This window comes from Streptomyces sp. UW30 (genome assembly GCF_008042075.1).
Classification (GTDB): domain Bacteria; phylum Actinomycetota; class Actinomycetes; order Streptomycetales; family Streptomycetaceae; genus Streptomyces.
Genome location: NZ_RDBN01000037.1, coordinates 1,304,516 through 1,353,876 on the forward strand (window position 1 = coordinate 1,304,516; position 49,361 = coordinate 1,353,876).

Annotated in this window: 46 protein-coding genes, 1 pseudogene and 1 riboswitch; of the genes and pseudogenes, 29 read left to right on the forward strand and 18 right to left on the reverse strand. The window is 71.4% G+C overall.

Features of this window, described 5'->3' with window-relative positions; translation table 11 throughout:
• The coding region (locus EAO75_RS24675; RefSeq protein ID WP_147998054.1) for an SDR family oxidoreductase at positions 1-834 on the reverse strand (834 nt) is incomplete at its 3' end.
• 132 nt (positions 835-966) lie between these two features.
• Positions 967-1,854 (reverse strand): RNA polymerase sigma-70 factor, encoded by an 888-nt coding sequence (locus tag EAO75_RS24680; protein WP_147997217.1) that lies wholly within the window; start codon positions 1,852-1,854, stop codon positions 967-969.
• Between the two features lie 365 nt (positions 1,855-2,219).
• A riboswitch (FMN riboswitch) is annotated at positions 2,220-2,350 on the forward strand.
• Between the two features lie 147 nt (positions 2,351-2,497).
• Here EAO75_RS24680 and EAO75_RS24685 point away from each other — a divergent pair.
• The 9 genes from EAO75_RS24685 to EAO75_RS24725 all read left to right on the forward strand — a co-directional run bounded on the left by EAO75_RS24685 (position 2,498) and on the right by EAO75_RS24725 (position 9,953).
• Positions 2,498-3,115, forward strand: a complete 618-nt coding sequence (locus EAO75_RS24685; protein WP_147997218.1) for a riboflavin synthase — start codon at positions 2,498-2,500, stop codon at positions 3,113-3,115.
• A complete protein-coding gene (locus tag EAO75_RS24690; RefSeq protein ID WP_147997219.1) occupies positions 3,112-3,762 on the forward strand; it encodes a nicotinamide riboside transporter PnuC in 651 nt (216 codons plus the stop codon). Before EAO75_RS24685 ends, EAO75_RS24690 begins: the two co-directional genes overlap by 4 nt.
• Positions 3,759-5,108, forward strand: a complete 1,350-nt coding sequence (locus EAO75_RS24695) for a bifunctional 3,4-dihydroxy-2-butanone-4-phosphate synthase/GTP cyclohydrolase II (protein ID WP_147997220.1) — start codon at positions 3,759-3,761, stop codon at positions 5,106-5,108. Before EAO75_RS24690 ends, EAO75_RS24695 begins: the two co-directional genes overlap by 4 nt.
• Positions 5,109-5,181: 73 nt before the next feature.
• Positions 5,182-5,667 (forward strand): 6,7-dimethyl-8-ribityllumazine synthase, encoded by a 486-nt coding sequence (ribH, locus tag EAO75_RS24700; RefSeq protein WP_093908860.1) that lies wholly within the window; start codon positions 5,182-5,184, stop codon positions 5,665-5,667.
• A gap of 34 nt (positions 5,668-5,701) precedes the next feature.
• Positions 5,702-5,974 carry a phosphoribosyl-ATP diphosphatase gene (locus tag EAO75_RS24705; RefSeq protein ID WP_048458133.1) on the forward strand — a complete coding sequence of 91 codons (273 nt, stop codon included), beginning with the start codon at positions 5,702-5,704 and terminating at the stop codon, positions 5,972-5,974.
• Between the two features lie 47 nt (positions 5,975-6,021).
• On the forward strand, positions 6,022-6,873 hold the full coding sequence (hisG, locus tag EAO75_RS24710; protein WP_147997221.1) for an ATP phosphoribosyltransferase: 852 nt from the start codon (positions 6,022-6,024) through the stop codon (positions 6,871-6,873).
• Between the two features lie 11 nt (positions 6,874-6,884).
• Complete coding sequence (locus tag EAO75_RS24715) at positions 6,885-7,340, forward strand: PH domain-containing protein (protein ID WP_147997222.1); 456 nt, start codon at positions 6,885-6,887, stop codon at positions 7,338-7,340.
• A 202-nt stretch (positions 7,341-7,542) separates the two neighbouring features.
• Positions 7,543-8,868 (forward strand): hemolysin family protein, encoded by a 1,326-nt coding sequence (locus EAO75_RS24720; RefSeq protein WP_147997223.1) that lies wholly within the window; start codon positions 7,543-7,545, stop codon positions 8,866-8,868.
• Positions 8,865-9,953 carry a hemolysin family protein gene (locus EAO75_RS24725; RefSeq protein ID WP_147997224.1) on the forward strand — a complete coding sequence of 363 codons (1,089 nt, stop codon included), beginning with the start codon at positions 8,865-8,867 and terminating at the stop codon, positions 9,951-9,953. The genes EAO75_RS24720 and EAO75_RS24725 overlap by 4 nt, the downstream gene beginning before the upstream one ends.
• A 25-nt stretch (positions 9,954-9,978) precedes the next feature.
• Here EAO75_RS24725 and EAO75_RS24730 read toward each other — a convergent pair whose 3' ends face one another.
• A complete protein-coding gene (locus tag EAO75_RS24730) occupies positions 9,979-11,835 on the reverse strand; it encodes an AAA family ATPase (protein WP_147997225.1) in 1,857 nt (618 codons plus the stop codon).
• Positions 11,836-12,264: 429 nt separating this feature from the next.
• Positions 12,265-12,918, reverse strand: coding sequence for a uridine kinase (locus tag EAO75_RS24735; RefSeq protein WP_147997226.1), 654 nt, complete (start codon positions 12,916-12,918; stop codon positions 12,265-12,267).
• Positions 12,919-13,127: 209 nt separating this feature from the next.
• Between EAO75_RS24735 and EAO75_RS24740 the strand changes: the two genes are divergently transcribed.
• The 5 genes from EAO75_RS24740 to EAO75_RS24760 all read left to right on the forward strand — a co-directional run bounded on the left by EAO75_RS24740 (position 13,128) and on the right by EAO75_RS24760 (position 18,272).
• On the forward strand, positions 13,128-14,081 hold the full coding sequence (locus tag EAO75_RS24740) for a hypothetical protein (RefSeq protein ID WP_187284567.1): 954 nt from the start codon (positions 13,128-13,130) through the stop codon (positions 14,079-14,081).
• A 124-nt stretch (positions 14,082-14,205) separates the two neighbouring features.
• Positions 14,206-15,660 carry an amino acid permease gene (locus tag EAO75_RS24745; protein ID WP_261989394.1) on the forward strand — a complete coding sequence of 485 codons (1,455 nt, stop codon included), beginning with the start codon at positions 14,206-14,208 and terminating at the stop codon, positions 15,658-15,660.
• A 245-nt stretch (positions 15,661-15,905) separates the two neighbouring features.
• A complete protein-coding gene (locus EAO75_RS24750; protein ID WP_147997228.1) occupies positions 15,906-17,279 on the forward strand; it encodes a peptidase C39 family protein in 1,374 nt (457 codons plus the stop codon).
• A gap of 46 nt (positions 17,280-17,325) precedes the next feature.
• Positions 17,326-17,466 (forward strand): SCO1431 family membrane protein, encoded by a 141-nt coding sequence (locus EAO75_RS24755; protein ID WP_147997229.1) that lies wholly within the window; start codon positions 17,326-17,328, stop codon positions 17,464-17,466.
• A gap of 146 nt (positions 17,467-17,612) precedes the next feature.
• Positions 17,613-18,272 carry a TetR/AcrR family transcriptional regulator gene (locus tag EAO75_RS24760; protein WP_147997230.1) on the forward strand — a complete coding sequence of 220 codons (660 nt, stop codon included), beginning with the start codon at positions 17,613-17,615 and terminating at the stop codon, positions 18,270-18,272.
• A 64-nt stretch (positions 18,273-18,336) separates the two neighbouring features.
• Here EAO75_RS24760 and EAO75_RS24765 read toward each other — a convergent pair whose 3' ends face one another.
• Positions 18,337-19,575, reverse strand: a complete 1,239-nt coding sequence (locus EAO75_RS24765) for a glycoside hydrolase family 18 protein (protein WP_147997231.1) — start codon at positions 19,573-19,575, stop codon at positions 18,337-18,339.
• A gap of 334 nt (positions 19,576-19,909) precedes the next feature.
• Here EAO75_RS24765 and EAO75_RS24770 point away from each other — a divergent pair, with 334 nt between their 5' ends.
• The 3 genes from EAO75_RS24770 (at position 19,910) to EAO75_RS24785 (ending at position 23,944) form a co-directional block, all read left to right on the forward strand.
• Positions 19,910-21,082 carry an acyl-CoA dehydrogenase family protein gene (locus EAO75_RS24770; RefSeq protein WP_147997232.1) on the forward strand — a complete coding sequence of 391 codons (1,173 nt, stop codon included), beginning with the start codon at positions 19,910-19,912 and terminating at the stop codon, positions 21,080-21,082.
• A 417-nt stretch (positions 21,083-21,499) separates the two neighbouring features.
• Positions 21,500-22,540 (forward strand): hypothetical protein, encoded by a 1,041-nt coding sequence (locus EAO75_RS24780; RefSeq protein ID WP_147998056.1) that lies wholly within the window; start codon positions 21,500-21,502, stop codon positions 22,538-22,540.
• 309 nt (positions 22,541-22,849) lie between these two features.
• Positions 22,850-23,944 carry a phosphotransferase family protein gene (locus tag EAO75_RS24785; protein WP_410092485.1) on the forward strand — a complete coding sequence of 365 codons (1,095 nt, stop codon included), beginning with the start codon at positions 22,850-22,852 and terminating at the stop codon, positions 23,942-23,944.
• A gap of 25 nt (positions 23,945-23,969) precedes the next feature.
• On the opposite strand, the gene EAO75_RS24790 is transcribed toward EAO75_RS24785, so the two are convergent.
• Positions 23,970-24,410 (reverse strand): hypothetical protein, encoded by a 441-nt coding sequence (locus tag EAO75_RS24790; RefSeq protein ID WP_147997234.1) that lies wholly within the window; start codon positions 24,408-24,410, stop codon positions 23,970-23,972.
• Positions 24,411-24,678: 268 nt separating this feature from the next.
• Between EAO75_RS24790 and EAO75_RS24795 the strand changes: the two genes are divergently transcribed.
• The 4 genes from EAO75_RS24795 to fxsA all read left to right on the forward strand — a co-directional run bounded on the left by EAO75_RS24795 (position 24,679) and on the right by fxsA (position 28,813).
• Positions 24,679-25,119 (forward strand): Lrp/AsnC family transcriptional regulator, encoded by a 441-nt coding sequence (locus tag EAO75_RS24795; RefSeq protein WP_147997235.1) that lies wholly within the window; start codon positions 24,679-24,681, stop codon positions 25,117-25,119.
• Positions 25,120-25,179: 60 nt separating this feature from the next.
• On the forward strand, positions 25,180-26,784 hold the full coding sequence (locus tag EAO75_RS24800) for an amidohydrolase (protein ID WP_147997236.1): 1,605 nt from the start codon (positions 25,180-25,182) through the stop codon (positions 26,782-26,784).
• A gap of 555 nt (positions 26,785-27,339) precedes the next feature.
• Positions 27,340-28,161: a polyprenol monophosphomannose synthase gene (locus EAO75_RS24805; protein ID WP_147997237.1), complete on the forward strand. Its 822-nt coding sequence runs from the start codon at positions 27,340-27,342 to the stop codon at positions 28,159-28,161.
• Between the two features lie 97 nt (positions 28,162-28,258).
• The gene (fxsA, locus tag EAO75_RS24810) at positions 28,259-28,813 is read left to right on the forward strand and encodes an FxsA family membrane protein (RefSeq protein ID WP_147997238.1); all 555 of its coding nucleotides are present in this window, start codon (positions 28,259-28,261) and stop codon (positions 28,811-28,813) included.
• Positions 28,814-28,973: 160 nt separating this feature from the next.
• Here fxsA and EAO75_RS24815 read toward each other — a convergent pair whose 3' ends face one another.
• The 4 genes from EAO75_RS24815 to EAO75_RS24830 form a co-directional block, all read right to left on the reverse strand.
• The gene (locus EAO75_RS24815; RefSeq protein WP_003977404.1) at positions 28,974-29,348 is read right to left on the reverse strand and encodes an RNA polymerase-binding protein RbpA; all 375 of its coding nucleotides are present in this window, start codon (positions 29,346-29,348) and stop codon (positions 28,974-28,976) included.
• A gap of 278 nt (positions 29,349-29,626) precedes the next feature.
• Positions 29,627-30,985 (reverse strand): MFS transporter, encoded by a 1,359-nt coding sequence (locus EAO75_RS24820; RefSeq protein ID WP_147997239.1) that lies wholly within the window; start codon positions 30,983-30,985, stop codon positions 29,627-29,629.
• Between the two features lie 56 nt (positions 30,986-31,041).
• Positions 31,042-31,812, reverse strand: a complete 771-nt coding sequence (locus EAO75_RS24825; protein WP_147997240.1) for a glycerophosphodiester phosphodiesterase — start codon at positions 31,810-31,812, stop codon at positions 31,042-31,044.
• Complete coding sequence (locus tag EAO75_RS24830; RefSeq protein ID WP_187284568.1) at positions 31,809-32,525, reverse strand: YczE/YyaS/YitT family protein; 717 nt, start codon at positions 32,523-32,525, stop codon at positions 31,809-31,811. The genes EAO75_RS24825 and EAO75_RS24830 overlap by 4 nt, the downstream gene beginning before the upstream one ends.
• Positions 32,526-32,589: 64 nt before the next feature.
• Between EAO75_RS24830 and EAO75_RS24835 the strand changes: the two genes are divergently transcribed.
• Complete coding sequence (locus EAO75_RS24835; RefSeq protein WP_147997242.1) at positions 32,590-34,089, forward strand: PLP-dependent aminotransferase family protein; 1,500 nt, start codon at positions 32,590-32,592, stop codon at positions 34,087-34,089.
• A gap of 78 nt (positions 34,090-34,167) precedes the next feature.
• On the opposite strand, the gene EAO75_RS24840 is transcribed toward EAO75_RS24835, so the two are convergent.
• Positions 34,168-35,799, reverse strand: a complete 1,632-nt coding sequence (locus EAO75_RS24840; RefSeq protein ID WP_147997243.1) for an ATP-binding protein — start codon at positions 35,797-35,799, stop codon at positions 34,168-34,170.
• Between the two features lie 40 nt (positions 35,800-35,839).
• A complete protein-coding gene (locus EAO75_RS24845) occupies positions 35,840-36,034 on the reverse strand; it encodes a hypothetical protein (RefSeq protein ID WP_004002760.1) in 195 nt (64 codons plus the stop codon).
• 348 nt (positions 36,035-36,382) lie between these two features.
• Between EAO75_RS24845 and EAO75_RS24850 the strand changes: the two genes are divergently transcribed.
• A complete protein-coding gene (locus EAO75_RS24850) occupies positions 36,383-36,775 on the forward strand; it encodes an ankyrin repeat domain-containing protein (protein ID WP_147997244.1) in 393 nt (130 codons plus the stop codon).
• 301 nt (positions 36,776-37,076) lie between these two features.
• Positions 37,077-38,495: a HEAT repeat domain-containing protein gene (locus tag EAO75_RS24860; protein ID WP_147997245.1), complete on the forward strand. Its 1,419-nt coding sequence runs from the start codon at positions 37,077-37,079 to the stop codon at positions 38,493-38,495.
• A gap of 78 nt (positions 38,496-38,573) precedes the next feature.
• Here EAO75_RS24860 and EAO75_RS46040 read toward each other — a convergent pair whose 3' ends face one another.
• The gene (locus tag EAO75_RS46040; protein WP_187284621.1) at positions 38,574-38,792 is read right to left on the reverse strand and encodes a hypothetical protein; all 219 of its coding nucleotides are present in this window, start codon (positions 38,790-38,792) and stop codon (positions 38,574-38,576) included.
• On the opposite strand from EAO75_RS46040, the gene EAO75_RS24865 reads away from it, so the two are divergent.
• The 3 genes and pseudogenes from EAO75_RS24865 to EAO75_RS24875 all read left to right on the forward strand — a co-directional run.
• Positions 38,694-39,824: a glycosyltransferase family 4 protein gene (locus EAO75_RS24865; protein WP_147997246.1), complete on the forward strand. Its 1,131-nt coding sequence runs from the start codon at positions 38,694-38,696 to the stop codon at positions 39,822-39,824. The two genes, EAO75_RS46040 and EAO75_RS24865, sit on opposite strands and share 99 nt — an antisense overlap.
• The gene (locus EAO75_RS24870; RefSeq protein WP_147997247.1) at positions 39,821-40,981 is read left to right on the forward strand and encodes a glycosyltransferase; all 1,161 of its coding nucleotides are present in this window, start codon (positions 39,821-39,823) and stop codon (positions 40,979-40,981) included. Before EAO75_RS24865 ends, EAO75_RS24870 begins: the two co-directional genes overlap by 4 nt.
• Positions 40,978-41,808, forward strand: a pseudogene (locus tag EAO75_RS24875) (SGNH/GDSL hydrolase family protein); the annotation flags it as partial. The gene EAO75_RS24870 and the pseudogene EAO75_RS24875, both read left to right, overlap by 4 nt.
• 524 nt (positions 41,809-42,332) lie before the next feature.
• On the opposite strand, the gene EAO75_RS24880 reads toward EAO75_RS24875, so the two are convergent.
• The 5 genes from EAO75_RS24880 to EAO75_RS24900 all read right to left on the reverse strand — a co-directional run bounded on the left by EAO75_RS24880 (position 42,333) and on the right by EAO75_RS24900 (position 46,840).
• A complete protein-coding gene (locus tag EAO75_RS24880; protein ID WP_147997249.1) occupies positions 42,333-43,202 on the reverse strand; it encodes a biotin-dependent carboxyltransferase family protein in 870 nt (289 codons plus the stop codon).
• Entirely contained in the window at positions 43,199-43,816 is a 618-nt protein-coding gene (locus EAO75_RS24885; protein ID WP_147997250.1) for a 5-oxoprolinase subunit B family protein, read from the reverse strand. Before EAO75_RS24885 ends, EAO75_RS24880 begins: the two co-directional genes overlap by 4 nt.
• Positions 43,813-44,571: a LamB/YcsF family protein gene (locus EAO75_RS24890; protein WP_147997251.1), complete on the reverse strand. Its 759-nt coding sequence runs from the start codon at positions 44,569-44,571 to the stop codon at positions 43,813-43,815. The genes EAO75_RS24885 and EAO75_RS24890 overlap by 4 nt, the downstream gene beginning before the upstream one ends.
• A 20-nt stretch (positions 44,572-44,591) precedes the next feature.
• A complete protein-coding gene (locus EAO75_RS24895; RefSeq protein WP_410092486.1) occupies positions 44,592-45,410 on the reverse strand; it encodes a putative hydro-lyase in 819 nt (272 codons plus the stop codon).
• 137 nt (positions 45,411-45,547) lie between these two features.
• The gene (locus tag EAO75_RS24900) at positions 45,548-46,840 is read right to left on the reverse strand and encodes an MFS transporter (RefSeq protein WP_147997252.1); all 1,293 of its coding nucleotides are present in this window, start codon (positions 46,838-46,840) and stop codon (positions 45,548-45,550) included.
• Between the two features lie 134 nt (positions 46,841-46,974).
• Between EAO75_RS24900 and EAO75_RS24905 the strand changes: the two genes are divergently transcribed.
• Both EAO75_RS24905 and EAO75_RS24910 read left to right on the forward strand, forming a co-directional pair.
• Entirely contained in the window at positions 46,975-47,670 is a 696-nt protein-coding gene (locus tag EAO75_RS24905; RefSeq protein WP_147997253.1) for a GntR family transcriptional regulator, read from the forward strand.
• Between the two features lie 127 nt (positions 47,671-47,797).
• On the forward strand, positions 47,798-49,324 hold the full coding sequence (locus EAO75_RS24910) for a hypothetical protein (protein ID WP_147997254.1): 1,527 nt from the start codon (positions 47,798-47,800) through the stop codon (positions 49,322-49,324).
• Positions 49,325-49,361 lie beyond the last annotated feature (37 nt).

A 49,361-nucleotide genomic window follows, 5' to 3' on the forward strand; every position in this document is an offset into this window, starting at 1 on the left:
CCCCGCCCCGGCCCCCGCCACCCCGGTCAGCGGTCCGGTGGTGCGAAGAGTTCGTCCTGTGCCGCGTCGCGCGCGGTGAGCAGTGCCCCGCGCAGGACGGCGCCGCCGCCCCAGATACTCCTCGAACGTCCCCTTGCCCACGGCACGCTCAGGCGTGAGATGGCTGCCCGAGCGGAAAGCCCGGTATGCCTTGCCCCACAGCGGCACGCTCACGAGGAGCCGCTTGCGGCCCGTGGCCTTGAGGTGGGCGCGGGCCAGCGAGTCGAAGGTCCGCACCTCGGGGCCGCCCATGTCCTCGACGCGCCCGGCGGGAGCCGCCAGGGCCAGCTCGGCCAGCCGGTCCGCGACCTCCGCGACCTCGACGGGCTGGTCCTGCACACCGGCCGGGATCAGCATGACCGGCACCTTCGACAGCGCCCCGAGCACCCGCACCACCAGGTCGTGGAACTGGGTCGCGCGCAGCACGGTCCACTCCAGCCCCGACTCCTCGACCATCCGCTCCACGGCGAGCTTGGACTTGTAGTAGCCGAGCGGCACCCGGTCGACGCCGACGATCGAGATGTAGACCAGATGCCGTACGCCGGCCTTCCGCGCCGCCCCGATCAGCTGCTCCGCGGCCTTCTCGTCGCCGCCGTTCGGCGAGGTCGCGCAGTGCACGACCGTGTCGACGCCCGTCATCGCGGCGTCCAGTGCGGGACCGCCCTTGCGCAGATCGACGGCGTACGGCTGGGTGTGCCGGCTCAGTACCCGCACCTCGTGACCGTCCGCGCGCAGCCGCTCGGTGACGAGCCGGCCGAGCGTGCCGGTGCCGCCGGTCACCATGATCGTGGTCATGCTGTTGAGTCCCTTCGGACGCCGGGCGCTCCCGGGCGGAGCGCCCCTCACCGACTGGGACCGTGTACCCCGCGCGAAATGTGACAGCTTTGCGAGCCCGCCTTTCCGAGCCCGCCTTTCCGAGCCCGCTTTCTAAGCCCGCGCCAGCTGCCGCCGCACGAACTCCAGCTTGTCCGGGTTGACCATGGCCCACGCGTGCGTGACCAGCCCGTCCCGCAGCTCGAAGGCCACCACCGACATGAGCGTGTCGCCCGCCCAGGCGGCCACCGCGGTCGAACCGTTGATCTCGACGGCCGTGAGGTCCACGCCGGACAGGAACGTCCGCGTCGCACCCGCCAGGAAGCGGAACACCTTGTCCCGGCCCTCGATCGGCCGCCGGGCCGCCGTGACCTTGCCGCCACCGTCGCTCGACCAGACGACGTCGGCCGCCAGCAGCTTCTCGAGCCCGCCGAGGTCGCCGTCGCGGGCCGCCGTGAGGAACGACCTGACCAGCTCCTCCTGCTGCTCGGGAGACGCCTCGAACCGCGCCCGCCGCTCCTCGACCCGCCGCACCGCCCGCCGGTAGACCTGACGGCAGTTCGCCTCGGTCAGATCCAGTGCCTCGGCGATCTCCCGGTGGCCGTAGGCGAACGCCTCCCGCAGCACGTACACGGCCCGCTCGGTCGGGGTCAGCCGCTCCAGCAGCACCAGCATCGCCATGGACACGGCGTCCCGCTGTTCGGCGGACTCCAGCGGCCCCAGCGTGCCGTCCGAGGTGACCACCGGCTCCGGCAGCCAGGGCCCGACGTACCGCTCGCGCCGGGCCCGCGCCGAGGTCAGCCGGTTGAGGCACAGGTTGGTGACGACCTTCGCGAGCCAGGCCGCCGGATACTCGATGGTGTCCCGGGCGGCGCCGTCGAAGCGCAGGTAGGCGTCCTGGACGGTGTCCTCGGCCTCCGCCGCGGAGCCGAGCATGCGATACGCCAGACCGAACAGCCGTGCGCGGTGTGCCTCGAACTCCTCGGCGGTGGCGGTCGTCATGCCCTCACCCTGCCAGAGCCGCCGAGGGCGCGAGTTGGGAGACCCGGCGGCGGGCAAGGGCCGTCGTCACCGCCGCCGGGCCGTCTGTGCGGGGGCTCGGCAGGTTCCCAGGTCCTGCCGCACACCCCGGTCACAGGTGGCTCCACTGGAAGAGGCCCGAGAGGACGAAGGCGTTCCCGCACCCTAGAGAGGACTAGACCACAGCGTCAATAGGTATGGACCAATTCCAAGGCCGTTTCGCGGTAAGGGAGTTGGGGCCATCGCGAACCGCCGGGGAAGTCCAGTGACGGAGCTTGTGAGCCACCCCACATCGTCCGCTTGTATGGACACCGATCGGGCGTGGCACACTGGCCCTGTACCAGAAGCAGCGCACTCCGGGGTCGGTGAAAGTCCGAACCGGCGGTTACAGTCCGCGACCCGGTCGCCTCCAGCGGCCGGTTGACCAGGTGAAATTCCTGGACCGACGGTTAAAGTCCGGATGGGAGGCAGTGCGCGGCGGGCGGGCATTCGTGCGCGCCGCCGTACCGGTTCGTCCTTGGGGCGAGCCCTGTCCGGCGTCGTCCTCGGTGTCCCTGCTCGTTCATTCTGTCGTTTGTCGACAGCCCCGGAGTCCGTGCCCCGATGTGGCAGGAGGACCCGGGAAGTGTTCACCGGAATCGTCGAAGAGCTGGGCGAGATCACCGCTGTCGAGACCCTCGACGACGCCTGTCGCTTCCGACTGCGCGGCCCCGTCGTCACCGACGGCGCAAAGCACGGCGACTCGATCGCCGTCAACGGCGTGTGTCTCACGGTCGTCGACCACGAGGGCGACGAGTTCACCGCCGACGTCATGGCCGAGAGCCTGAACCGCTCCAGCCTGGGCGCCCTCACCGTCGGCTCCCGCGTCAACCTGGAGCGCCCCACCGCCGTGGGCGCGCGCCTCGGCGGGCACATCGTGCAGGGCCACGTCGACGGCACCGGCGAGGTACTGGAGCGCAAGCCCTCCGACAACTGGGAGATCGTGAAGATCTCCCTCCCCGCGGACCTGACCAGGTACGTCGTCGAGAAGGGCTCCATCACCGTCGACGGCATCAGCCTCACCGTCGTCGATGCCGGGCCCGACTACTTCACCGTGAGCCTCATCCCCACCACCCTCGCCCTGACCACGCTCGGCCTCAAGCAGCCCGGCGACCCGGTCAACCTCGAGGTCGACGTCATCGCCAAGTACGTCGAGCGGATGCTGGGCGACCGGCTCTCCTCCGAAGGGACGGCGGGCCGGTGAACTCGCTGAACTCCGAGGCCTTCGTCCTGTTCGGCCAGCACATCCTCTGGTCGGACATGATCGGCAACCTCTTCGGCCTCGCCGCCCTCGCCCTCGGCTGGCGGCGCTCCATATGGACCTGGCCCGTGCAGTTCCTGGCCGGCCTGATCCTGTTCGGGGCGTTCTACGGCCATCTGACCGGCAGCGCCGGCAAGCAGGCGGTCGTCATGGTCGTCGCCCTGTACGGCTGGTGGCAGTGGCAGCGCAGCAAGGGGCGGACCGAAGACGGTGGCGACGGCCACATCAGCGTCCGGTTCGCCACCTGGCGCGAGCGCGGCGCGATGGTCGCCGCGGCCGCCGCCGGCACCGTCGCGGTGGCGCTGCTCTTCAAGGCGTACCCGACCCTGTCCTGGGACCCCTGGCCCGACGCCTACATCTTCGTCGGCACCATCGTCGCCATGTACGCCCAGGCACGCGGCATGGTCGAGTTCTGGTTCGCCTGGCTGCTCGTCGACCTGGTCGGCGTCCCCCTGAACTTCGCCAACGGCTACGCCTTCTCCGGCTTCGTCTACGTCATCTACGGCGCACTCGTCCTGTGGGGCATGCGCGACTGGTGGCTGCGCTCCCGCGAGGACGCGCGGCCCGTCCTGGAAGGAGCGCCGGCATGACCACGGCACCCGTTCTGTACAGCACGGACAACATCGCGGACTGGTCGCTCGACCCCGTCGAGCAGGCCATCGCCGACATCGCGGCCGGCCGCCCGATCGTGGTCGTCGACGACGAGGACCGGGAGAACGAGGGCGACCTCGTCATCGCCGCCGAGCACGCGACCCCCGAGATCGTCGCCTTCATGATGAGCGAGTGCCGCGGTCTGATCTGCGCGCCCATGGAGCCGGAGGAGCTGGACCGGCTGGAGCTCGCGCAGATGGTCCAGGACAACACCGAGTCGATGAAGACCGCGTTCACGGTCTCCGTCGATGCCTCCGGCGCCCACGGCGTGACCACCGGCATCTCGGCCTCCGACCGCTCGACCACGCTCCAGCTCCTCGCGAGCGGCAAGGCGGAGCCGTCGGACCTCGTCCGCCCCGGCCACATCTTCCCGCTGCGTGCCAGGCCCGGCGGCGTCCTCGTGCGCAACGGCCACACCGAGGCCGCCGTCGACCTCGCCCGGCTCGCGGGCCTGCGCCCGGCCGGCGCCATCGTCGAGATCGCCGGCGAGGACGGCGAGATGCTGCGCCTGCCCGAGCTGATCCCGTTCGCCCGCAAGCACGGCCTGACGATCATCTCCATCGAGGACCTGATCGCCTACCTCCGCGACGCCGAGCGCCCCCAGCAGAAGCCGGTCCCGGTCGAGCAGCGGCCCCTGGCGGCCGAGTCCGCCGTCCGCCGCGAGGCCGAGGTCCATCTCCCCACCGCCCACGGCACCTTCACGGCGTACGGCTACCGCTCCACCGTCGACGGCGTCGAGCATGTCGCCCTCGTGCACGGTGAGATCGGCGACGGCGAGGACGTCGTCGTCCGTGTCCACTCCGAGTGCCTCACCGGCGACGTCTTCCACTCCCTGCGCTGCGACTGCGGCCCCCAGCTGGAGGCCGCCCTGGAGCGCATCCAGGACGAGGGCCGTGGAGTCGTCGTCTACCTGCGCGGACACGAGGGCCGGGGCATCGGTCTGATGTCCAAGCTGCGCGCCTACGAACTCCAGGAGCGCGGCCGCGACACCCTCGACGCCAACCTCGAACTCGGCCTGCCCGCGGACGCCCGCGACTACGGCGTCGGCGCGCGGATCCTGGCCGACCTCGGCGTGCGCAGCGTCCGGCTGCTGACCAACAACCCCGACAAGACCGACGCGCTGCGCGGCCACGGCATCGAGGTCACCGAGCGCGAGCCGATGCCCGTGACCGCGGGCGAGCACAACCTGACGTACCTGCGCACCAAGCGGGACCGGATGGGACACGACCTGCCCTGGCTGGACGCGGCCCCCGAGCCCGCCCTGTCCACCTGCACCAACCAGTAAGAGCACACCCCAGCAAGAACACACCCCAGCAAGAGCACACCCCAGCAAGAGCACACCGAGGAGAGTCAGGAACGTGAGCGGCAAGGGCGCACCGGAGCTGTCCGTACGCAATGTGGGCGACCTGCGGGTCGCGGTCATCGCGGCACAGTGGCACGAGAAGGTGATGGACGGACTGGTGGACGGCGCGCTGCGCGCCCTGCACGACCTGGGGATCGACGAGCCGACCCTGCTCAGGGTCCCCGGCAGCTGGGAACTCCCGGTCGTCGCCAAGGTCCTCGCGGGCCGCGGCTACGACGCGATCGTGGCCCTCGGCGTCGTCATCCGCGGCGGCACCCCCCACTTCGAGTTCGTGTGCCAGGGCGTGACCCAGGGCCTGACCCAGGTCTCGGTCGAGACGGGCGTCCCGATCGGCTTCGGCGTGCTGACCTGCGACACCGAGGAGCAGGCCCTGGACCGCGCGGGCATCGAGGGCTCCAACGAGGACAAGGGGCACGAGGCGGTGACGGCCGCGGTGGCCACGGCGGCGACCCTCCGCTCAGTATCTGAACCCTGGCGCTGACGAAAGCCGTATGTGGCATAGGCTGAGCGTCACCATGTCCAAGAAGACTTTCGAGGAGCTCTTCACCGAGCTCCAGCACAAGGCCGCCCACGGCGATCCCGCCACTTCCCGCACCGCCGAACTCGTCGAGAAGGGCGTCCACGCCATCGGCAAGAAGGTCGTCGAGGAGGCCGCCGAGGTCTGGATGGCGGCCGAGTACGAGGGCAAGGAAGCGGCCGCCGAGGAGATCTCGCAGCTGCTGTACCACGTCCAGGTGATGATGGTCGCCCGCGGGATCTCCCTGGACGACGTGTACGCCCACCTGTAAGTCACCCGCCGCACATTCATCCCATCAGAGCAAAGGAAGCCGACCTCATGCTGCGCATCGCCGTCCCCAACAAGGGTTCCCTGTCCGGCCCTGCGGCGGACATGCTGCATGAGGCCGGTTACCAGCAGCGGCGCGAGTCCAAGGAACTGCGGATCGTCGACCCCGAGAACGACGTCGAGTTCTTCTACCTGCGCCCCCGCGACATCGCCATCTACGTCGCCTCCGGCCAGCTCGACATCGGCATCACCGGCCGTGACCTGCTGATCGACTCGGACGCCGACGCGGAGGAGATCCTGCCGCTCGGCTTCGCCCGCTCCACCTTCCGCWTCGCCACCAAGCCGGGCACCGTCGGCGACGACCTGGCGGACCTGAAGGGGAAGACGGTCGCCACCTCCTACGAGGGCATCGTCGCCAAGCACCTCGCGGACAACGGCATCGAGGCTTCCGTCGTCCACCTCGACGGCGCCGTCGAGACAGCCATCCAGCTCGGTGTCGCCCAGGTCATCGCGGACGTCGTCGAGACCGGCACCTCGCTGCGCAACGCCGGTCTTGAGGTCGTCGGCGAGCCGATCATGAAGTCCGAGGCCGTCGTCATCCGCCGCGTCGGCGCGGACGCCGACGAGGTCAAGGTCCAGCAGTTCCTGCGCCGCCTCCAGGGCGTCCTGGTCGCCCGGACCTACGTGATGATGGACTACGACTGCCGCGTCGAGCAGCTGGAGAAGGCCGTCGCCCTCACTCCGGGCCTGGAGTCGCCGACCGTGTCGCCGCTGCACAACGAGGGCTGGGTCGCCGTCCGGGCGATGGTCCCCTCCAAGGAAGCCCAGCGCATCATGGACGACCTGTACGACATCGGCGCCCGGGCCATCCTGACCACGGCCATCCACGCCTGCCGCCTGTAGAGAGCACAGCGATGTCCGAACTGCCTGCACTTCCCGTCACGTTCCGGCCGGGCCGCACCCGGGCCGTCCTGCTCACCGCCGGCACCGCGATCTTCGTCGTCATCACGGCCGTCGCGCTGCTGCTGGAGAAGCTCGGCCCCGGCGAGCGCCTCAGCTTCATCCTCACCGGCGCGCTCATGTTCGGCGTGCTGGCGATGCTGGCGCGCGTGAAGGTCGTCGCCGACGAGTCCGGCGTCACTGTGGTGAACATCACTACCAAGCGCCGCCTCGAATGGGCCGAGATCCTCCAGGTGAACCTCCGCCCGGGCGACCCCTGGGTGTTCCTCAACCTCAGCGACGGCACCAGCCTGCCTGCGCTCGGCATCCAGCCGGGCATCGCCAAGCAGCGCGCCATCGCCGATGCACGCACCCTGCGGGCGCTCGCCGAGGCCCGTTCCATCAAGGAGCCCGAGGACCATGAGGACTGACTCGGCGGCGTTCACCCTGACGTAAATCGCGATGTCTTGATTAATCTGTTGGCGGAGGCGTTTTCGTGGCGCCTCCGCCACTGATGTTCCCACCGGTCCTCAGAGGCCCCCTGCTACCCGAGGAGTGATTCCCTCCAGCGATGGACGGATCGTCCTGTAGTACCGGCGCCGCCCCCTCCCGACATACCGGGGCGGCCGCATCATGAGCACCCCCTTGCTGCTCCTGGCAGCCGCGTTCCTCCTGATCCTCGCCAACGGCTTCTTCGTGGCCGCCGAGTTCGGCCTGGTCACGGTCGAGGCGACGGACGCCGAGAAGGCCGCCGCGGAGGGCGACCGAAGGGCCCACCGGGTCGTCGAGTCGCTCAAGGAACTGTCGTTCCAGCTCTCCGGCACCCAGCTCGGCATCACCATCACGTCCCTCGTCGTCGGCATGCTGGCCGAACCGGCGCTCGCCGAGCTGCTGGGCGGGCCCTTCACCGCGATCGGTATCCCCGAGGGCGCGGTGTCCGGCGTGGCCGTGGTCGTCGGCATGCTGATGGCCTCGGCCGTGCAGATGGTGATCGGCGAGCTCGTGCCCAAGAACTGGGCGGTGTCCCGGCCGATGCAGGTCGCGCGCTTCGTCGCCGGCCCGCAGCACGTCTTCGCGCGGCTGTTCCGCCCGGTGATCGCCGCGCTGAACTCCGTCGCCAACCGTCTCGTGCGCGCGCTGGGCATCGAGCCCGCCGAGGAGCTGGCCTCCGCCCGCACCCCCGGCGAACTCGTCTCCCTGGCCCGGCACTCCGCCCAGGCCGGCACCCTGGAACAGGACACGGCGGATCTCTTCGTACGGACCCTGTCGCTCGCCGAGCTCACCGCGCAGCACGTCATGACCCCGCGCGTGAAGGTCAGCGCGCTGCAGTCGTCGGCGACCGCCGAGGACGTGGTCAACCTCACCCGCGCCACCGGGCTGTCCCGCTTCCCGGTCTACCGGGAGCGGATCGACGAAATCGTCGGGATGGTCCATCTGAAGGACGCCCTGGCGATCCGTTCGAGTGACCGGCTGCGCACCGCGGTCGGCCGTATCGCCCGCCCGGCGCTGCTCGTCCCCGAGACCCTGCCGGTCCGGCCGCTGCTGGCCCAGCTGCGCAGCGAGCAGCCCATCGCCGTCGTCGTCGACGAGTACGGCGGCACGGCCGGCGTGGTCACGCTGGAGGACATCGTCGAGGAGATCGTCGGCGAGGTCCGCGACGAGCACGACGGGCAGGACCTGCCCGAACTCGCCGCAGCCCCGCCGGAGGACGGCCGCCCCGCCTGGGACGCCGACGGCAGCTGCCGGGTCGACATCCTCCAGCGCATAGGCCTCGACGTGCCCGAGGGGCCGTACGAGACCGTCGCCGGACTCGTCGCCGACCTGCTCGGGCGCATCCCGGCCGTCGGCGACAAGGCGGAACTGCCGGGCTGGCGGCTGTCGGTGCGCCGGGTCGGCCACTACCGCGCCGAGCGCGTCCGGCTGGTCCGGACCGGTGCCATGGTGGAGGTCGCCCGATGAGCGTGCTCCAACTCGTCTTCGCCGCGCTGCTCGTGCTCGCCAACGGATTCTTCGTCGGCGCCGAGTTCGCCCTCGTCTCGGTCCGCCGTAGCCAGATCGAACCACTGGGCACCGCGCGCGCCCGGCAGGTGCTGTACGGCCTGGAGCGGCTGCCGCAGATGATGGCGGCGGCCCAGTTCGGCATCACCGTCTGCTCGCTGACGCTCGGCGCGGTCGCCGAGCCGACCGTGGCGCATCTGCTGACGCCGGTGTTCGAGTGGATCCACATGCCGCACGGCCTGATCCACCCGCTCACCTACGTCATCGCCCTCGCCGCGGTGGTCTTCTTCCACCTGGTCATCGGCGAGATGCTGCCGAAGAACCTGGCGATGGCCGCGCCGGAGAAGGTCGCGCTCTGGCTCAGCCCGGGCCTGGTCTGGTTCGCCCGCTTCTGCAAGCCGATCACCGTGGCGCTGGGCGCGGTCGCGCAGGCCATCCTGCGGCTGTTCCGCGTCGAGCCGAAGGACGAGGTCGAGGCGGTCTTCACCAGCGAGCAGCTCAACCGGCTGGTGGAGGACTCCGGCCAGGCGGGCCTGCTCGACCCCGAGGAGCAGGAGCGTCTGGAGGACGCGCTGGAACTGGGCTCGCGCCCGGTCACGGACGTTCTCCTGGGGCGCGAGTCCCTCGTCACCGTCAGCCCCTCGGTCACCCCCGGCCAGATCGTCGCGCTCACCGCCCGCACCGGGTACTCCCGCTTCCCGGTCGCGGCGGAGAACGGCGCCTTCATGGGCTATCTGCATGTGAAGGACGTACTGGACCTGGAGGAGTCCGAGCGTGCGGTGCCGCAGCAGGTGTGGCATCCGATGACGACCCTGCGCTCGGAACTGCCGCTGGACGACGCCCTGACGGTCATGCGCCGCGCCGCCACCCACCTCGCCCAGGTGGCCGACGCCTCCGGCAAGGTCCTCGGCCTCGTCGCGCTGGAGGACGTACTGGAGCTCCTGGTGGGCGAGGTACGGGACCCGGCGCACCGGGAGCTGCCCGAGGTGCGGGTCACGGGGCCGCGGGTGAGCAGCGGGGAGCCGGAACAGGCACTGGCAGGCTGACCGGGCAAGTGGGCCGCGGGATCCGTCACATGGCCGACGGATCCTGCGGGCCCCGTCCCGACAGCACTTCGCCGTAGGCCTGCATCAGATCCGGCAGCCGGAGCGTCGACAGCTCGTCCCGCGTCAGCGCACCCGGATAGGTCGTCAACCGCAGATCCCGGTACGCACAGCTCTTCTCGTACAGCGTCCGCAGGAACCGCCCGTTGCCCAGCTCGTCGATCCACCCCTGATCGACCACATGCCCGGCGATCGACCGCAGCTCCTCCAACGCCTCCTCGTCCCACGCGTCGCCGTTCTCCGCGGCGAGGACCTCACCGATCGAGGTGAGTTCGAGGGGGCGGTACGAGGGGAAGTCGACGCGGGTCGTGAAGCGTGACGACAGGCCGGGGTTCGCGGCCAGCAGCCGGTCCATGCCCTCGGCGTAGCCGGCCAGGATCACGACCAGGTGGTCGCGGTTGTCCTCCGCCCGCTTCAGCAGTACCTGCAGGGCCTCGTCGCCGTAGGCGTCGCCCTTGCCGTAGCCGGTGTTGGACAGGGAGTACGCCTCGTCCACGAACAGGACCCCGCCGAGCGCGGAGTCGATGAGCTCATTGGCCTTCACGGCTGTCTGGCCCAGATACTCGCCGACCAGATCGGCCCGCTGGGCCTCCACGAGATGGTCGCCGCCCAGCAGGCCGAGGGCGTAGAAGACGCGGCCCAGGATGCGGGCGACCGTGGTCTTGCCGGTGCCCGAGGGGCCGGAGAAGACGAAGTGCCGTTTCGGCGGCTGCACCGGCAGCCCCTGCCCGGTGCGCAGCCGGGCCATGTTCAACTGGGCGGACAGCGCCTTGACCTGGCGCTTGACGGGTTCCAGCCCCACCATGCGCTCGAGCTCGGCGAGCGCCTCCTCGAGTAACGCGGGGTCGGTCGGCCCGGCGGGCAGCGGCTGCGACGACACGGCCGTCTTCTCGCGCACCGCCGGGTCCACCACCGACGGAATCGGACCCGTCGGCGGCAGGTCGGGGTCCGACAGCTTCAGGTCCCGGCCCTCGGTACCGAAGAGCGGGTCGAGCCCGTCGGCCATGTCCTGTCCGAACCCGGTGAGCGTGATCGCCGCGAGGTCGGTGGGATCGTCGTAGCCGTCGCCCTCGGCGATGGCCGCGAGCCGGGCCGAGGTGTCCATGAAGGCGGGGTCGACACGGTGCACGGCCCGGTAGAGCGGGAGGGCGGCAGCGGAGCGGCCCGTGCCCTCGTGCGCCCGGGCCAGCCAGTAGCGCAGCTCCTTGCGCTGCGGCTGCTCGCTGCGGCACCGCATCAGCGCGGCCGACAACAGCGGCTCGGCCTGCCCGTACATCTCGAGCCGCACCCGCGCCATGCCGCCGAACAGGCCGGCCTCGATGCCGAGCATCGGATCGTCGAGCAGCGGGTCGGTGTGCCGGACGAGCTGATCCCAGTCCTTGACCAGATAGGCGCGGCAGGCGTGCAGGAAGCGGACCTGGTGGTCGGTGTCCACGGGCGGGAGCCCGGCGAGCGCCCGGTCCAGCTCCGGGACGTGCCGGCCGTCGAGCCAGTGCGAGGCGTGCGCCAGCAGCAGGTCCCGGGGGCTCTCCAGGACCGGCTGCACCCACCAGCCAAGCCAGTACCAGGAGTTGAGCGTGCGTCGATGCCGGGCGCGCTGTTCCCCGAAGCGGTCCCGGTGCCGGTACATCCGCAGCAGCGCGGTCGTCGTGTCGACGCGCAGCGCGTGCAGCCCGAGCCAGCCGTCGGCCATCCCGGGATCGATCCTCACCGCGGTGCGGAACTCCTCCTCCGCCTGCGGATACGCCCCCATGGTGTAGGCATCCACACCTCGCAGCCAGGCGAGGTCGGCCGGGGCCTCGGGGCCCTGCGTGCCGAAGTCCATCCCGTCCCCCACAAACCGTGCCCCCGTCGGTTGGCCGGCCGCTCGCCCGGCGGCCGCCTTGATCGAACCGCCGTACCGCGGACCGGAGTTGCAACGGTGCGCAGAGCAGCCGTACGAAGGTCGCACCGAGGGCATCGTACCTGCGAGGGCATGGCCCGCCCCAGGGTGCCGCACCGGCCGTTTGGCGAGGTGGGAGCAGATCGGGGGAATCACGATTGGTGACCGAGGGTGAGCAAATCACGCCTCTCGGCGCCCGAAAAGAGAAGTCCGGGCAGAACGAAGCCCCCGATCACGGGGGAACAACCGGGGGCTTCGCGTCTTCGGGCGGCCTCGAATGACCGCACATTCAGAACGTAAGTCCTGTACGGCCCCCGGGTCAAGCCGAGTTGAAGCACTCCGGGAACTTGTCCGGGACGGCTCTTCACAAGTTCAGCACATTGCCGATGGGTCGTCACCGTCTGTGATGACCTGGTCCGGTCCAGCAGTCCCGGCAGGCCCAGGAACCACCTCATATCCCTTGCTGCACTGCCGAACCAGAAGGTCGGCGAACGGCCGCGAGGGGTCGCCTGCGAAGTGTCTCAGCTCCGCCCTGACCCACCCGTCCCAGAACTCCCGCTGTTCCTCCCCGTCCCGCGAGCGGCCCCGCGTCCACGACTCCTCGTGCGCCAGCTCCATCCACAGCAGCCGGGCCAGATACGGGCGCAGCGCTCGGCGGCCGGCGCCGACGCCCTCGACGACGATCACCGGGGCGGGTGGAAGCGCGAGCGGCGGTCCGAAGTGGCGGGTCCGCCAGTCGTAGGGGGTGTAGTGGGCGGTCCGGCCGTGGGCGAGGGGTGAAATCACCTGGGCCTGCAGCCGCTCGGTCCACTCGAACAACTCGTCGTGGCTGGCGATGTCGTCGAGGTGCAGCACCGGGGCGTCGTCCAGCTCCCGGGCCAACTTCCCGGCGAACGTGGACTTTCCGGAGCCGGCGTGCCCGTCGACGCCGATGAGGCGGACCGGGCCGCAGGACGGGGGGAGGCGGCGCAGCCGCGTGGCGAGGTCGTGAATCGTTTTTCCTGAATGTGCAGCGGGGGTGGGCATATTTCGTTGGAACATTCTAGTAGTGGGTGAAAGCGGATGCTGCGGCGGGATGAGAAAAGGTGTCGCTTTGAACTAGACGGCGGATGTCCGCAATGCCGACGAAAAACTCCGGCCACCAGGGTGAAATCCGCGTTCCGGTTGAGGCCCACGCTGAGTAAGGTGCCAGTGGCGCAACTGTGAGGTGACGTAACGGGGATGGGCTGGGACACATGGCCGCGGGGTTATTCGAAGGGCAGTATGTGTGGCATCCGGCGGCCGACGACCGCGTGCTGGCGAGCGTATGCGTCGATGTCCGGGCGGGGCGATATCTGAGCGCCCGCGACGCCCTGGCCGAAACCCGCGGTGACTTCCTGCTGCGTGCCCACCGCTCCCTCGTGCTCGCCTCGGAGGCCGCCGACTCCGACCTCGTCGAGCGCTGGCTGACGGAGGAGCCCGGTCCCGAGGCGGCCCTGATGTGGGCGCGTGTCGCCGTGCTGAGGGCGCTGCGCGCGGCCGACGACCGTGACCCGCGCACCGATGCGCTGGAGCGGATAGCGCTGGCCGCCTGCGAGCGGGCCACGACCGCGGACCCCGGCGATCCCACACCCTGGGTGGCCAAGCTGGCCATGGCCCGGCTGCACCGGCTGCGCGACCAGGCGCCGCGCGGGCTGCTCACCGCACCGCCCGGGCCGTGGCGCCTGTTCGCGCACGTCCTGTCGCTCGACCCCTGGCACCGCGAGGCCCACCACCGATTTCTGGCCTGCTTCTTCCCCCGGTACGGCGGCTCGGTGACCGGCGCCTGGGACGTCGCCGCCTTCCTCGGCCAGCGGGCGCCCGCAGACTCGCCGCTGCGCCTGCTCCCGCTCGTCGCCCTGGTCGAGTGCTACGACCCCACCCGGCTGCTCGCCGACCGCGTCTGGGAGCAGCCGCAGTGGCGCTCCACCGCCCTGGACATCCACCAGAACTGGCTGCCCGTGGTGGCCGGCTACCCCTTCACTCCCGTCCTCGACCTGGCCTACCTCGCGCATGCCCTGGTCATGGGCGGGTGCGAGGCGCAGGCCCGCGCCGTGTTCACGGCGATGGGGCCCTTCGCCTCGCGCATGCCCTGGTCCGTCTTCGGTGACCCGGCCGAGCAGCTGTCCCGGGCGCGCCGCGCCTGCGGGCTGCCGGTGCCGGGCGCCTGACGTGCCACAACCCCCCACCGAGAGAAAGGTCCGGCCTGTGTCACACCGGATATCCGCACCGCGTGCCCGAGCGCGCGGGGGAGTGGATCCGACCGCACTGGACGACGACGCCACGCTGCATGCGATGGGTTATCCGAGAAAACTCACGCGTCGCTTTCAGGCGTTCGACAATTTCGCCATCTCGTTCACCATCATCAACATCATCTCGGGTATCTTCTCGGGCTTCGGTTTCGGTCTGAACGCGGGCGGCCCGAGCATTCTCGTCTTCGGCTGGATCGGTGTCTCCGTCATGGTGCTCTTCGTGGGAGCAGCGATGGCGGAAGTCGCCTCGGCCTATCCGACGAGCGGCGCGCTGTATTTCTCCGCCGGGAAACTCGCCAAACGCCACAAGGGCGCTTGGTCCTGGTACACCGGCTGGCTGAACTTCGTGGGCCAGGTGGGTGGCACAGCCGCCACCGGGTACGCGGCGGCCACCTTCATCCAGGCCTTCATCGCCCTCCAGTGGCCCTCGTACGAGCCGACCGGGCACCGGACGGTGCTGATCACGGCGCTGGTCATCGTGGTGCAGGGGCTCGCCAACACCTACACGGTGCAGCTGGTCGCCGTACTGAACAGGATCTCCGTCTGGTGGCTGCTCAGTGGACTCGTGGTCATCGTGACCGCACTGACCGTCATTCCCGATCACCATCAATCGGCCTCGTATGTCACGCATTTCGCGAACAACACCGGTTTCACTAGCGGCCTTTACGGAGGGATGCTCGGACTGCTGGTCACCAGCTGGACCTTCACCGGCTTCGACGGCAGCTTCCACATGTCCGAGGAAACGGTCCGGGCGACGGTCAACGCCCCTAGGGGGATCACGCGGGCGATCGCTTACTCGGCAATCGCGGGACTGCTGCTGATGCTCGCATTGGTCTACAGCATTCGCGACTACGACCGGGTGGCGGGCGCCGACGCACCGCCCGTGCAGATCCTCATCGACGGGCTCGGACTGGGCACGGCGAAGGCGCTGCTGCTGATCGTGATCGGCGCGATGCTCTTCTGCGGCCTGGCCAATCTCACCAGCAACACCCGGCAGATCTTCGCCTTCTCCCGGGACGGCGCGATGCCCGGTTCACGCTGGTGGCACTCGGTGTCGCCGCGCACCCGCACCCCCGTCAAGGCGGTGTGGCTGGCGGTCGGCTGCTCGCTGACGCTGGTGGTACCCGGCTGGTGGTCGCACACGGCGTTCACGGCCATCGTCAGCGTGAACGTCGTCGGGCTCTTCCTCGCCTATGCCGTTCCGATCCTGCTGAGGCTGCGGCTCGGCGACGATTTCCAGCCGGGGCCCTGGCATCTGGGCCGCTGGGGACGGCCGGTCGGGATCGTCGCGGTGACCTGGATCCTGCTCAGCAGTGTCCTGTTCATGCTGCCGCAGGCGTCGCCGGTCACCGTCGACTCCTTCAATTACGCGCCGGTCGCCCTGGGCGTGGTCCTGGCCGTGGCCACGGTGTGGTGGTTCACCACCGCCCGCCGCCGCTTCCACGGCCCGGTCAGCTACGGCCGGCCCGACGAGGTCGCGGCGATGGACCTGGTCTGACGATCCGTCATCGGCCCCGGTGCCTGCCGTCACGACGGTGTGCACCGGGCGCCGATCCCTTCATCTCGCCCTGTCCGTACGGTGGTTGGCGTGCTCGGCCGCTCCCGTTGATGCCAGTGGTCGACACCAATATTCGTAGCCACGCCAGGGACCGAAGTGCTGGCAGAGGCTGGCCCTTGCGTTCATAGTTGGCGGACAGCCGTGCACAGGATCCGCCCGACTCGGACACCTGGGGGTCATCCGCCATGAGCAGAGCCGAAGAGCCGTCCCGCAGAACCGTCCTCGCCGCCGCGGTCGCCGCAGCCGTCGCCGGTGGCGTGGGCCCGGCCGCCGCCGACAGCCCCGCCGAGACCGCCGCCGACCCCGTGCCCCCTGGTGAGGCCGTCGCCCCCACGGTCGACAACCGTGCCTGGACCACGTTCACGGACTGGCGGGGCGGGACCGCCGACGGCACCCGAGCCGTCGCGGGCTACCGCCCCGGCATCGTGATCGCCGCGCCGGCAGGCGTCATCGACTACACGGACCCCCACACCGGCCGGACCGCGCGCTGGGAGTACGCGACCTGGACCTCCCCGGTCCACCGGCTCCGCGTGCCCGCGACCGAGGCGATCGCGTCCTGGAACGCGCACACCCCCGACGGCACCTGGCTCCAGATCGAACTCGAGGGGACGTATTCGGACGGCGCCGCCACCCCCTGGTACGTCCTGGGCCGCTGGGCGGCCGGTGACCAGGACATCCGGCGGACCTCGGTCGACGACCAGAGCGACGGCAGGAGCAGCGTCTGGACGGACACGTTCGCGATCGACGACCCGGCGACCGGGCTGCGCCTGACCGCGTACCGGCTGCGGCTGACGCTGTACCGGACGCCCGGCACGGTGATCACCCCCAAGGTCTGSCGGGTCGGCGCGATGGGCTCCGACGTCCCCGACCGCTTCACCGTCCCGGCCTCCGCTCCCGGCCTCGCCCAGGAGCTGACCGTCCCGCGCTACTCGCAGGAGACCCACGTCGGCCAGTACCCCGAGTACGACAACGGCGGCGAGGCATGGTGCAGCCCCACCTCCTCGCAGATGATCGTCGAGTACTGGGGCAGCCGTCTCACCCCGGAGCAGCTGGCCTGGGTCGACCCGGCGTTCGCCGACCCGCAGGTCTGCCACGCGGCCCGGTTCTGCTTCGACTACCAGTACGAGGGCTGCGGGAACTGGCCGTTCAACGCCGCCTACGCGGCCACCTTCGAGGACATGCAGGGTGTCGTCACCCGGCTCGGCTCGCTCACCGAGCTGGAGACGCTGATCGCGGCCGGCATCCCGGCCATAACGTCCCAGTCCTTCCTCAAGGAGGAGCTGACCGGGGCGGGGTACGGCACCGCCGGGCATCTGATGACGGTCATCGGCTTCACCGCCGACGGCGACGTGATCGCCAACGACCCGAACTCATCGAGCAACGACGCGGTGCGGCGGGTCTACAAGCGGCGCGAGTGGGAAAACATCTGGCTGCGGACCAAGCGGTACAACGCCGCCGGCAAGGTGGTCTCCGGCACCGGCGGCATCTGCTACCTCTACTTCCCGGCGTGCCCGACCCCGCGCCAGCGCGCGGCGCTCGCGGCCGTGGGAGTCCTGTGAGCAAGGTCTCCGCCGCAAAAGCCGTCTCCGATGGCAAGGTGGGCATATGACCGCGCACTCATCCACGGCCGACCGGGTCCGCACCGGAGGCCCCAAGGAAGACGGCCCGAAGATCTTCGAGCACGCCATGGGCTGGACCCTCGTCGTGGTGGTCGCGATGCTCGTCACGCAGCTCGGTCTGCTGTGACCTGACCCACACAGAAGCCTTTGTGCGGACATATCCCGACCCTGTTGTCGACGGGTCCGTCAGAGCCGATCAGACTCGAACAGGCGGCTGGTGAAGGTCTGACATACTGCGGATGTCCCGCCCCCCGTTGAACAACAGGGTCTAAATTGAATATTAGTCAACAGCGCGACGCGGCCCGTCCCCGGGCACGCGGCACCGAACGTTCGGTGGCGCGCCGTGCCGAACTCATCGCCATCGGGCGCAAGCTGTTCGCCGACACGTCGTACGACGCGCTTTCCATGGACGACATCGCACGCCAGGCCCATGTCGCCAAGGGGCTCATCTACTACTACTTCCAGTCCAAGCGCGGCTATTACCTGGCGATCATCCAGGACTCCGTCGCCGACCTGGTCACCTACGCGGCGAGCGGCATCGAACTGGATGCGGTGGACCGGGTCCACCGCACGATCGACAGCTACCTGCGCTACGCCGAGCACAACCAGGCCGCCTACCGCACCATCGTCAGCGGCGGCGTCGGCTTCGACACCGAGGTGCACGCTATCCGGGACGGCGTGCGCGAGGCGATCGTCGCGACCCTCGCCGAGGGGGCGTACGGCCGCAGCGACATCGCCCCGCTGGCCCACATGGGTCTGCTCGCCTGGGTGTGCAGCGTGGAGGGCGCCACCCTCGACTGGATAGACCGCCCCGAGCTGCCCCGGGACACCATGCGCGAGCTGCTGGTGAAGATGCTCGGCGGCACCATGCGCTCCATCGAGGAGCTCGACCCCTCCTACCGGGCCCCGGAGCCGGCCCGCCGGGACGACTGACCCAGGGCATGCGCATGGGGCGGAGGTCTCGTGGTCCTCCGCCCCAAGCCCCCCGTGGGACCGGCTAGTTGATCGCCTTGATCAGCTCACCGTTCGCCGTGTCCCCGCTCAGTTCCCAGAAGAAGGTCCCGCCCAGCGACTGCTGGTTCTTGTACGCCATCTTCGTGCCGATGGTGGCGGGGGTGTCGTAACTCCACCAGTTGCTCCCGCACTTGGCGTACGCGGTGCCGCCCACCGTCCCGGTCGAGGGGCACTTGGTCTTGAGCACCTTGTAGTCCTCGATGCCCGCCTCGTAGGTGCCGGCTGCCGCACCGGTCGCGGTACCGCCGGGCGCCGCCTGGGTGACGCCGGTCCAGCCGCGGCCGTAGAAGCCGATGCCGAGCAGCAGTTTGGACGACGGGATGCCGAGGCCCTTGAGCTTGGCGATGGTCGCCGAGCTGTGGAAGTCCGCCTTCGGGATGCCGGAGTAGGAGTTCAGTGCCGAGTGCGGAGCCGTCGGACCGGTCGCGTCCCAGGCTCCGAAGAAGTCGTACGTCATCGGGTTGTACCAGTCGACGTACTGTGCCGCGCCCGCGTAGTTCGCCGCGTCGATCTTGCCGCCGCTGGTGGCGTCGGCCGTGATCGCCGCGGTGACCAGGTTGCCGGAGCCGAACTTGGCGCGCACCGCCGACATCAGGTTCTTGAAGGCCTCACGGCCGCTGGTGTCACAGGTGGCGCCGCAGGCGTTCGGGTACTCCCAGTCGATGTCGATGCCGTCGAAGACATCGGCCCACTTGGAGTTCTCGACCAGGTCGTAGCAGGACTGGGCGAACGCGGCCGGGTTGCGCGCGGCCTCGCCGAAGCCGGTCGACCAGGTCCAGCCGCCGAAGGACCACAGCACCTTCAGGCCCGGGTGCTTCTTCTTGAGCTCACGCAGCTGGTTGAAGGTGCCGCGCAGCGGCTGGTCCCAGGTGTCGGCGACGCCGTCCACCGACTCGGCGGCGGTGTAGGTGCGTTCGGTCGCGGCGTAGGAGTCGCCGATCGCGCACTTGCCGCCGGTGACATTGCCGAAGGCGTAGTTGATGTGGGTCAGCTTGGCCGCCGAGCCCGAGGTCTCGATGTTCTTGACGTAGTACTTGCGGTCGTAGGTCCCCCATTCGGTGAAGTAGCCGACGACCTTGGAGCCGGCGGCCAGCTTCGGGGAGGAGGCGGGTTCGGCGGTTGCGGTGCCCGCGCCGGCGAGCAGTCCGGCGCCGAGGACGGCCGCGCAGGCGGCGGACACGAGCGCCCGGAAGCCGTTGCGGGGGCGGTGCGAGATGTGCATCGGGTGTCTCCTCGTGGGGGAGAGGGGAGCATGCTCCGATTGGCATGAACGCGCTGATGCGTTGATCCGTCACCGTAGGAGGACTAGACCAGTACGTCAATGGTTCGGACCAATTTCGGCGACGCGGATAACTTGCTGGACACTTCTTTGAGTGAGCGGTCGTTAACTGGTGACTCGATGCCTCCGATCGGGCATACTCACAGCGCACAGCCGCTGGTCAGCAGCTTCCGAGACCCGGGAATGCGAGCATCGGCCCGGCACCAGTGAGACCCGGCGGAGCCGCCCCACCCAAGGCGTACGTCCGCCGACGTGCCCGACAGGGAGGATCGTCGCCATGCCCGACCGCGCCCCGCAGCCGGTGGACCGTCAACTGCCCACGGACGAGGCCCGGGATCTGATCTCGCTCGTCCGCGACATCGCGCAGCGCGAGATCGCCCCGAAGGCGGCCGAGGAGGAGGACGCGGGACGCTTCCCGCGCGAGGTCTTCACCCTGCTCTCCGAGTCCGGACTGCTCGGCCTGCCGTACGACTCCGAGTACGGCGGCGGCGACCAGCCCTACGAGGTCTACCTCCAGGTCCTCGAAGAGCTCGCCGCGGTCCGCCTCACCGTGGGCCTCGGGGTCAGCGTGCACACCCTGGCCTCCTACGCCCTGGCCACCTACGGCAGCAAGCAGCAGCAGGTCGAGCACCTCCCCGCGATGCTCGGCGGCGGGCTCCTCGGCGCGTACTGCCTCTCCGAGCCGTCGTCCGGTTCGGACGCGGCCTCCCTGCGGACCAAGGCGGTGCGCGAGGGCGACGGGTGGGTGATCAACGGGACCAAGGCCTGGATCACGCACGGCGGCATCGCCGACTACTACACCGTCATGGCCCGCACCGGCGAGGACGGCCCGCGTGGGATCACCGCGTTCCTGGTGCCCGGTGACGCGGCCGGGCTGAGCGCGGCGGCGCCCGAGAAGAAGATGGGCATGAAGGGATCGCCCACCGCTCAGGTCCACTTCGACGGCGTCCGGGTCGGCGACGACCGGCGCCTCGGCGACGAGGGCCAGGGCTTCGCCATCGCCCTGTCCGCGCTCGACTCCGGCCGGCTCGGCATCGCGGCCTGCGCGATCGGCGTCGCCCAGGCGGCGCTCGACGAGGCGGTCGAGTACGCGACCGAGCGTCGGCAGTTCGGCAAGCCGATCGCCGACTTCCAGGGCCTGCGCTTCATGCTCGCCGACATGGCGACCCAGATCGAGGCGGGCCGCGCGCTGTATCTGGCGGCGGCACGGCTGCGCGACGCCGGCCGGCCCTTCGCCAAGCAGGCGGCGATGGCCAAGCTGCACTGCACCGACACGGCGATGAAGGTCACCACCGATGCCGTCCAGATCCTCGGCGGGTACGGCTACACCGCGGACTTCCCGGCCGAGCGCTACATGCGCGAGGCCAAGGTCCTGCAGATCGTCGAGGGCACGAACCAGATTCAGCGGATGGTCATCGCCCGTCACCTAGCTGGTCCCGAAGGGCGCTGAACTGGCCGTGCTTGACCGTCGGCGCCGCGAGCCGGATCCACTCCGGGTCGTGGTGCCCGGGCAGGGTGCGGCCCCGGTCCGCCCACGTCCGCATCAGATCCCGGTAGATCGGCGGATCCGGCGGCTGCGGGGGTGCGGGCGGCTGAAGCGTTCCTGCGGGCCGGGGGACGAAGACGCGGTGCTGGGGCCCGGTCCCGTAGTAGGTGTGGGGCATATCAGGGCAACGCGGAGGCGGGGGGACAAGTCACCGCCCGTCGGATTCGGGCGTGAGTTCACCGTTGTCCGGCTCCCACTCTGGTCACCCGAGGCTGTCTGACGTACCGTCAGCCCAGCCCGCGTCCAGGGAGGTTTGCCGTGGCCGACGACGACCGCCCGGTACCGCTCGACGAGTACCCGGTGCACCAGGTCCCCCTGTCCATGAAGCACGTCGCGACCGGCGACCGGAACGCCTACGACCGCTGCATCTTCCACGTGCTCGACCACCGGGGGCGTGCCCTGCTCATCCTCGGTCTCGGGGTGTATCCGAACGCCGGGGTGATCGACGCGTACGCGACCCTGCGGGTGGGGGACACCCTGCACGCCGTACGGGCCTCCGACGCGCTCGGCGACGACCGGATGCGGCTCGCCGTCGGCCCGCTGAGGATCGAGGTGGAGGAGCCGCTGCGCCGGCTGCGCCTCGTGTGCGACGACGACACCCTCTCGTACGACCTCTCCTGGACCGCGGACTTCCCGGCCCTGTGGGAACCCCATCACGTCCAGCGCCGCGGCGACCGGCTCACCCTCGAAGGGCGTCGCTTCGTGCAGGCCGGGAGCGTGACGGGCGTGATCCGCGCCGCCGGAGAGGAGTTCCGGGTCACCGCCGCCGAGTGGACCGGCACCAGGGACCGCAGCTGGGGCGTGCGGCCCATTCCGGGGGAGGAGGGCGGACGTATCGCCCAGGAGCATCCGACCGAGGGCTTCCACTGGATATGGTGCCCGGTCCGTTTCGAGGACCGGTTCCTGATGGTGATCGTCCAGGAGGACGCGGACGGGCACCGCTCGCTGAACGAGGCGACGCTGGTCCACCCGGGCCGGCGCGACCGCCAACTCGGCTGGCCCCAGGCCGAGATCACCTACCGCCCCGGCACCCGCCACCCCGAACGCGCCCTCATCCACCTCGGAGACGTCCGCAAGCCGCAGGAACTGGAGGTGGAGATCCTCACCTCCTCCCCGCTCGCCGTCGGCGCCGGCTACCCGCCCGCCGACGACTGGCAGCACGGCACCTGGCGCGGGCGCGGCTGGACCGACCGGCGCACCTACGACCTCACCGAGGCCCACCCCCTGGCCGCGTACGGCGTCACCGACCACGCCGCGCGCTTCCGGCTGGACGGGCGGATCGGCCACGGCATCTTCGAGCACGGCTCGTTCGGGCGTCACGACCCGAGCGGCTTCACGGACTTCAAGTCGCCCGCACCTTAGGGGGTTTGCGTCATGGCAGCCACGGCACCGCGCCCGCGCACCAGCACCCGGGACCCGCAGGAGATCACCCGCCGCCTCACCGCCTGGCTGCGCACCCGGCTGCCCGGGGCGCAGGCGGTCGGCGTCACCGTCCCCGAGTCGAACGGCCTGTCCAGCGAGACCCTGCTCTTCGAGATCGATCACCCCGAACCGCCCGTGCGTGCCTGCGCGTTGCGGCTCGCGGCCGACCCGGCGGCCTACACCGTCTTCCCGGTGTACGACATGCCGCGCCAGTACCGGACGATGCGTGTCGTGGCCGAGCACACGGATCTGCCCGTGCCGCCGCGCCCGCGCACCAGCACCCGGGACCCGCAGGAGATCACCCGCCGCCTCACCGCCTGGCTGCGCACCCGGCTGCCCGGGGCGCAGGCGGTCGGCGTCACCGTCCCCGAGTCGAACGGCCTGTCCAGCGAGACCCTGCTCTTCGAGATCGATCACCCCGAACCGCCCGTGCGTGCCTGCGCGTTGCGGCTCGCGGCCGACCCGGCGGCCTACACCGTCTTCCCGGTGTACGACATGCCGCGCCAGTACCGGACGATGCGTGTCGTGGCCGAGCACACGGATCTGCCCGTGCCGAGGGCGCTGTGGCTGGAGGAGGACCCCGGTCCGCTGGGTGCGCCCTTCTTCGTCATGGAGCGCGTCGAGGGGCGCGTGCCGCCGGATGTCATGCCGTACACCTACCAGGGCAACTGGCTGCACGCGGCGAGCGACGAGGAACGCGAGCGGCTGGAGGCGGCGACGATCGCGCTGCTTGCCCGGCTGCACGACCAAGTTCCGTCGCGGCAGGCCGAGTTCCTCGCCCTGCCCGGTGAGGGGGACGCCCTGCGGCGGCACGTCACGGCCCAACGCGCTTACTACGAATGGGTGGTTGACGGACTCGCCCGCTCACCGCTGATCGAGGACGCGTTCGACCGCCTGGAGGACCTCTGGCCGCGCGATCCGGGCACGCCCGTCCTCAACTGGGGCGACGCACGCATCGGAAACATCGTCTACGACGGGTTCGCCCCCGCGGCCGTCCTGGACTGGGAGATGGCGGCACTGGCCCCGCGCGAGGTCGACCTCGGCTGGACCATCTACCTGCACCGGTTCTTCCACGACCTCACGGTCGCCTTCGGACAGCGCGGACTACCGGAGTTCCTCCGCCGCGACCGCGTCGAGACCCGCTACGCCGACCTCACCGGCCACACCCCGCGCGACATGGACTTCTACACGCTCTACGCCGCCCTGCGGCACGCCGTCGTCATGCTGCGGATCGCCTACCGCCAGGCGCACTTCGGCGAAGTGGCCGTACCGGCGGACCCGGACACACTGATCCTGCACCACGGCAGCCTGCGAGCCATGGTGCAGGGCAGCTACTGGAATTGAGCGACGCGCGAAGGGCGGCCTGCGCTCAGGCGGCCTGGCGCCGCATGACCGGGACCCTGATGGGGCGTGAGCCCGGGCCGCCGACGTGCGAGAAGGGCTGCGTCCGCCAGTCGAGCCCCTGAGGGAGCGTCAACAGCAGGGCGGTGTCCTGCTCCTGGGGCTCCGTCGACTCGTCGGCGGAGCGGGCCTCGGCGGCCCTGCGACCCGTACCGGCGCAGACCGTGAGCCCGAACGGGTTCCACGGCGAGGCGCACAGCGCGTGCTCCGGCAGGACCTCCTCGTCCGCCAGCAGGGCGATGGGCTGCGCGCAGTCCGGGCAGATCACCCGGTACATCTCGAAGGTGTCGTACGCGTCGAGTTCGTCGTCGTCCTCCAGGGCGTCGGGTTCGACGCCCTCCGGAGCGGGCTCGACGACCAGTTGCGGCCGCTTGGGCGTGGTACGACCAGGGCGCTTAAGACTCTGCATGGGATTCTCCCCCTCGGGCTGGGCCGTGACGGCACTGCGGCCTCGACCACAGCAAGCACTTCCCGCCTGTCCTCGGCATTAATCACGGGTACATCACGGAGCCTGTTCGGGGACTGTGGCCTTCGTCACATGCCGCCCGCAGGTGCCCATGGCGGCCGGTTTGTCCCTCAGGCCGCGCACAGCCGACGGCCGGCCAGATCACAAACCGGGCATGACCTGGGCTGCTGAGGTATCCGAGGAGATCAGCAGCACTGTAGGTTCTTGCGCCATGGAGGAGCTGGACCGACAAATCGTGCAGCTGCTCGTCAAGGACGGGCGGATGAGTTACACCGACCTGGGCAAGGCCACCGGCCTGTCCACGTCGGCCGTGCACCAGCGGGTGCGCCGGCTGGAGCAGCGCGGCGTCATCCGCGGCTATGCCGCGGTCGTCGATCCGGAGGCCGTGGGGCTGCCCATGACGGCCTTCATCTCGGTGAAACCGTTCGACCCCAGCGCCCCCGACGACATCGCGGACCGGCTCGCCGACGTGCCCGAGATCGAGGCCTGCCACAGCGTGGCCGGCGACGAGAACTACATCCTCAAGGTGCGCGTGGCCACGCCGCACGAACTCGAGGAACTGCTGGCCCGGGTGCGTTCGCTGGCGGGGGTCTCCACCCGGACGACCGTGGTGCTGTCCACGCCCTACGAGGCACGGCCGCCCATGGTCTGAGCGTCACCGCGGCGGACCCCCGTCCGCCGGGCGCCCTGGGCAGGCGCGAGACTGTTCCCCATGAGTGAGTCCACCGCCCAGCCGAAGACCGTCCTCCTGCGCCGAGGCGAAGTCCACAGCCCCGCCGACCCCTTCGCCACCGCGATGGTCGTGGAGCGCGGCCAGGTCGCCTGGGTCGGGTCCGAGGGGGCCGCCGACGCCTTCGCGGACGGTGTGGACGAGGTCGTCGATCTGGACGGTGCCCTGGTCACCCCCGCGTTCACCGACGCCCATGTGCACACCACCGCAACGGGCCTCGCCCTGACCGGCCTCGACCTGTCCGGCGCCCCGTCCCTGGAGACGGCCCTCGCCCTCGTACGGGACTTCGCCGCCGCCCGGCCGGACGACCGCGTCCTGCTCGGCCACGGCTGGGACGCCTCCCGCTGGCCCGGCGGCCGCCCGCCGACGCGCGCCGAGCTGGACGAGGCCACCGGAAACCGCCCGCTGTACCTGTCCCGGATCGACGTGCACTCGGCGGTCGTCACCACAGCCCTGCTCGACATGACGCCGGGCGACCTCGGCGCCGTGGACGCCCCGCTCGTCGCCGGCGCCCACCATGCGGTGCGCGCGACCGCGCTGGCCTCCATCACCCCGGCCCAGCGCGTCGAGGGCCAGCGGGCCGCTCTGGCGCACGCCGCCTCCCTCGGGATCGGCACCGTCCATGAATGCGGCGGGCCGGACATCTCCTCCGAGGACGACTTCACCGGCCTGGTCCGGCTCGCCGCCGAGGAGGCCGGGCCACGGGTCGTCGGCTACTGGGCCGAGCAGGACGTGACGAAGGCGCGTGAGCTCGGCGCGCTCGGCGCGGCCGGTGACCTCTTCGTCGACGGCGCCCTCGGCTCGCACACCGCCTGTCTGCACCAGCCGTACGCCGACGCCGCCCACACCGGCACCGCCTACCTGGACGCGGGCGCCGTCGCCGCCCATGTCACCGCGTGCACCGAGGCCGGCCTCCAGGCGGGCTTCCACGCGATCGGCGACGCCGCCGTGACCGCCGTCGTGGAGGGCGTGCGCTCCGCCGCAGGGAAGGTCGGCCTTGCCCGGGTCCGCGCCGCCCGGCACCGGGTCGAGCACGCCGAGATGCTCTCCCCCGACACCGTCGCGGCCTTCGCCGAACTGGGCCTGACCGCCTCCGTGCAGCCCGCCTTCGACGCGCTGTGGGGCGGCGAGGAGGGGATGTACGTGACGCGCCTCGGCGCCGAACGCGCCCGCTCACTGAACCCCTTCGCGGCCCTGCTGCGCGCGGGAGTCCCGCTCGCCTTCGGCTCCGACAGCCCGGTCACCCCCCTCGACCCCTGGGGCACCGTCCGCGCGGCGGCCTTCCACCACACGCCCGAGCACCGGGTGTCGGTGCGCGCCGCGTTCACGGCGCACACGCGCGGCGGCTGGCGGGCGATCGGGCGCGACGACGCGGGCGTCCTCGTGCCGGGCGCACCCGCCGACTACGCCGTGTGGCGCACCGACGAACTGGTGGTCCAGGCACCCGACGACCGGGTCGCGCGCTGGTCCACCGACCCGCGCTCCGGCACCCCCGGCCTGCCCGATCTGACCCCGGGCCGCGACCTGCCGGTCTGCCTGCGCACGGTGGTGGGCGGACGAACGGTCTTCGTACGGCCGGGCGAGTGATCTCCCGGGGTGGCGCGAACCCGATCATCGCGCGCCGCCCCGTCGCGCGACCTGCGCATCCTCTGCGTTGACCAGCGATAGCGGAGAAAAGTCGCAGGTCAAACGGCTGTTGACAGGCGGAGGCCCGAGGCCGGTAGGTTCGGCCGAGTCCACCACCGGACGCCCGACCGGACAACCGCGGAACTTCCGGGAACCCGTCGCAACGCCGCTGGGTCAGGGACGGTGTGCCGCACCGGGCACCGCCACTGGGAGCCAGGCTCAGCGCTCGCGCGGCGACGACGGAACTTTCCGGCCGGTCGGGGAGGTGTGACCCGGGTGGGGCCCGGGCGCTCAGTAGACAACGGCTTTCGGTCGATCCGCAGCCAGCGGGTCCCAGGTCGGCCCGAAGGGCGCCGGGCCCCCATCCGCAGCAGGACCGCACCAGCGTACGGTCACGCAAAACCCGCACTTGCTTCGCTCTTGTGGAATCGACACCGGCATACGAACGTGCTGTCACGTCAGCGCAGGCCGCGCCCACTATGGTGGACGTCTGCGTACGGAAGTGAAGGGGCAGCAGTGAACGACGGCGACGGGACCACCGGGGCACAGGACCGCGGGAGGCGGTTCGGGCCGCTCGGCACGGCGTTGGTGATCATTCCGACCTACAACGAGGCGGAGAACATCAAGAGCATCGTCGGCCGGGTCCGCAAGGCGGTGCCGGACGCCCACGTGCTGGTGGCCGACGATAACAGCCCCGACGGCACCGGCAAGCTCGCGGACGAACTGGCCGTCGAGGACGACCATGTCCAGGTCCTGCACCGCAAGGGCAAGGAGGGCCTCGGCGCGGCCTACCTCGCGGGCTTCCGCTGGGGCATCGAGCACGACTACGGCGTCCTGATCGAGATGGACGCCGACGGCTCCCACCAGCCCGAGGAACTGCCCCGCCTGCTGACCGCCCTCAAGGGCGCCGACCTCGTGCTCGGCTCCCGCTGGGTGCCCGGCGGCCGGGTCGTGAACTGGCCCAAGTCCCGGGAGTTCATCTCCCGCGGCGGCAGCCTGTACTCCCGCGTCGCCCTGGACCTGCCGCTGCGCGACATCACCGGCGGCTACCGCGCCTTCCGCCGCGAGACGCTGGAAGGCCTCGGCCTGGACGACGTGGCCTCCCAGGGCTACTGCTTCCAGGTCGACCTCGCCCGCCGCGCGGTCAAGGCCGGCTATCACGTCGTCGAGGTGCCGATCACCTTCGTCGAGCGGGAGCTCGGTGACTCGAAGATGAGCCGCGACATCCTGGTCGAGGCGCTGTGGCGGGTCACGACCTGGGGGGCGCAGGAGCGGGTGGGCAAGCTGCTGGGCCGCTCCAAGCAGTCCTCACCGTCGCAGCCGCCGTCCCAGACGTAGCTCCGGGACCGCACGGCGGGCGCCGACCCGTGTGCGCGGTTCAGGCGTCGGCCGTCCGCTTATCCCGCTCTGAGCCGGGCCCAGGCACACTGGACGCATGACGAGTGGCGCACCGACCCCGACGTATCCCGCCCGGCCCCGGCGTTCCCGGCTGCGTACCTTCCTGCCGCTAGGCATCGCCGCGTGGCTTGTGCTGGAGATCTGGCTGCTGACCGTCGTCGCGGACGCGGTGGGCGGGCTCACGGTGTTCCTGCTGCTTCTCGCCGGTCTCGTGCTCGGCTCCGTGGTGATCAAGCGAGCGGGCCGGCGGGCCTTCCAGGCGCTGAACGAGGCGCTGCAGCGCGGCGGCACCCCGGCGAGCGGCGGCGGCAACGGTCTGATGATGCTGGGCGGCCTGCTGATCATGCTGCCGGGCCTGATCTCGGACGCGGTGGGCCTGCTCCTGCTGATCCCGCCGGTCCAGAAGGCCCTGAGCGGGTACGCCGAGCGGACCTTCGACCGCAAGCTCCGCGAGGCGGGCTCCGGTTCGTTCGGCGACGCCTTTCAGCAGGCTCGGATTCACCGCCCCGACGGCAAGGTCGTGCAGGGTGAGGTCATCCGGGACGAGCCGGGGGACGCCCCGCAGGAGCCGCGGCCGCCGCTGATGGGCTGAGCCCCGCTTCCGTGCCGGGCTGAGCCCCGCACACGAACGCCGAGTGCCGGGTCCCGCCCGGATCCGGGCACACGAAACCGCGGGCGCCGTACGTCGTGATGACGTACGGCGCCCGCGGTTGTACGCGTTACCTGGTAAGTCCACCCAAGCCGCGCTGGGACTATGCGGACTTGCGGCTGTCCCGGGGGTGAACCGCGATGTTCATCGCCCCGGAGCGCAGTACCGCAAGACGTTCCTCGAGGACCTCTTCGAGTTCCTCGCGGGTACGCCGCTCCATCAGCATGTCCCAATGTGTACGCGCGGGCTTGGCCTTCTTTTCTTCAGGGCCATCGCCGTCCACGAGGAGTGCTTGGGCCCCGCAGACCTTGCACTCCCACTCCGGCGGAATCTCCGCCTCGACCGAGAAGGGCATCTCAAACCGGTGCCCCTTCTCGCATGCGTACTCCACGGCCTGGCGCGGGGCCAGGTCGATGCCGCGGTCCGTCTCGTAGCTGGTCACCACGAGGCGCGTGCCGCGAAGAGCTCGCTCACTCATGAATCGTGCCTCCCGGGCTTGTCGCCCACAGGACAGGTGTCGCTGTCGTCGTCATCCGGTCAACGTCCGGTCGGCGGTAAAGATTCCCGTTCCGCGTCACGTTCCGGGTCGTGCGTCGCCGTCGTAGCCGCAGCCTTGCTGACCAATGTCGTACCCACCGGCGCCCGGTTTGTCACATCTGCTAGCAGATGTAACCCAGCGTTTCGGCATCTTTGACGCGCAGTAACGGTACGCCTGGCAGGCCAAACGCGTACACTACCGCCCTTTCACTCGGAACGCTAAATCGTTGTCGGCACCGGGTTCCCCGCGTCGCTGATCGCCCGGCGCACCGGAACCCTCGCGAGCAGGGCGAATCCGATGATGAAGAAGGCCACCAGGGAGATGATCGCGTCCCGATAGCTTCCGGTCAGCTGGTAGGTGAGCCCGAACAGCAGTGGCCCCAGCCAGCTCATACCGCGGTCGCTGAGCTCGTACGCCGAGAAGTACTCCGCCTCTTTCCCCGGAGGGACGAGGTGCGAGAACAGGGACCGGGACAGGGCCTGGCTGCCGCCCAGGACCAGCCCGATGCCGGACGCGAGCACGAAGAACCAGACCGGCGCCCCGGCCGGCAGGAAGTACCCGGCCGCCAGCGTCACCGTCCACGCGATCAGCGAGCCGAGGATCGTCCGCTTGGCGCCGTAGATCCGGGCCAGCCGCCCCATCCCCAGCGCTCCCGCCACCGCCAGCACCTGGACCAGCAGCACGGCGCCGATCAGTGTGGACTGCCCGAGGCCCAGTTCCTCGGAGCCGTAGATCGYCGCCTGGGAGATCACCGTCTGGATGCCGTCGTTGTAGATCAGGTAGGCGAGCAGGAAGGCGAGCGTCAGCGGGTGGCGGCGCATGTCGCGGATGGTTGCCGCGAGCTGCCTGAAGCCCATCGCGCCCGGCGGCTTCCCGGTCCGCTCGCCGGTGGACCGGCGGTCGCGCAGCCGCCGGAGCGGGATGATCGCGAACGCACCCCACCACAGGCCCGCCGACGCCAGACAGATGCGCACGGCAGTGCTCTCCGAGACGCCGAAGGAGTCGTGCGCCAGGTACAGGACCAGGTTCATGATCAGCATCAGCGAGCCCGACGCGTAACCGAAGGCCCAGCCCCGGGAGGAGACCGCGTCGCGCTCCTCGGGCGGGGCGATCTGCGGAAGGTAGGAGTTGTAGAGCATCATCGCGACCGACTGGGCCGCGTTGGCCACGATCAGCAGGACGCCACCGAGCAGATAGCGCTCGCCGCCCAGGAAGAACATGGCCGTGGTGGCGGCCGCTCCCACATAGGCGGCGATCGCGAGCAGGGGCTTCTTGCGGCCGGTGCGGTCGGCGGCGGCGCCCACCAGGGGCATTACCAGAACGGCCACGATGACCGACAGGGACACCGAGTAGGCGAAGAACGAGCCCGCACGCACCGGGATGCCCAAAGGGTGGACGAATCCGTCCGCGTCCGCGGCCTCCTCGGCGACCGACGTCAGATACGGGCCCAGGAACACGGTGAGCACGCTCGTCGAGTAGACGGAGCAGGCCCAGTCGTAGAAGTACCAGCCGCGCTGCTCGCGCCGCCGCCCCGCGGCCTCGTCGGCCGCCTCGGTTCGCACGGTATCGGTGCCCACCCCGTGCCCTCGCTTCCCCGTGATGATCCCGCGCGAGGGCGGCGCCGGAGATCGGGTCAGACCCAGACGCCCCGGTCCTCCATGACCTTGCGCAACGTGTCGATGTGATCGGTCATGATGCCATCGACTCCCAGGTCCAGGAGCCGGTGCATCGCATCGGGATCATTGATGGTCCACACGTGCACCTGGAGCCCGCGCGCGTGGGCGGCCCGTACGAAGCGCCGGTCCACCACCTGGATGCCGGACTGGGCCTCGGGCACCTGGGCGGCGACCGCCGAACGGCGCAGCGCGGCCGGCACTCCCCAGGAGCGCAGCCGCAGGTTGAGGACGCCCCGGGTGCCGTACGACGTCGCAAGACGCGGGCCGGCCAGGCGCTGGGCGCGGATGACACGGGCCTCGGAGAAGGAGCCGACGCAGATGCGGTCCCAGGCGTTCGTGCGCTCGATCAGCTCCAGGAACGGGTGCAGGGCCGGCTCCGCCTTGAGGTCGACGTTCCAGCGCACCTCGGGGAAGGTCTCCAGGAGCTCCTCGAAGAGGGGCACCGGCTCCTTGCCGGCCACGCGCGCCTGCCGTACGTCGTCCCAGGGCAGGTCGGCGATCCGGCCCGCTCCGTCCGTCACCCGGTCCAGGGTCGAGTCGTGGAAGGCGACGAGCTTGCCGTCGCGGGTGCTGTGGACGTCGGTCTCGATGTACCGGTAGCCCGTTTCGACCGCCCGCCGGAACTGCAGCGCGGTGTTCTCCAGGCCGTCCGCCGCCCCGCCCCGGTGGGCGAAGGGGATGGGGCCGGGGTGGTCGAGGTAGGGGTGGCGTATCCGCGTGGTGCTCACGGACGCAGTATCGCGCGCCGGGGTTGCCCGGTGGCAACGACCGTGCTGCCGTCCGATGCCGGGGGAACGGCGAACACGCGCAGGAAGAGCTGGGCGAGCGGGCCGATCGACACCGCATACAGGAGGGTGCCCACGCCGACGGTGCCGCCCAGGGCGAAGCCGGTCACCACGACCGCGACCTCGACGGCCGTACGCATCAGGCGGATCGAGCGGCCGGTGCGCTGGTGCAGGCCGGTCATCAGGCCGTCCCGGGGCCCGGGGCCGAAGCGGGCGGCGATGTACAGGCCGGTGGCCGCGCCGTTGAGCAGGATTCCGGCCACGAGCAGGGGGATCCGCACGGCAAGGGAGTGCGCCTCGGGGAGCAGGGCGAGGGCGCCGTCCAGGGCGATGCCGACCACGAAGACGTTGGAGACGGTGCCGAGCCCCGGGCGCTGGCGCAACGGGATCCACAGGAGCAGCACCGCCGCGCCGATGATGATCGAGACGACGCCGATCGTGAGGCCGGTGAGCTCGGCGAGGCCCTGGTGCAGCACGTTCCAGGGCTCCAGGCCCAGGCCTGCCTCGACGAGCAGTGCCGAGCTCACGCCGTACAGCGCGAGCCCGAGGTAGAGCTGTGCCAGCCGCCGTACGAGATGCCCCTGCGTGAGCCGCTGTGTGAGACGTCCCTGCGTGGACAAGACGTGCCCCCCTGTGGTGGTAGTGGCCTGATGCATGACACCCTGTGGCTTGGGTTGCAATGCCATCCATGGCCAATTCGGAGAAGGTGGACTGGAAATCATGGCGCAGTGGACTTCCGCGGTGGGGGCCGCGCAGCTCGCCCGGCTCCTCACCTCCCAGCAGGATCGCCCGGCCGGGCCCGGCAGCAAACGCCCGCCCGCTTACCGGGCGCTGGCCGACGGCATCCGGCTGCTCGTCCTGGAGGGCCGCGTCCCGGTGGCCGCGCGGCTGCCCGCCGAGCGGGAACTGGCCCTCGCGCTGTCCGTGAGCCGTACGACGGTGGCCGCAGCCTACGAGGCCCTGCGCAGTGAGGGGTTCCTGGAGTCGCGGCGGGGAGCCGGCAGCTGGACCGCCGTACCGGCCGGGAACCCCCTGCCCGCGCGCGGGCTGGAACCGCTGCCGCCCGAGGCGCTCGGCTCGGTCATCGACCTGGGCACCGCGGCGCTGCCCGCGCCCGAGCCGTGGCTGACCCGTGCCGTCCAGGGCGCCCTGGAGGAGCTGCCGCCGTACGCCCACACCCACGGCGACTATCCGGCCGGGCTGCCCGCGCTGCGGTCGATGATCGCCGACCGGTACACGCAGCGCGGGATTCCGACCATGCCCGAGCAGATCATGGTGACGACCGGGGCGATGGGCGCCATGGACGCGATCTGCCATCTGTTCGCGGGGCGCGGGGAGCGGATCGCCGTCGAGTCGCCGTCGTACGCCAACATCCTCCAGTTGATGCGGGAGGCGGGCGCCCGGCTCGTGCCCGTCGCCATGGCCGGGGGACTGGCCGGCTGGGACGTGGACCGCTGGCGGCAGGTGCTGCGGGAGGCCGCGCCCCGGCTCGCCTACGTCGTCGCCGACTTCCACAACCCGACCGGGGCGCTGGCCGACGAGGACCAGCGGCGCAGGCTGGTCGACTCGGCACGGTCGGCGGGGACGGTGCTGGTCGCCGACGAGACGATGAGCGAGCTGTGGCTCGACCCTGACCTGGACATGCCGCGGGCCGTCTGCGCCTTCGACCCCGCCGGGTCGACCGTGATCACCGTCGGCTCGGCCAGCAAGGCCTTCTGGGCGGGGATGCGGATCGGCTGGGTGCGGGCGGCTCCTGATGTGATCCGCAGTCTGGTGGCGGCGCGCGCCTACGCCGACCTGGGTACGCCCGTGCTGGAGCAGCTGGCAGTGAACTGGCTGTTCGGCACGGGAGGTTGGGAGCAGGCGGTGGACCTGCGGCGTGCGCAGGCCCGCGAGAACCGGGACGCGCTCGTCACGGCCGTCCGACGGGAGCTGCCCGAGTGGGAGTTCGAGGTGCCGCAGGGCGGACTCACGCTGTGGGTGCGCACGGGCGGCCTGTCGGGCTCGCGGCTCGCGGAAGTGGGGGAGCGGGTGGGGGTTCGGGTGCCGTCCGGGCCTCGCTTCGGGGTGGACGGGGCCTTCGAGGGGTATGTGCGGCTGCCGTTCACCGTGGGGGGCGCCGTGGCGGAGGAGGCCGCGGTGAGATTGGCCGCGGCGGCTCGGCTGGTGGAGAGCGGGGTTTCCGGGGGCGGCGATGCGGCGAGGCCGTTCGTGGCGTGAACGACGTCGGGGGCGCCGGCCTGTGGGACGGCACTCGGTCCGCGCGGCTGCGACCGGCGCTGTGAAGTCCGACAGGTGCTATGAGGTCTCGGCCACGACAGCCTCCGCCGGTACCGGCTCCGGCTGCTGCGGCTTCGCCATCTTCGGCAGCGCCTCCACCTCCACCGGCGTCGTCCGCTCCGGCAGCAGCTCCAGTACGGCCTGGCGGTGGGCGTCGCTCGTCGCGTCGTCGTAGGGGTCCGGAGTCGCCGGGACCTGAAGGCGGTGGACGGCGCCGGTGCCGAGGCGGGCATAGCCCCGGCCGGGCGGCACGTCGGCGACCGGTGTGGTGTGCGGAGGGGCGCCCAGGGCCGACTCCAGTTGCTGGGCCGTCGCGGCGCCGAGCACGACACGCGCGCGTGTGTGCTGCCGTACCGCGTCGGACAGCGCGTCCATGGCGTCCCACTGCTCGGCCACGACCACCGTGACGTTCGCCGCGCGGCCGTGCCGGAGGGGCACCTGGAGCAGCGATTGCGGGTCCCGGCGGCCGTCCGTCGAGGCGAGGTGGGAGAACGCGGTCGGGCGGTCCAGCAGGAGCCACAACGGGCGCTTGGTGTCGTCCGGCGGCGGGTTGCCGGCCTGCCGGGCCCGGTTCACGGCGATCAGGCGCCGCTCCGTCTCGGTCGCCGCCCACTCCATGCTGGCGATCGCCCCGGCCAGCCCGCACTCGACGGCCAGGACGCCGTCCCGTCCGGTCAGGCAGGCGTACTCGCCGGTGCTGCCGCCCTCGACGATGACGACGTCGCCGTACTGGAGGGCCTGGAGCGCGATGGAGCGCAGCAGGGTCGAGGTGCCGGTGCCCGGCTGGCCCATGACCAGCAGGTGCGGCTCGGTGGAGCGGATGCCGGTGCGCCAGACGACCGGGGGTACGTCGCGCTGCTCCACACCATGGGTGAGGGGCAGCGTGCGCTGCGTCCGGCTCGGGTCGGTGAAGCCGAGGACCGTCTCGCCGGGGGCCGTGACGAAGCGCTGGGCGGCGATGTCGGTGGGCAGCGGAGCGAGGACGCTGACCGTGAGCTCGTTGCCCTCCTCGTCCCAGTCGAAGTGGTACTCCCGGCCGCGGCCGGACTTCGTCGTCAGCAGGTGCTCGATCCGCGCGCGGGCCTGCGCCTCGCCGTCGGTGAAGTAGGCGGGGTAGCGGACGAGGAGCCGGCTGACCCGGCCCGTGCCGTCGAAGTCGTACTCGGGGAAGGCCTTCTCCCACTCGCCGCCGTGGGTGTACAGCGGTGCCGGGTCCTCGGCCGCGGAGAAGTACGGGACCAGCGCCTCGTACAGCGCCCTCAGCCGCTCCAGCTGGGACTCGTCGGGGCCCTCGGGAGTCGACGGACCCCGGTCCCGGCCCTGCCAGGCTGCCGCCGCCATCAGGGTGATGACGGCGAGCAGCGGCCCGTACGGAACGAGCGCCACGACCAGGATCACCGAGGCCACCAGGAACAGCAGCGGACCGCGCTTGTCCTTGGGGGTCTCGGCCCATCTGCGCCGCCCGGCCGAGGCCAGCCGGCGCAGACCACGGGTGATCGTGATCAGTGGATGGAGGACGTCAGAGGCGCTGTCGCTCGCCGTCCGGGCCAGCTCCCGGCTTCGGGCGAACTGCGCCCGGGCCAGATCCCGGCTCCGGGCGATCTGCGCGCTGCCTGTGCTCAGGATGCGGGGGAGGGGGCGGCGGGCCACTGCTGTCTCCTACAGGTGCGTACGGGCGGGTGGGGCGGCGTCAGAACTGGATGCCGCCCAGGAGGCTCGCAAGGCTCTCGCCGCCGGCCTTGATGCTCGGGGCGATGGCCGTGCTTGCCAGATAGAAGCCGAACAGGGCCGAGATCAGGGCGTGCGACGCCTTCAGCCCGTCCTTGCGGAAGAAGATGAAGACGACGATGCCGAGCAGAACGACGCCTGAGATGGAGAGGATCATGTGAGTGCTCCTGGATTGTGGGGACAGTCACCATGAGTACTTCCAGGCTCACAGGATGTATCCATACGATAAAAGGTGCAACTGGGTGAAATTCGGCGAATTTCCCCCAGGTGGCGGAGTGTCTTTGAACGGATGAGCTTGGGTGTCGTGTCCGGCTGTGTCTGCGATGATCTTTGCCTCGGGCGCATCGGGTCATGTGCCGCGCTAGCCAGTACGCTGGCGAATCACTCGTACGGCCGAGCACCGCTCGCCGGCCGTACCCTTGCTCCCCGCGGGAATCCGCAGGAACCCGCAGTGCCCGGCAGTACCCAGCAGTCCCCGTGTTCGTAGTGAGAGGCGGTCCGGCCGATGACTGATGCCCCCGACCCCGAGGTCGTGGAGCTGGCGACCAAGATCTTCGATCTGGCTCGGCAGGGGCAGACCGAGGCGCTTGTGGAGTACGTCGACGCGGGCGTTCCGGCCAACCTCACCAACGACCGCGGCGACTCCCTGGTGATGCTCGCCGCCTATCACGGCCACGCCGACGCGGTGCGCGCCCTGCTCGCCCGGGGCGCCGAGGCCAGCCGTGTCAACGACCGAGGCCAGACGCCACTCGCCGGCGCCGTCTTCAAGGGTGAGACGGAAGTGATCAAGGCTCTTCTGGAAGGCGGCGCCGACCCGGCCGCGGGCACTCCCTCGGCCATCGACACCGCCCGCATGTTCGCCAAGACGGAATTGCTCGAACTGTTCGGCGCTCACTGAGTCGAACGCTCCGACCAGCGAAAACACAGAAAACGGGGGAGGCGGTACAGGGCCGCCGAAATTTCGGTCGCGGCAGATGGAAGTGCCGAGTCATCATGACGTCGTGATTCACGGACGCGATGGCTGGGCAGGTGTTGCCGCACCGCGCGGGCCGTGATCCGGTCCGCATGGGCCACCTACGAGAGGCAGAGGAAGATGGTCTACAGCAAGCAGGAAACGGCGGGCGCCCCGACGTGTTGTCACGCGGCCAGGTGAAGCAAGAACCCCGGTTGCGTCGACGCTTGATGTGAGGCTGTTTCCCATGTTCGAACCGGTCATAGCGCCCAGCGGTACGCTGCTCGGCCTGCTCCAGCGGGGCCGCGGCGACGGCACACTGCACGCGCTCACCGCCCCGCGCGCCGAGGCGCTCGCGGCCCTGAACCACTGCGTGCTGCGAGACCCCCGCCACGACTGGCAGGTGGAGAACCGCTCCCTGTACTACGCCCGTCTCTACCTCGATCTGAACGGCGAGCTGGACGAGATCGAGGCCCACCTCTTCGACGTCGAGGACGCCCTCGACACCGAGGAGTCACGCACCGGGCTGACCCTCGCCGTCCTCGGCCACCTCGCCTCCTACGGCAGGCGGGACGCCCTCGCACTGCTGCGCAGGTACGCCGCAACGGGCTCCAACTGGGCCTGGGCGCTGGACGAACTCGCGCTCAGGGACGACGACACCGGGCTGCGCGCCCTCGCCGCGCCCGTGCTCGCGCGCTTCTCCAGCGATCCCGAGGGCGAGGCCGAGCTGGCCGTCGCCGTACGCGATGCTTTTGAGCCACGGCCATGGCGGCTGTGGGCCGAGGATCCGCGCGAATCGATCGCCACGCGTGTGCGTTCCGCTCAGGAGGCCGGCTGTTTCGACCGCTGGCAGCGGCAGATGCGACCTACCGGGCCCCGTCCGGGGTGGAGCGTGCAGGCGGTCTTCGAGTGGGCTCAACAGGGCATCGAGCGCGGTGTCGCGCTCCACGTGCCCGCCGCACGGTGCCTCATGGCCGTCGCGGGCCCCGAGGACCGGCCGGAGATCGTCGCCGCCGCCAAGGACGGCATCGACGGAGCCCGCTGTACGGCCTTGCGTTACCTCGCCGACAGCAACGACCCGGACGCCCTCGACCTGATCGAGGCGGCCGTCGTCACCGGCTCGTCGGCCGTCGTGGAGGCCGCCGTGGACGCCTTCGAGCGGATGCGCAGCGTCGCCGCCGTCGACCGTGCGCGCGGCTGGGCCCGACGGCCCGATCCGCTGGGCGCCGCCGCCGGACGCATGCTCGCCTGCCGGGGCGCCGCCGGGGACAAGGACCTCGTCCTCGCCGCGCTGCGGGAGGCCGTACGGGGCGAGGGCCCCGACGCCCCGACCCTGTGGACCCTCGTCGACGGCACCGGACGGCTCGGCATCGCCTGCGCCGCCCCCGTGCTGCGCCACATCTACCGCGAGACCGCCTCCTCCCACCTGCGCGGACGCACCGCCCGTGCCCTCGCCGCCACCGATCCCTCCTTCCCGTCCGGATTCGCCGTCGAATGCCTCTGGGACTGCGAGGAGACCACCCGCGAGATCGCCGCCCGGCACGCCGAGACCGGGGACACGCGCGTCGTCGAGCGACTGCGCCGGCTCGCCGCCGATCCGGCCGAGGAGGCCGAGGTCCAGACGGCAGTACGCAGCCGCATCGGACCCGACACGGCCACCGGCTGACCGGCGCCCGGGACATGTGTTCACCCTGTGAAACTCGCGGAGATCCGCCCGCCGGGTGAACACGGGATGACCAGCGGGTCAGGCGCGCGTGGACGTGACCTGACCCGCTCGGGTGCGCAGCGGAACGCTCATGGGACGTTTGTCGTTCGGAAAGATCCACTTTGACGCGGCCACGTCCAGCACGGCGACAACACCGGTATGCGTGTCGTCATCGTGACCGAATCCTTTCCCCCCGATGTGAACGGCGTGGCCCACTGCGCGCTCCAGACCGCCCGACACCTCGTCGATCGCGGTCACGCGCCCCTCGTCGTCGCACCGGCTCCCGCTCCCGGGAACAAGGCAGCCGCCTCCATGGCGCCCTGCCCCGTCGTCCATGTCCCCTCCCTCCCGCTCCCCGGCTATCCCCAGGTCCGGGTCGCGCTCCCCAGCCGGCGCCTCGCCGCCGCGCTGATCCAGCACCAGCCCGACATCGTGCACCTGGCCAGCCCCTTCGTCCTCGGTGTGCGCGGCATGGCCGCCGCCGCCCGGCTCGGTATCCCCGCCGTCGCCGTCTACCAGACCGACCTGGCCGGATACGCCCGCACCTACATGGGTGCCGGCGAGGCCGCGGCCTGGCGGCGCATACGGTCCGTCCACTCCGCCGCCGACCTCACCCTCGTCCCGTCCAGCGCGTCCATGAACGACCTGCAGGCCCACGGGGTGCCCCGGCTCAAGCTGTGGGCACGCGGCGTGGACACCGCCCGCTTCCGCCCCGAGCTCCGCGACGAGAAGCTGCGCCGCGAAATCGCCCCGAACGGCGAGGTCATCGTCGGCTACGTCGGGCGCCTCGCCCCGGAGAAGCACATCGAGCTGCTCTCCGGCGTGTGCCGCCTGGCGGGCGTGAAGGTCGTCATCGTCGGCGACGGGCCGAGCCAGCCCGCGCTCGCCGAGGCGCTGCCCGGAGCGGTCTTCCTCGGCCGCCGCGGCGGGGACGACCTCGCCCGGATCTTCGCCTCGTTCGACATCTTCGCCCACACGGGCCCGTTCGAGACCTTCTGCCAGACCGTGCAGGAGGCCATGGCCAGCGGTGTGCCGGTCGTCGCGCCCGCCGCGGGCGGTCCGCTCGACCTCGTCGACCACGGACGCACCGGCCTGCTGGTGCCGCCGCGGGACGCCGACGCCGTACGCGACGCCGTGCAGTCCCTGGTCGCCGACCCGGCGCTGCGGGCCGCGTACGGTGCCGCCGGACACGCCACCGTCGACGGCCGCACCTGGGCGGCCATCGGCGACCAGCTGATCGGGCACTACAAGGACGTCGTCGCCGCGCGCCGGACGGTGGTGGCGGCATGACCGGCCTGCGTATCGTCCGGCTCGCGAACTTCGTCGCGCCCGCCTCCGGGGGGCTGCGCACCGCGCTGCGCGAGCTGGGCAAGGGCTTCAAACTGGCGGGCCACGATCCCGTCCTGATCGTGCCCGGTGAGCGGTACAGCGACTGCGAGACCGAGCAGGGCCGGGTGATCACCCTGCCCGGCCCGATGCTGCCCGGCACCGGCGGCTACCGCGTGCTCATCGACAAGCGCCGGGTCGCGTCCCTCCTGGAGGAGCTCGCCCCCGACCGGCTGGAGGTCTCCGACCGCACCACGCTGCGCTGGACCGGCAAGTGGGCCCGTCGTGCCCGCGTCCCCGCCGTGATGGTCTCCCACGAGACCGCCGACGGCGTGCTGCGCACCTGGGGCCTGTCGGAGAACCTGTCCCGGCGCGCCGCCGACGCCCTCAACCTCCGTACGGCACACACCTACTCCAGGGTCGTGTGCACCACGGAGTTCGCCGAGCGCGAGTTCGTGCGGATCGGCGCCCGCAACGTCGTACGCGCCCCGCTGGGCGTCGACCTGATGAACCGCCGTCCCACCATGCGCGACGCCGCACTGCGCGCCACCCACGCGCGGGCCGACGAAACGCTGCTGGTGATGTGCTCCCGGCTCTCCGTGGAGAAGCGGCCCGGCACCGCGCTGGACGCCCTGGAGTCGCTGCGCCGGCGTGGAGTGCGCGCCGTGCTCGTGGTGGCGGGTAACGGCCCGCTGCGCGCGGGGCTGGAGAAGCGGGCGCAGGAGCGCGACCTGCCGGTGACCTTCCTCGGGCACGTCGCCGACCGCAGCCTGCTCGGCGCGCTCCAGGCCTCCGCCGACGTCGCCCTGGCTCCCGGGCCCGCCGAGACGTTCGGGCTCGCCGCACTGGAGGCCATGGCCTGCGGCACGCCCGTGGTGGCGAGCGCGTCCTCCGCGCTGCCGGAGGTGATCGGTTCCGCCGGGGCCACCGCGGCGGACAACGGGGACGCCTTCGCGGACGCCGTGGAGATGATCCTCGACCGTCCGGAGCGCGAGCGCCGGGAGGCGGCACGCGCGCGTGCGGAGTGCTTCGGCTGGGGCACGGCGGTGGACGCCTTCCTCACCGCGCACGACGCTGCTCTGCCGGCTCGTCCCTTCGTGCGTGCGGAGGGCGCGGCATGAGATCGCTCCGTTACGTCGCCCTCGGGGACTCCCTGACCGAGGGGGTGGGCGACCGCGTGGGGAACGGGTGGCGCGGCTGGGCCGCGCTGCTCGCCGGCGGGCTGTCCGAACCGTCCGCCGAGTTCACCAACCTCGCGGTCAGCGGGGCGCAGACGCGGGACGTGCTGGAGACCCAGCTGCCCGCCGCTCTGGACCTGCGGCCCGACGTCGCGTCCGTCCTCGTGGGCGTCAACGACACGCTGCGCAGCACGTTCGACATCGAGAAGATCGCCGAACGCCTCGACAAGGTCTACGCGTCGTTCACCCGCCAGGGCACGGCCGTCCTCACGGCCTGCCTGCCCGACCCGGGCACGATGCTGGGACTGCCGGCGGTCCTGGGCCATCCGCTGGCCCGGCGGCAGCGGGCTGTCAACACGGTCGTCCACACGCTGTCCGAGCGGTACGGGGCCGTGCATCTGCACGCGGTCGACGACCCCTGGATCATGGACCGCGCGATGTGGAGTGCGGACCGGCTGCATCCCGGGGAGCGCGGGCACCGGCAGATCGCCCTGCGTTTCCACGCGATGCTGGCGCACCGGGGCATCGCGACGCAGACGGCGCCCTCGCCCGAGCCCGAGTTCGCGCCGCCCACCAAGTCGGCGAGCCTGCTGTGGCTGGCCACCGCGGGTACCGCCTGGGTGATCCGGCGGTGCAACGACCTGCTGCCCCAGCTGGTGCGCCTCGCCACCGTCGAGATGCGGCACCGGGCAAAGGGCACCAGCGACCGGCTCGACCGGCGAGCGGTACAGGCGGTCTCCATGGCGCTGGCCGCGTTGGCGATGCCGGAGGGGGCGGGGGCGGCCGGGCATCGGGCGGCGCCCGATTCGGTGGTGCTGCCCGGGCATGTGTCGGCGCCCGATTCGGTGGTGCTGCCCGGGCATGTGCCAGCGCCCGGGCATGTGCAGGCGCCGGAGCATCGGCCGGTGGCCGGGCATCGGCTGGTCCCCGAGCACCGGTCCGTGCCGGAGCACCTGTTGCTGCCGGAGGGGTTGTCGGTGCCTGTGCCCGGACAGCGCCCGGTCCCGGAGCCGGCACCGGAGGCGGCGTAGCGCACGCGTGCGTGGCGGGAATGCCGTGGCGCACGTGCGCGTGGCGGATGTGGCGTAGCGCACGCGTGCGTGGCGGGAATGCCGTGGCGCACGCGTGCGTGGCGGATGTGGCAGGGCGCGCGTGCGCGTGACGGGAGGTGGCGGGCGCGCGAGCGCGTGGCGGGAATGCGTGGCGCGCGTGCGCGTGGCGGATGTGGCGGGGCGCACGTGCGCGTGGCGGGAGGTGGTGGGGCGCGCGTGCGCGTGGCGGGATGTGGCGGGCGTCAGCGGCGACGTACGGCCACGAAGCGGACCGGCGTGCCCGGTACCGCCTGTGCGGCGGCCGGGAGGTCGGCCGCGCGGACGACGGCGATCACCGGGTAGCCGCCCGTCGTCGGGTGGTCGGCGAGGAACACGACCGGCCGGCCGTCGGGCGGTACCTGGACCGCGCCCAGGACCACGCCCTCGCTGGGGAGTTCGCGGGTGAGTGCCCGTTCCAGGGCGGGGCCCTCGGTGCGCAGCCCGATGCGGTTGCTCGACGGGGAGACGCGGTACACGCGGGAGGTGAAGGCACGCAGGGCCCCTGGCGTGAACCATTCGTCGCGCGGGCCGGGCGTCACGCGCAGGACGAGTTCGGCGGGGGGTGCCGGCTGCGGGGCGACGTCCACGCGTGCGTGCCGCTGCGTCGGCCGGCCCAGGGGAAGGACCGCGCCGTCGGTGAGGGGCGGTGGGCCGAGGCCGGACAGCAGGTCGGTGGAGCGGCTGCCGAGCACCGGCTCGACGGCGATGCCGCCGGAAACGCCCACATAGCTCCGTACACCTGAGACGGCCGCTCCTACGTCCAGGACCGCGCCGGCGGGGACGTGCACCGGGGCGCCCCAGGCGACCGGACGTCCGTCCACCGTGACCCGGCAGGGCGCGCCGCCGATCGCCGCGGTGACGGCCGAACGGGGCCGCAGCGTGCAGCCGTTGAGCGTGGTCTCCAGCACGGCCGCCTCGGGGGCGTTGCCGACGAGGCGGTTGACGAGAGCCGCCGCGGGCCCGTCGAGCGCGCCCGAGCGGGGCACGCCGAGGTGGGCGTGCCCGGGACGGCCGAGATCCTGCACGGTGGTGAGCGCTCCGGCGCGGACGACGGACAGCGCACGGTCGGTCATGAGCTCCCCACCGCAACGAAGCGCACGCGCGTGCCCGGCGACAACAGCGCGGCCGGCACCCGCGCGTGGTCCCACAGCACGGTGTCCGTGGTGCCGATCAGCTGCCAGCCGCCCGGCGAGGAGCGCGGGTACACGCCCGTGTACGGGCCCGCCAGCGCCACCGCACCCGCGGGGACGGCCGTGCGCGGGGTGGCCCGGCGCGGCACGTCGTAGCGCGGCGGCAGGCCCGTGAGGTAGCCGAAGCCGGGGGCGAAACCGCAGAAGGCGACGCTGAACTCGGTGCCCGCGTGGATACGGGCCACCTCCCGCGCGGACACGCCCCAGTGCGCGGCGACGTCGGCCAGGTCCGGGCCGTCGTAGCGCACCGGGAGTTCGACGACGTCACGCGCGCGTGGGGGAGCGGGAGGCACCGGCGAGGTGGTCAGCTCGGAGGCGAGGCGGGCAGGGTCGGCGAGGCCGTCGAGCAGGACCGTCCGGGCCGCGGGGACGATCTCGCGGACCGACAGCGCGCCCTCGGCGCGGCGCCGCAGCAGCTCCATGTGCAGCGCCCGGGCCTCCTCGCCCGACGACACCTCGACGAGCAGGGCGTCGTCGCCGACCGGCAGCACCCTCATACGAAGGCCTCCACCCGGACACCCGACTCCTCCAGCCGCGCCCGCACCCTGCGGGCCAGCTCGACGGCGCCCGGCGTGTCGCCGTGCAGGCACAGGGAACGCGCGCGTACCTCGACCCGTGCCCCGGAGTGGGCGGTGACCACGCCCGAGCGGGCCAGGCCCACCGAGCGCTCCACGACGGCCTCCGGGTCGGTGACCACGGCGCCGTCCTGCCCGCGCGGCACGAGCGTGCCCCGGTCGGTGTACGCGCGGTCCGCGAACGCCTCCGTGACGGCCGGAAGTCCGGCCTTCGCGGCCAGCTCCAGCAACCGCGAGCCGGGCAGGCCGAGCACGGGGAGCGTGTCGTCCGCCAGGAGCACGCCGTCGACGACCGCGCCGGCCTGCTCCTCGTCGTGCACGACGCGGTTGTAGAGCGCGCCGTGCGGTTTGACGTACGACACGCGCGTGCCCGCCGCCCGCGCGAAGACCTCCAGGGCGCCGAGCTGGTAGGCGACTTCGGCCGCCAGCTCGCCGGGCGGCACGTCCATCGCGCGCCGCCCGAACCCCGCCAGATCTCGGTAGGAGACCTGGGCGCCGATCCGTACCCCGCGCTCGGCCGCCTGCTCGCACACCCGCCGCATGGTGGCCGCGTCCCCGGCGTGGAAGCCGCAGGCCACGTTGGCGCTGGTGACGACGGACAGCAGGCGTTCGTCGTCGGTGAGCTGCCAGCGGCCGAAGCCCTCGCCGAGGTCGGCGTTGAGATCGATGGAGGTCATGTGTCCCGTCGTTTCCTCGGTCAGGCGACGATGCGGTACTGCTCGTCGCGGGCGTCGGTCAGGAACATCTGGCCCGGCGCGTGGGTGATGGCGAACGGCGGGCGCGAGGCCATCACCGCGGCCTGCGGGGTCACCCCACAGGCCCAGAACATCGGGATGTCGTCCGGCTCGGCGTCCACCGGATCGCCGAAGTCGGGGCGGCCCAGGTCGGCGATGCCCAGTGCCGACGGATCGCCGCAGTGGACGGGGCCGCCGTGCACCGCCGGCAGGAGGCCGGTCTCCCGCAGCGCCGCCGCCACGGCGTGCGGCGGCACCGGGCGCATGGACACCACCAGCGGACCGTGCAGCCGCCCCGCGGGACGGCACTGGCGGCTGGTCACGTACATCGGGACGTTGCGGCCCTGCTCGACATGGCGGATCGGTACGCCGGCCCCGGCCAGCGCCGACTCGAAGGTGAAGCTGCAGCCGATCAGGAACGACACCAGATCGCCCCGCCAGTGCCCGCGCACGTCTGTCGGCTCGTCCACCAACTCGCCGTCCCGCCACACCCGATAGCGCGGCAGGTCGGTACGCAGGTCGGCGCCGTCGGCGAGGACGGTGGTCCAGGAACCGGCGTCCGTGACGTCCAGGACCGGGCAGGGTTTGGGGTTGCGCTGGCAGAACAGCAGCATGTCGTACGCCCAGTCGGCGGGCACCGAGATCAGGTTGACCTGGGTGTGGCCCGCCGCGACCCCGGCCGTGGGGCCAGTCAGGCCGTCCCGGAAGCGGTCGCGGGCGGCTTTCGGGCTCCACGCGTGCGCGTGCTCGTCGACTGCGGTGACTGGGCGGTCCTGAGGCACTGCGGTGACCGGACGGTGCGCCGGCTCGACGGTGGGCAGGTGGTCCTCCGTGGCGACGATGGGCGCGTGGTCCTCCGTGGCGAGGGTGGGAGGGCGGTCCTCCGTGGCGACGGTGAGCGGGCGGCACTGTGTGCGGTTCACACCAGCTCCTTCCCGCGCGTCTCCGGCAGTCCGAGCAGGGCCAGCGCCGCGATGCCGTAGCCGATCGCGCCGAAGACCAGCGCGCCGCCCACACCCCAGCTGTCGGCCAGGAAGCCGACCGTGGTGGGGAAGATCGCGCCCACCGCGCGGCCGGTGTTGTACGTGAAGCCCTGTCCCGTGCCGCGCACGGCCGTCGGGTACAGCTCGCTCAGGTACGAACCGAAGCCGCTGAAGATCGCCGACATGCAGAACCCGAGCGGGAAGCCGAGCACGAGCAGCAGGGTGTTGGCACCGCTCGGGATGTTCGCGTACGCCAGGATGCAGACCGCCGACAGCAGCGCGAACAGCCAGATGTTGCGCCGGCGCCCCAGCCGGTCGGTGAGGTAACCGCCGGTCAGATAGCCGAGGAAGGCGCCCGAGATCAGGAACGTCAGATAGCCGCCGGTGCCGACGACCGACAGCTCGCGCTCGGTCTTGAGGTAGGTCGGCACCCAGGTGGCGAGGGTGTAGTAGCCGCCCTGGACGCCGGTGGACAGCAGCCCTGCGAAGATCGTCGTCCGCAGCAGGCCGGGCTTGAAGATCGCGGTGAAGTTGCCCTTCTCGGTGCTCTGTTCACGCACGGCCACGGCCTCGGGGGCGTCGTGCACCCGGCGCCGCATCCAGATGACGAGCAGTGCGGGCAGCGCGCCGGTCCAGAACATCACACGCCAGGCCAGGTCGTCGTCGGCGACCGAGAAGACCACGGTGTACATGACCGCGGCCAGGGCCCAGCCGACGGCCCACGAGCTCTGGATCGCGCCGAGGGTGCGGCCCCGGTGCTTGGCGCTCGCGTACTCGGCGACGAGGATCGCGCCGACCGCCCACTCGCCGCCGAAGCCGAGGCCCTGGAGGGCGCGGAAGACCAGCAGGGTCTCGTAGTTGGGTGCGAAGCCGCAGGCGACGGTGAAGACCGCGTAGGTGATCACCGTGATCATCAGCGCCTTGACCCGGCCGATCCGGTCGGCCAGCACTCCGGCCAGGGCGCCGCCGATCGCGGAGACGACGAGCGTGACGGTGGTGAAGAGGCCGGTCTGGCCGCTGTCCAGGCCGAAGTACGCCGCCAGCGCGACCATGCTCAGCGGCAGTGTGAAGTAGTCGTACGAATCCAGGGCATAGCCGCCGAAAGCACCCGCGAAGGCGCGGCGGCCGCGCGGACCCAGGGCGCGCAGCCAGGCGAACGCGCCGTCGTCGGCGGCGCGTTCGTCAGCGGTGGGGTGGGTCAGGGCCTGCGGTGGAGGGGTCGTGCTCATGGGCACCTCGCAGAGAGGGGACGGAGGGTGCGTGGGGAGTGAGCCGTGCCGGTGCGCAGTACCGTAGAGGATTGTTCAACGATCCCTCAATACCCATGTTGGTTCGTTCTTGTGGTCTGCGATTGAATTCCGGCATGGCAGAGCAGCTGAACCCACTCGCCGAGGACCGCGCCCTTCTGGGCCGCACCAGCACCGCGGAGCGGGTCTCGGACATCCTCCGCAGCCGTATCGCGGAGGGCTTCTTCCCACCCGGCACCCGGCTGTCGGAGGACAGCATCGGCGGTGCGCTCGGCGTCTCCCGCAACACGCTGCGCGAGGCGTTCCGACTGCTCACACATGAACGGCTGCTCGTCCACGAGCTGAACCGGGGGGTGTTCGTCCGGGTCCTGACCGTGGAGGACGTCGAGGACATCTACCGCACGCGCGGGCTCGTCGAATGCGCCGTCGTACGGGGTCTCGGCGAGCCGCCGTACGGCCTGGACGCGCTCGCCGCAGCGGTCGAGGAGGGGCTGGGGGCGGCGCGCGAAGGTGACTGGAAACGTGTGGGTACGGCCAACATCCACTTCCACCGCGAACTGGTCGCCCTCGCGGGAAGCGCCCGCACCGACGAACTGATGCGCAGCGTCTTCGCCGAGCTGCGGCTCGCCTTCCACGTCGTGGACGACCCGAAGCGACTGCATGAGCCGTATCTCGCGCGCAACCGGCAGATCCTGCAGGCGCTGGAGACGGGGGAGCGGGTGGAGGCGGAGAAACTGCTCGCGGTCTACCTCGAGGATTCACTGGAGCGCGTCGTAGAGGTCTATCGACGCAGGGTGTCGAGCGCCCCGTAAGGGGCGGGGGGAACTGCGCGGGCGACCACGGACGACCCGCACACGAAACGCGACCCGGTTTTCCGGCTCAACCGGCGCAGCGCCGTCGTTTGGGTCGATGTCAGACCCAGGACCTAGTCTGTGCACCGTGACTTCGCCTGCATCGACGGACCGTGTTCCGCCCCAGCTCAGCGCGGGGCCGCGCCCGGCTCCGGGTCCGGCGGCCGACGAGGGGCTGGCGCGGCGGCTGCGCGCGCTCGCCTGCACCGCGCCGCTGCACGACCTCGACACGCGCAAGGCCAACCTCGCGGGCGAGTACTCGGTGTACGGCATGGCGGAGGTGGCGCTCGCCGCCATCGACCTCGTCACGCTCAACATGGACTTCGACACAGGTGCCGACCACGACCAGATAGTCGCCCGCCTCATCCCGCGCATTGCCGCCCAGGCCCCGCGCCGCCCCGTCGCCGAGCACGAGCGGGTGGCCCGCTGGGTCCTGGAGAACCTGATCAACGTCGGCAGTGTGGACCGCGGCTTCCGGGCCGTGTACGGCACGTTCGCGCCGGACGGCAGCTATGTCCGCCGTGACTACGACTTCAAGCTGATCGAGGAGGTGCCGGGGCCGGGCGGCACGGTGTACCTGCGGACGACCGACGAGGCGGTCAACGTCCTCGTCGGCGCCCTCGACACCGACGTGACCAGCGCGCAGATCGCCGCCGAGGTCAAGCTGGAGGTGCTGATCAACCGCGGCCGCCTCGCCGACGCCCAGCTGGCCGCCGAGCAGGCCCGGTACCGCACCGTGCAGTACTCCGAGACGCTCCGCCGCGCCCTGGACGCGACCCGGCGCAACGTCCGGGCGGTCGACTGGCTGAACTCCGTCCCCGACATGATCGCCGAGGCCCTCGACCACGTCGCCGACCGGTACCGCCACGAGAACGCGATCCTCACGAACATCCGCAAGGCACGCGACGAGTCCGAGGACCCGGAGCACAAGCGTCGCGCGGCCGAGCTCGTCGACATCGTCAAGGACTGCATCCGACGGCACACACAGCTGCAGTCCCGCCTGCTGGAGGCCGGACCGCTGTTCCGCGCCGAGCAGGACCGGCAGGCCTTCGCCACGCCCATGACGACGTCGGGGATCGACCTGTACGGGCATCTCGTCGCGCCTGTCCTGCCGTTGCCATTGGAGCAGGCGGTCCGGGTCACGGACGCCTTCTTCGCGCGCGGGACGGGACTGCGTACGCCGGTGTCGGTCCGGGTGGGTGATCTCGTCGACATACTGTTGACGCCGCCCGTGGAGCGGGAGCATCTGGGCGCGGAGATGCCCGAGCCCGACCTCATCGCGACGCCGGACGACAGCCGGTTCAGCGAGGAGCAGCTGGCTTCCGCCATGGAGCTGCTGGCCCTGCCTGCCGACGCCCCGCGGAGGCTTTCGGGGCTGCTGGCCCAGGCGCGTCGCCAGGACCCGGACCTGCCCTATCTGGTCGCCCTGTTGGCGGTTCACGCCGCCAGCCCTCCGGTGGGCACGGCCTATCGGCAGGGGGAGGAGAAGCTGTTGTTCGCCGTGGACGACGGGACGGAACTGGACGATCCCGAGTTCGGCGGAGCCGACCTGATCGTCGGGACGGCCCTGTTGGATGCGGTGGGGATGGCGGCCGGCAGGACGGAAGCGGCATGAGGTGCGCCGGGGATCGTGCTTGCGAGCGGCCTGGCCG

Excerpts from the sequence above, each read along its gene's own strand:
- EAO75_RS24865 (WP_147997246.1), top strand. The coding sequence starts at position 38,694 with ATGCGTGTCGTCATCGTGACCGAATCCTTTCCCCCCGATGTGAACGGC.
- EAO75_RS24745 (WP_261989394.1), top strand. The coding sequence starts at position 14,206 with ATGGGTTATCCGAGAAAACTCACGCGTCGCTTTCAGGCGTTCGACAAT.
- EAO75_RS24740 (WP_187284567.1), top strand. The coding sequence starts at position 13,128 with ATGGCCGCGGGGTTATTCGAAGGGCAGTATGTGTGGCATCCGGCGGCC.
- EAO75_RS24780 (WP_147998056.1), top strand. The coding sequence starts at position 21,500 with ATGAAGCACGTCGCGACCGGCGACCGGAACGCCTACGACCGCTGCATC.
- fxsA (WP_147997238.1), top strand. The coding sequence starts at position 28,259 with ATGACGAGTGGCGCACCGACCCCGACGTATCCCGCCCGGCCCCGGCGT.
- EAO75_RS24835 (WP_147997242.1), top strand. The coding sequence starts at position 32,590 with ATGGCGCAGTGGACTTCCGCGGTGGGGGCCGCGCAGCTCGCCCGGCTC.
- EAO75_RS24720 (WP_147997223.1), top strand. The coding sequence starts at position 7,543 with ATGAGCACCCCCTTGCTGCTCCTGGCAGCCGCGTTCCTCCTGATCCTC.
- EAO75_RS24725 (WP_147997224.1), top strand. The coding sequence starts at position 8,865 with ATGAGCGTGCTCCAACTCGTCTTCGCCGCGCTGCTCGTGCTCGCCAAC.
- EAO75_RS24905 (WP_147997253.1), top strand. The coding sequence starts at position 46,975 with ATGGCAGAGCAGCTGAACCCACTCGCCGAGGACCGCGCCCTTCTGGGC.
- EAO75_RS24815 (WP_003977404.1), bottom strand. The coding sequence starts at position 29,348 with ATGAGTGAGCGAGCTCTTCGCGGCACGCGCCTCGTGGTGACCAGCTAC.
- EAO75_RS24845 (WP_004002760.1), bottom strand. The coding sequence starts at position 36,034 with ATGATCCTCTCCATCTCAGGCGTCGTTCTGCTCGGCATCGTCGTCTTC.
- EAO75_RS24715 (WP_147997222.1), top strand. The coding sequence starts at position 6,885 with ATGTCCGAACTGCCTGCACTTCCCGTCACGTTCCGGCCGGGCCGCACC.
- EAO75_RS24795 (WP_147997235.1), top strand. The coding sequence starts at position 24,679 with ATGGAGGAGCTGGACCGACAAATCGTGCAGCTGCTCGTCAAGGACGGG.
- EAO75_RS24800 (WP_147997236.1), top strand. The coding sequence starts at position 25,180 with ATGAGTGAGTCCACCGCCCAGCCGAAGACCGTCCTCCTGCGCCGAGGC.
- EAO75_RS24830 (WP_187284568.1), bottom strand. The coding sequence starts at position 32,525 with ATGCATCAGGCCACTACCACCACAGGGGGGCACGTCTTGTCCACGCAG.
- EAO75_RS24880 (WP_147997249.1), bottom strand. The coding sequence starts at position 43,202 with ATGACCGACCGTGCGCTGTCCGTCGTCCGCGCCGGAGCGCTCACCACC.
- EAO75_RS24900 (WP_147997252.1), bottom strand. The coding sequence starts at position 46,840 with ATGAGCACGACCCCTCCACCGCAGGCCCTGACCCACCCCACCGCTGAC.
- EAO75_RS24680 (WP_147997217.1), bottom strand. The coding sequence starts at position 1,854 with ATGACGACCGCCACCGCCGAGGAGTTCGAGGCACACCGCGCACGGCTG.
- EAO75_RS24870 (WP_147997247.1), top strand. The coding sequence starts at position 39,821 with ATGACCGGCCTGCGTATCGTCCGGCTCGCGAACTTCGTCGCGCCCGCC.
- EAO75_RS24755 (WP_147997229.1), top strand. The coding sequence starts at position 17,326 with ATGACCGCGCACTCATCCACGGCCGACCGGGTCCGCACCGGAGGCCCC.
- EAO75_RS24730 (WP_147997225.1), bottom strand. The coding sequence starts at position 11,835 with ATGGACTTCGGCACGCAGGGCCCCGAGGCCCCGGCCGACCTCGCCTGG.
- EAO75_RS24885 (WP_147997250.1), bottom strand. The coding sequence starts at position 43,816 with ATGAGGGTGCTGCCGGTCGGCGACGACGCCCTGCTCGTCGAGGTGTCG.
- EAO75_RS24770 (WP_147997232.1), top strand. The coding sequence starts at position 19,910 with ATGCCCGACCGCGCCCCGCAGCCGGTGGACCGTCAACTGCCCACGGAC.
- EAO75_RS24695 (WP_147997220.1), top strand. The coding sequence starts at position 3,759 with ATGACCACGGCACCCGTTCTGTACAGCACGGACAACATCGCGGACTGG.
- EAO75_RS24765 (WP_147997231.1), bottom strand. The coding sequence starts at position 19,575 with ATGCACATCTCGCACCGCCCCCGCAACGGCTTCCGGGCGCTCGTGTCC.
- EAO75_RS24705 (WP_048458133.1), top strand. The coding sequence starts at position 5,702 with ATGTCCAAGAAGACTTTCGAGGAGCTCTTCACCGAGCTCCAGCACAAG.
- EAO75_RS24890 (WP_147997251.1), bottom strand. The coding sequence starts at position 44,571 with ATGACCTCCATCGATCTCAACGCCGACCTCGGCGAGGGCTTCGGCCGC.
- EAO75_RS24860 (WP_147997245.1), top strand. The coding sequence starts at position 37,077 with ATGTTCGAACCGGTCATAGCGCCCAGCGGTACGCTGCTCGGCCTGCTC.
- EAO75_RS24790 (WP_147997234.1), bottom strand. The coding sequence starts at position 24,410 with ATGCAGAGTCTTAAGCGCCCTGGTCGTACCACGCCCAAGCGGCCGCAA.
- EAO75_RS24735 (WP_147997226.1), bottom strand. The coding sequence starts at position 12,918 with ATGCCCACCCCCGCTGCACATTCAGGAAAAACGATTCACGACCTCGCC.
- EAO75_RS24850 (WP_147997244.1), top strand. The coding sequence starts at position 36,383 with ATGACTGATGCCCCCGACCCCGAGGTCGTGGAGCTGGCGACCAAGATC.